Origin of the sequence: Crossiella sp. CA198, from assembly GCF_052078295.1 — a bacterium.
In the GTDB taxonomy this organism is placed as follows: Bacteria; Actinomycetota; Actinomycetes; order Mycobacteriales; family Pseudonocardiaceae; genus Crossiella.
Genome location: NZ_JBQJIM010000006.1, coordinates 57,672 through 112,103, shown reverse-complemented (window position 1 = coordinate 112,103; position 54,432 = coordinate 57,672). Strand labels below are relative to the sequence as shown.

The 54,432-nt window shown below is 70.2% G+C and carries 54 protein-coding genes and 1 tRNA gene (2 of these 55 running past the window's edge); 28 read left to right on the top strand and 27 right to left on the bottom strand.

The window, feature by feature from the left end; all coding sequences use genetic code 11:
* On the bottom strand, positions 1 to 637 hold the 5' portion of the coding sequence (locus tag ACTOWY_RS11695) for a phosphoglycerate mutase family protein (protein WP_441309627.1). Its footprint begins 44 nt before the window's first position; the window shows 637 of its 681 coding nt (coding positions 1–637); the start codon lies at positions 635 to 637; the stop codon falls past the left edge of the window.
* A gap of 175 nt (positions 638 to 812) precedes the next feature.
* On the opposite strand from ACTOWY_RS11695, the gene ACTOWY_RS11690 reads away from it, so the two are divergent.
* The 5 genes from ACTOWY_RS11690 (at position 813) to ACTOWY_RS11670 (ending at position 5,699) form a co-directional block, all read left to right on the top strand.
* Positions 813 to 1,670: a 3-hydroxyacyl-CoA dehydrogenase family protein gene (locus tag ACTOWY_RS11690; protein ID WP_441309626.1), complete on the top strand. Its 858-nt coding sequence runs from the start codon at positions 813 to 815 to the stop codon at positions 1,668 to 1,670.
* 10 nt (positions 1,671 to 1,680) lie between these two features.
* Positions 1,681 to 2,832 (top strand): GNAT family N-acetyltransferase, encoded by a 1,152-nt coding sequence (locus ACTOWY_RS11685; RefSeq protein WP_441309625.1) that lies wholly within the window; start codon positions 1,681 to 1,683, stop codon positions 2,830 to 2,832.
* Positions 2,833 to 2,854: 22 nt separating this feature from the next.
* A complete protein-coding gene (locus tag ACTOWY_RS11680; RefSeq protein WP_441309624.1) occupies positions 2,855 to 3,460 on the top strand; it encodes a trimeric intracellular cation channel family protein in 606 nt (201 codons plus the stop codon).
* A gap of 65 nt (positions 3,461 to 3,525) precedes the next feature.
* Positions 3,526 to 4,227 (top strand): response regulator transcription factor, encoded by a 702-nt coding sequence (locus ACTOWY_RS11675; RefSeq protein WP_441309623.1) that lies wholly within the window; start codon positions 3,526 to 3,528, stop codon positions 4,225 to 4,227.
* 47 nt (positions 4,228 to 4,274) lie between these two features.
* Positions 4,275 to 5,699: an ATP-binding protein gene (locus ACTOWY_RS11670; protein WP_441309856.1), complete on the top strand. Its 1,425-nt coding sequence runs from the start codon at positions 4,275 to 4,277 to the stop codon at positions 5,697 to 5,699.
* A gap of 48 nt (positions 5,700 to 5,747) precedes the next feature.
* Here the strand turns inward: ACTOWY_RS11670 and ACTOWY_RS11665 are convergent, their stop codons facing one another.
* Positions 5,748 to 6,635, bottom strand: coding sequence for a helix-turn-helix domain-containing protein (locus tag ACTOWY_RS11665; RefSeq protein ID WP_441309622.1), 888 nt, complete (start codon positions 6,633 to 6,635; stop codon positions 5,748 to 5,750).
* 333 nt (positions 6,636 to 6,968) lie between these two features.
* Between ACTOWY_RS11665 and ACTOWY_RS11660 the strand changes: the two genes are divergently transcribed.
* On the top strand, positions 6,969 to 7,745 hold the full coding sequence (locus tag ACTOWY_RS11660; RefSeq protein ID WP_441309621.1) for a GntR family transcriptional regulator: 777 nt from the start codon (positions 6,969 to 6,971) through the stop codon (positions 7,743 to 7,745).
* Between the two features lie 56 nt (positions 7,746 to 7,801).
* Here ACTOWY_RS11660 and ACTOWY_RS11655 read toward each other — a convergent pair whose 3' ends face one another.
* Genes ACTOWY_RS11655 through ACTOWY_RS11645 form a run of 3 tightly spaced genes read right to left on the bottom strand, consistent with a single transcriptional unit; the run spans position 7,802 to position 10,934 of the window.
* Positions 7,802 to 8,680 carry a carbohydrate ABC transporter permease gene (locus ACTOWY_RS11655; protein ID WP_441309620.1) on the bottom strand — a complete coding sequence of 293 codons (879 nt, stop codon included), beginning with the start codon at positions 8,678 to 8,680 and terminating at the stop codon, positions 7,802 to 7,804.
* On the bottom strand, positions 8,677 to 9,630 hold the full coding sequence (locus ACTOWY_RS11650; RefSeq protein ID WP_441309619.1) for a carbohydrate ABC transporter permease: 954 nt from the start codon (positions 9,628 to 9,630) through the stop codon (positions 8,677 to 8,679). The genes ACTOWY_RS11655 and ACTOWY_RS11650 overlap by 4 nt, the downstream gene beginning before the upstream one ends.
* Positions 9,631 to 9,635: 5 nt before the next feature.
* Positions 9,636 to 10,934: an ABC transporter substrate-binding protein gene (locus ACTOWY_RS11645; protein WP_441309618.1), complete on the bottom strand. Its 1,299-nt coding sequence runs from the start codon at positions 10,932 to 10,934 to the stop codon at positions 9,636 to 9,638.
* A 240-nt stretch (positions 10,935 to 11,174) separates the two neighbouring features.
* Here ACTOWY_RS11645 and ACTOWY_RS11640 point away from each other — a divergent pair, with 240 nt between their 5' ends.
* From ACTOWY_RS11640 to ACTOWY_RS11615, 6 genes are all read left to right on the top strand, one after another.
* The gene (locus ACTOWY_RS11640; RefSeq protein ID WP_441309617.1) at positions 11,175 to 11,414 is read left to right on the top strand and encodes a hypothetical protein; all 240 of its coding nucleotides are present in this window, start codon (positions 11,175 to 11,177) and stop codon (positions 11,412 to 11,414) included.
* Between the two features lie 2 nt (positions 11,415 to 11,416).
* Positions 11,417 to 12,220: a DeoR/GlpR family DNA-binding transcription regulator gene (locus ACTOWY_RS11635; protein WP_441309616.1), complete on the top strand. Its 804-nt coding sequence runs from the start codon at positions 11,417 to 11,419 to the stop codon at positions 12,218 to 12,220.
* Entirely contained in the window at positions 12,217 to 13,305 is a 1,089-nt protein-coding gene (gene galT / locus ACTOWY_RS11630) for a galactose-1-phosphate uridylyltransferase (RefSeq protein WP_441309615.1), read from the top strand. Before ACTOWY_RS11635 ends, galT begins: the two co-directional genes overlap by 4 nt.
* An 80-nt stretch (positions 13,306 to 13,385) precedes the next feature.
* Positions 13,386 to 15,053 (top strand): trypsin-like peptidase domain-containing protein, encoded by a 1,668-nt coding sequence (locus ACTOWY_RS11625; RefSeq protein WP_441309614.1) that lies wholly within the window; start codon positions 13,386 to 13,388, stop codon positions 15,051 to 15,053.
* A gap of 141 nt (positions 15,054 to 15,194) precedes the next feature.
* Positions 15,195 to 15,695 carry a MogA/MoaB family molybdenum cofactor biosynthesis protein gene (locus ACTOWY_RS11620; protein WP_441309613.1) on the top strand — a complete coding sequence of 167 codons (501 nt, stop codon included), beginning with the start codon at positions 15,195 to 15,197 and terminating at the stop codon, positions 15,693 to 15,695.
* A 38-nt stretch (positions 15,696 to 15,733) separates the two neighbouring features.
* Positions 15,734 to 15,856 carry a hypothetical protein gene (locus ACTOWY_RS11615; RefSeq protein WP_441309612.1) on the top strand — a complete coding sequence of 41 codons (123 nt, stop codon included), beginning with the start codon at positions 15,734 to 15,736 and terminating at the stop codon, positions 15,854 to 15,856.
* 512 nt (positions 15,857 to 16,368) lie between these two features.
* Here the strand turns inward: ACTOWY_RS11615 and mscL are convergent.
* The 4 genes from mscL to ACTOWY_RS11595 all read right to left on the bottom strand — a co-directional run bounded on the left by mscL (position 16,369) and on the right by ACTOWY_RS11595 (position 18,497).
* Positions 16,369 to 16,770 carry a large-conductance mechanosensitive channel protein MscL gene (gene mscL, locus ACTOWY_RS11610; protein WP_441309611.1) on the bottom strand — a complete coding sequence of 134 codons (402 nt, stop codon included), beginning with the start codon at positions 16,768 to 16,770 and terminating at the stop codon, positions 16,369 to 16,371.
* Complete coding sequence (locus tag ACTOWY_RS11605; RefSeq protein WP_441309610.1) at positions 16,770 to 17,402, bottom strand: SAF domain-containing protein; 633 nt, start codon at positions 17,400 to 17,402, stop codon at positions 16,770 to 16,772. The genes mscL and ACTOWY_RS11605 overlap by 1 nt, the downstream gene beginning before the upstream one ends.
* A gap of 87 nt (positions 17,403 to 17,489) precedes the next feature.
* Positions 17,490 to 17,810: an FmdB family zinc ribbon protein gene (locus tag ACTOWY_RS11600; protein ID WP_441309609.1), complete on the bottom strand. Its 321-nt coding sequence runs from the start codon at positions 17,808 to 17,810 to the stop codon at positions 17,490 to 17,492.
* Positions 17,811 to 17,909: 99 nt separating this feature from the next.
* A complete protein-coding gene (locus ACTOWY_RS11595) occupies positions 17,910 to 18,497 on the bottom strand; it encodes a 5-formyltetrahydrofolate cyclo-ligase (RefSeq protein ID WP_441309608.1) in 588 nt (195 codons plus the stop codon).
* A gap of 82 nt (positions 18,498 to 18,579) precedes the next feature.
* Here ACTOWY_RS11595 and ACTOWY_RS11590 point away from each other — a divergent pair, with 82 nt between their 5' ends.
* From ACTOWY_RS11590 to ACTOWY_RS11555, 8 genes are all read left to right on the top strand, one after another.
* Complete coding sequence (locus ACTOWY_RS11590; RefSeq protein ID WP_441309607.1) at positions 18,580 to 19,470, top strand: UTP--glucose-1-phosphate uridylyltransferase; 891 nt, start codon at positions 18,580 to 18,582, stop codon at positions 19,468 to 19,470.
* A gap of 5 nt (positions 19,471 to 19,475) precedes the next feature.
* Positions 19,476 to 20,699: a molybdotransferase-like divisome protein Glp gene (glp, locus tag ACTOWY_RS11585; RefSeq protein ID WP_247762982.1), complete on the top strand. Its 1,224-nt coding sequence runs from the start codon at positions 19,476 to 19,478 to the stop codon at positions 20,697 to 20,699.
* Positions 20,700 to 20,705: 6 nt separating this feature from the next.
* Positions 20,706 to 21,392, top strand: coding sequence for a GNAT family N-acetyltransferase (locus ACTOWY_RS11580; RefSeq protein ID WP_441309606.1), 687 nt, complete (start codon positions 20,706 to 20,708; stop codon positions 21,390 to 21,392).
* Positions 21,393 to 21,520: 128 nt separating this feature from the next.
* Positions 21,521 to 22,279 carry a divisome protein SepX/GlpR gene (gene sepX, locus ACTOWY_RS11575; RefSeq protein WP_441309605.1) on the top strand — a complete coding sequence of 253 codons (759 nt, stop codon included), beginning with the start codon at positions 21,521 to 21,523 and terminating at the stop codon, positions 22,277 to 22,279.
* Between the two features lie 56 nt (positions 22,280 to 22,335).
* Positions 22,336 to 22,408 (top strand) — tRNA-Ala (locus tag ACTOWY_RS11570).
* Between the two features lie 131 nt (positions 22,409 to 22,539).
* The gene (locus ACTOWY_RS11565) at positions 22,540 to 23,574 is read left to right on the top strand and encodes a Bpu10I family restriction endonuclease (RefSeq protein WP_441309604.1); all 1,035 of its coding nucleotides are present in this window, start codon (positions 22,540 to 22,542) and stop codon (positions 23,572 to 23,574) included.
* Entirely contained in the window at positions 23,546 to 24,799 is a 1,254-nt protein-coding gene (locus ACTOWY_RS11560) for a DNA methyltransferase (protein WP_441309603.1), read from the top strand. Before ACTOWY_RS11565 ends, ACTOWY_RS11560 begins: the two co-directional genes overlap by 29 nt.
* A gap of 1,068 nt (positions 24,800 to 25,867) precedes the next feature.
* A complete protein-coding gene (locus tag ACTOWY_RS11555) occupies positions 25,868 to 26,581 on the top strand; it encodes a hypothetical protein (protein ID WP_441309602.1) in 714 nt (237 codons plus the stop codon).
* 204 nt (positions 26,582 to 26,785) lie between these two features.
* Here the strand turns inward: ACTOWY_RS11555 and ACTOWY_RS11550 are convergent, their stop codons facing one another.
* The 6 genes from ACTOWY_RS11550 to ACTOWY_RS11525 form a co-directional block, all read right to left on the bottom strand.
* On the bottom strand, positions 26,786 to 27,499 hold the full coding sequence (locus ACTOWY_RS11550; RefSeq protein WP_441309601.1) for a leucine-rich repeat domain-containing protein: 714 nt from the start codon (positions 27,497 to 27,499) through the stop codon (positions 26,786 to 26,788).
* Between the two features lie 430 nt (positions 27,500 to 27,929).
* Entirely contained in the window at positions 27,930 to 29,411 is a 1,482-nt protein-coding gene (locus ACTOWY_RS11545; RefSeq protein WP_441309600.1) for a PucR family transcriptional regulator, read from the bottom strand.
* Complete coding sequence (locus tag ACTOWY_RS11540; protein WP_441309599.1) at positions 29,408 to 30,499, bottom strand: DUF917 domain-containing protein; 1,092 nt, start codon at positions 30,497 to 30,499, stop codon at positions 29,408 to 29,410. The genes ACTOWY_RS11545 and ACTOWY_RS11540 overlap by 4 nt, the downstream gene beginning before the upstream one ends.
* On the bottom strand, positions 30,496 to 31,827 hold the full coding sequence (locus ACTOWY_RS11535; protein WP_441309598.1) for a hypothetical protein: 1,332 nt from the start codon (positions 31,825 to 31,827) through the stop codon (positions 30,496 to 30,498). The genes ACTOWY_RS11540 and ACTOWY_RS11535 overlap by 4 nt, the downstream gene beginning before the upstream one ends.
* Before the next feature lie 66 nt (positions 31,828 to 31,893).
* The gene (locus ACTOWY_RS11530; protein ID WP_441309597.1) at positions 31,894 to 33,555 is read right to left on the bottom strand and encodes a hydantoinase B/oxoprolinase family protein; all 1,662 of its coding nucleotides are present in this window, start codon (positions 33,553 to 33,555) and stop codon (positions 31,894 to 31,896) included.
* Positions 33,552 to 35,597, bottom strand: a complete 2,046-nt coding sequence (locus ACTOWY_RS11525) for a hydantoinase/oxoprolinase family protein (RefSeq protein ID WP_441309596.1) — start codon at positions 35,595 to 35,597, stop codon at positions 33,552 to 33,554. Before ACTOWY_RS11525 ends, ACTOWY_RS11530 begins: the two co-directional genes overlap by 4 nt.
* A gap of 252 nt (positions 35,598 to 35,849) precedes the next feature.
* Between ACTOWY_RS11525 and ACTOWY_RS11520 the strand changes: the two genes are divergently transcribed.
* Together ACTOWY_RS11520 and ACTOWY_RS11515 are read left to right on the top strand one after the other, a co-directional pair.
* The gene (locus ACTOWY_RS11520; RefSeq protein WP_441309595.1) at positions 35,850 to 36,407 is read left to right on the top strand and encodes a phosphoribosyltransferase; all 558 of its coding nucleotides are present in this window, start codon (positions 35,850 to 35,852) and stop codon (positions 36,405 to 36,407) included.
* A gap of 259 nt (positions 36,408 to 36,666) precedes the next feature.
* Positions 36,667 to 37,449: a Tat pathway signal sequence domain protein gene (locus tag ACTOWY_RS11515; RefSeq protein WP_441309594.1), complete on the top strand. Its 783-nt coding sequence runs from the start codon at positions 36,667 to 36,669 to the stop codon at positions 37,447 to 37,449.
* A gap of 59 nt (positions 37,450 to 37,508) precedes the next feature.
* Here the strand turns inward: ACTOWY_RS11515 and ACTOWY_RS11510 are convergent, their stop codons facing one another.
* Both ACTOWY_RS11510 and ACTOWY_RS11505 read right to left on the bottom strand, forming a co-directional pair.
* Positions 37,509 to 39,209 (bottom strand): fatty acyl-AMP ligase, encoded by a 1,701-nt coding sequence (locus ACTOWY_RS11510; RefSeq protein WP_441309593.1) that lies wholly within the window; start codon positions 39,207 to 39,209, stop codon positions 37,509 to 37,511.
* Between the two features lie 8 nt (positions 39,210 to 39,217).
* On the bottom strand, positions 39,218 to 40,930 hold the full coding sequence (locus ACTOWY_RS11505; protein WP_441309592.1) for a fatty acyl-AMP ligase: 1,713 nt from the start codon (positions 40,928 to 40,930) through the stop codon (positions 39,218 to 39,220).
* Between the two features lie 192 nt (positions 40,931 to 41,122).
* Here ACTOWY_RS11505 and ACTOWY_RS11500 point away from each other — a divergent pair, with 192 nt between their 5' ends.
* A complete protein-coding gene (locus ACTOWY_RS11500) occupies positions 41,123 to 42,409 on the top strand; it encodes a beta-ketoacyl-[acyl-carrier-protein] synthase family protein (RefSeq protein WP_441309591.1) in 1,287 nt (428 codons plus the stop codon).
* Here ACTOWY_RS11500 and ACTOWY_RS11495 read toward each other — a convergent pair.
* Complete coding sequence (locus tag ACTOWY_RS11495; protein WP_441309590.1) at positions 42,393 to 43,010, bottom strand: LuxR C-terminal-related transcriptional regulator; 618 nt, start codon at positions 43,008 to 43,010, stop codon at positions 42,393 to 42,395. The two genes, ACTOWY_RS11500 and ACTOWY_RS11495, sit on opposite strands and share 17 nt — an antisense overlap.
* A 179-nt stretch (positions 43,011 to 43,189) precedes the next feature.
* Between ACTOWY_RS11495 and ACTOWY_RS11490 the strand changes: the two genes are divergently transcribed.
* Entirely contained in the window at positions 43,190 to 44,233 is a 1,044-nt protein-coding gene (locus ACTOWY_RS11490; protein WP_441309589.1) for an AraC family transcriptional regulator, read from the top strand.
* On the opposite strand, the gene ACTOWY_RS11485 is transcribed toward ACTOWY_RS11490, so the two are convergent.
* The gene (locus ACTOWY_RS11485) at positions 44,215 to 45,474 is read right to left on the bottom strand and encodes a TolB family protein (RefSeq protein ID WP_441309588.1); all 1,260 of its coding nucleotides are present in this window, start codon (positions 45,472 to 45,474) and stop codon (positions 44,215 to 44,217) included. The genes ACTOWY_RS11490 and ACTOWY_RS11485 overlap by 19 nt on opposite strands.
* 142 nt (positions 45,475 to 45,616) lie before the next feature.
* On the opposite strand from ACTOWY_RS11485, the gene ACTOWY_RS11480 reads away from it, so the two are divergent.
* A complete protein-coding gene (locus ACTOWY_RS11480) occupies positions 45,617 to 46,093 on the top strand; it encodes a GNAT family N-acetyltransferase (RefSeq protein ID WP_441309587.1) in 477 nt (158 codons plus the stop codon).
* A 4-nt stretch (positions 46,094 to 46,097) separates the two neighbouring features.
* Here ACTOWY_RS11480 and ACTOWY_RS11475 read toward each other — a convergent pair whose 3' ends face one another.
* Positions 46,098 to 46,340, bottom strand: coding sequence for a hypothetical protein (locus tag ACTOWY_RS11475; RefSeq protein ID WP_441309586.1), 243 nt, complete (start codon positions 46,338 to 46,340; stop codon positions 46,098 to 46,100).
* Complete coding sequence (locus ACTOWY_RS11470) at positions 46,337 to 46,669, bottom strand: hypothetical protein (protein WP_441309585.1); 333 nt, start codon at positions 46,667 to 46,669, stop codon at positions 46,337 to 46,339. The genes ACTOWY_RS11475 and ACTOWY_RS11470 overlap by 4 nt, the downstream gene beginning before the upstream one ends.
* Before the next feature lie 69 nt (positions 46,670 to 46,738).
* Here ACTOWY_RS11470 and ACTOWY_RS11465 point away from each other — a divergent pair, with 69 nt between their 5' ends.
* Positions 46,739 to 47,359, top strand: coding sequence for an ABC transporter ATP-binding protein (locus ACTOWY_RS11465; protein ID WP_441309584.1), 621 nt, complete (start codon positions 46,739 to 46,741; stop codon positions 47,357 to 47,359).
* Positions 47,356 to 48,597 (top strand): hypothetical protein, encoded by a 1,242-nt coding sequence (locus ACTOWY_RS11460; protein WP_441309583.1) that lies wholly within the window; start codon positions 47,356 to 47,358, stop codon positions 48,595 to 48,597. Before ACTOWY_RS11465 ends, ACTOWY_RS11460 begins: the two co-directional genes overlap by 4 nt.
* Before the next feature lie 16 nt (positions 48,598 to 48,613).
* On the opposite strand, the gene ACTOWY_RS11455 is transcribed toward ACTOWY_RS11460, so the two are convergent.
* Positions 48,614 to 50,077, bottom strand: coding sequence for a dolichyl-phosphate-mannose--protein mannosyltransferase (locus tag ACTOWY_RS11455; RefSeq protein WP_441309855.1), 1,464 nt, complete (start codon positions 50,075 to 50,077; stop codon positions 48,614 to 48,616).
* Between the two features lie 156 nt (positions 50,078 to 50,233).
* On the opposite strand from ACTOWY_RS11455, the gene rsmI reads away from it, so the two are divergent.
* The gene (rsmI, locus tag ACTOWY_RS11450) at positions 50,234 to 51,088 is read left to right on the top strand and encodes a 16S rRNA (cytidine(1402)-2'-O)-methyltransferase (protein WP_441309582.1); all 855 of its coding nucleotides are present in this window, start codon (positions 50,234 to 50,236) and stop codon (positions 51,086 to 51,088) included.
* On the opposite strand, the gene ACTOWY_RS11445 is transcribed toward rsmI, so the two are convergent.
* The 5 genes in view from ACTOWY_RS11445 to ACTOWY_RS11425 are tightly spaced (at most 57 nt apart) and all read right to left on the bottom strand, a layout consistent with a single transcriptional unit that may run on beyond the window.
* A complete protein-coding gene (locus ACTOWY_RS11445; RefSeq protein WP_441309581.1) occupies positions 51,089 to 51,460 on the bottom strand; it encodes a hypothetical protein in 372 nt (123 codons plus the stop codon).
* A gap of 57 nt (positions 51,461 to 51,517) precedes the next feature.
* Complete coding sequence (locus ACTOWY_RS11440) at positions 51,518 to 52,534, bottom strand: ABC transporter ATP-binding protein (protein ID WP_441309580.1); 1,017 nt, start codon at positions 52,532 to 52,534, stop codon at positions 51,518 to 51,520.
* Positions 52,531 to 53,331: an ABC transporter permease gene (locus tag ACTOWY_RS11435; RefSeq protein WP_441309579.1), complete on the bottom strand. Its 801-nt coding sequence runs from the start codon at positions 53,329 to 53,331 to the stop codon at positions 52,531 to 52,533. Before ACTOWY_RS11435 ends, ACTOWY_RS11440 begins: the two co-directional genes overlap by 4 nt.
* A complete protein-coding gene (locus ACTOWY_RS11430; RefSeq protein WP_441309578.1) occupies positions 53,324 to 54,118 on the bottom strand; it encodes an ABC transporter permease in 795 nt (264 codons plus the stop codon). Before ACTOWY_RS11430 ends, ACTOWY_RS11435 begins: the two co-directional genes overlap by 8 nt.
* A 32-nt stretch (positions 54,119 to 54,150) precedes the next feature.
* Positions 54,151 to 54,432, bottom strand: the end of a protein-coding gene (locus tag ACTOWY_RS11425; RefSeq protein WP_441309577.1) for a zinc-binding dehydrogenase. The gene runs 720 nt beyond the window's last position; only the last 282 of its 1,002 coding nucleotides appear in the window; the start codon falls outside the window, past its right edge; its stop codon occupies positions 54,151 to 54,153.

The following is a 54,432-nucleotide window of genomic DNA, read 5'->3' as shown; positions in this document are numbered from 1 at the left end:
CGCCGTCGGGGGAGTCCCGCCACTGCTCGAACGGGTGGTCCAGGCTCCACCGGCCGTCCGGGCCCTTGTGCAGGATCCGGTGCTCGCAGTGCCGAGGGTTGGACAGCGACTCGAACAACTCGATGCTCCACATGCACAGCCGCCGCACCAGCAGGCGCAGGGTCAGGCCGTGCGAGACGATCAGCACGGTGCGCGGGTGCGAGGGCTCGGTCTCCATCCGGCGTTCCAGGTCCGACATGAACCCGGCCACCCGGTCGTCCACGTCCGCGCCGGACTCGCCGTGGGCCAGCCGGAAGAAGAAGTGCCCGAAGGCGTGCCGCGCCTGCTTCTGCCGCTCCTGCTCGATCGGATCCTGCAGGTTGCCCCAGTCCTGCTCGCGCAGCCGCGGCTCGTGCACCACCCGCTCGAACACCTCGCCCAGGTCCAGCCCGCGCAGGGTTTGCTGGGTGCGCAGGTACGGGCTGACGTACACCGCGACCGGGCCGGGGCCCAGCGCGGCGCGCACCGCGGTCCGCGCGGCCCTGGCCTGCTCCTGGCCGCGCTTGGTCAGCGGGAGGGCATGGTCGGGCACCCGGCAGTACGCCATCTCGTCGACGTTGCCGAGGCTCTCGCCGTGCCGCAACAGAATGATCCGCACAACACCATCGTGCCTGGTTTCCACTACTCCAACCGGTCGAACATCAGGAAACCGGGCCCTGCGAGGTGGTCAAGCACCCGATCGGCCCGCACTCCAACGGATGCCCGCTGTTACAGTCCGAGCGGGATAGTGGACGGGAGTGTCACATGATCGAGTGCATTGCCGGGTTCAGGGCATGACCGCGCCGAAGCGGGCCGTGGTCATCGGCGGCGGCACCATGGGCGCGGGCATCGCGCACGTGCTGCTCGTGGCGGGCGCGCAGGTGACCGTGGTCGAGGCGGACGCCGACCGGTGCGCCACCGCCCGCGAGACCGTGACCGCCTCCCTGCGCAAGGCGCAGGAGCGCGGCAAGCTGCCCGAGGGCGTGACCGCAGAGTTTTGTGCCGGGCTGCTGAGCACCGCTGACGACCTGGCCCGGCTGAGCCCGGACACCGAGCTGATCGTGGAGGCCGTGCCCGAGCGGGTCGACCTCAAGCGGCAGGTGTTCGCCGCCGCCGCGACCGCCTGCCCGAACGCCGTGCTCGCCTCGAACACCTCCTCGCTGTCGATCTCCCAGATCGCCGCCGGACCCGCCGCCGACCGCACCCTGGGCATGCACTTCTTCAACCCGGTGCCAGCGCAGAAACTGGTCGAGCTGGTCACCCACGCCGAGCTGGCCGAGGCCAACCTGACCAGGGCGAAGGACTGGGCCGAGGCGCTGGGCAAGACGGTGATCGTGGTCAACGACTCGCCCGGCTTCGCCACCTCCCGGCTGGGCGTCGCGGTTGGTCTGGAGGCCATCCGGATGGTCGAGGAGGGCGTGGCCAGTGCCGAGGACATCGACACCGGCATGACCCTGGGCTACCGCTGGCCGATGGGCCCGCTCAAGCTCACCGACCTGGTCGGCCTGGACGTCCGATTGGCCATCGCCGAGCACTTGGCCGCCCAACTCGGCCCCCGGTTCGAGCCGCCCAAGTTGCTGCGGGACAAGGTCGCCTGCGGTGAGCTGGGCCGCAAGTCCGGCAAGGGCTTTTTCGATTGGCCCGACGCTTAGGCTCCCTCTTGTGGGAGACGTGACGGTTCGGGACTACCGGTCCAGCGACGCGGACGCGGCCTGGCGGCTGCGCGGGGTGCCCTTCGGCGGCCCCAAGGAGACACCCGAGCTGTGGCGCGGGGAAACCAGCTGGCGCGGGTTCGTCGCCGAGACCGGCGGCGAGCGCACCGGGTTCGCCATGATCCGGCCGTACCGGCAGTTCTTCGGCGGGCGGGCGGTGCCGATGGGCGGCATCGCCAGCGTCGCGGTCGCCCCGCAGGCCCGCGGCAAGGGCGTGGGCAGCGCGCTGCTGGACACCATCCTTGCCACGATGCGCGCCGACGGGCAGCCGATCAGCGCGCTGTACCCGACCGTGCCCGCGCTCTACCGCGGCCGAGGCTGGGAACGCGGCGGCGTGCTGGAGTCCATCGACCTGCCCGTGCACGCCTTCCAGGGCCGCCGCAGCGCGATCGAGCTGCGCGCGGCCACCGAGTCCGACGTCCCGGCCATGCAGGACTGCTACCACCGGATGGCCCAGTCCGTTGACGGCATGCTGGACCGCCGCACCAGGTCCTTCCGGGCCAGCCAGCTGCTCGACGCCGATGCCTCGCTGGTCACCGACGGCGGCTATCTGCTCGCCCAGCCCGATCGCAAGGAGCGGGTGCTGGAGGTCTGGGAGCTGGTCGCGGACACCCCCGAGGTCGCGCTCGGCCTGCTCGACTCGATCGGCTCCTGGACCGGGCTGCTCGACCGGGTGAAGTTGCACATCGCCGACGAGACCCTGCTCGGCGTGCTGGAGTGGTCCGGCCTGGACGGTAAGAAGCGCACCCAGCCCTGGCTGCTGCGGGTGGTCGACCTGCCCGCCGCGGTGGCCGCCCGTGGCTGGCCGACCGCGCCCTACCTGGACGATGCGACCGTGGACCTGGAGATCGAGGACCGGCACGCGCCCTGGCAGGCCGGGCGGCAGCGGCTGATCGTCAAGAACGGCGAGGTCGCGGTGGAACCCGGCGGCGCCGGCGTGGTCCGGATCACCGCCCGCGGCCTCGGCGCCTGGTATTCCGGCTCGGCCAGTACCGCCGGACTCCGCCGGGCGGGCCTGCTGCGGGGCGATCCCGAACACACCGCACTGCTGGACCTGCTGGTAGGCGCACCGGGCACGGCCAGGATGGCCGACTATTTCTGACCTGGCTGCCTAAGATCCGCTGGTGCTGCTGACCGTCCTCGAACTCGTCGGCATCGCGGTCTTCGCCGCCTCCGGGGCACTGGCCGCGGTGCGGGCCCGGCTCGACGTGTTCGGGGTGGTCGTGCTCGCCATGACCACCGCACTCGGCGGCGGGATCATCCGGGATGTGCTGCTCGGCATCCACCCGCCCACCGCCCTGCGCACCTGGCCCTACCTGCTGGTCTCCGCGGCCACCGGCCTGCTGGTGTTCGCCTTCCATCCGCAGGTGGCCAAACTGCGCCGGGCCGTGCTGCTGGCCGACGCGGTCGGCCTCGGCCTGTTCACCACCGGCGGCACCACCACCGCGCTGGCCGCGGGCGTGCCGGTGTACACCGCCTGCCTGATCGGCATGACCACCGGCATCGGCGGCGGCGCCCTGCGCGACCTGCTGCTGCGCGAGATCCCCACCGTGCTGCGCCAGGAGATCTACGCGGTGGCCGCGCTGACCGGCGCGATCGTGGTCGCCATCGGCCACCGGCTGAGCCTGCCCGCCGGCCCGACCGCGGTGGTGGCCGCCGCGCTGATCTGCGGGCTCCGGCTGCTCGCGCTCTGGCGGCGCTGGGACGCGCCCAGGCCGCGCGAACGATAGTTTTTGCTGGTCGCAGTTCAGCGTGCTCTCAGGCGGCTCTTAAGGAAACGGGTCAGACTACCGGTATGCGCATCCTCGTTGTGGACGACGACCGAGCCGTTCGGGAGTCGTTGCGGCGGTCCCTCCAGTTCAACGGCTACCAGGTGGAGCTGGCCAATGACGGTCAGCAGGCCCTGGAGGTGCTGGGGCACAACCGGCCGGACGCGATGGTGCTGGACGTCATGATGCCCAGGGTGGACGGCCTGGAGGTGTGCAGGCGGCTGCGCGGCACCGGCGACGACCTGCCCATCCTGGTGCTCACCGCCAGGGACGCGGTCTCCGACCGGGTCGCCGGCCTGGACGCGGGCGCCGATGACTACCTGCCCAAACCCTTCGCCCTGGAGGAGCTGCTGGCCCGGCTGCGCGCGCTGCTGCGCCGGGTCGGCCCGGAACAGGACAACGCCAACGCCAACGCCCAGCTGGCCACGCTCAAGTTCGCCGACCTGGACCTGGACCCCGGCACCAGGGACGTCAACCGGGCAGGCAGGCCGATCAGCCTGACCCGCACCGAGTTCTCCCTGCTCGAACTCTTCCTGCACCACCCGAGACAGGTCCTGACCAGGGGCCGCATCCTCGAGGAGGTGTGGGGCTACGACTTCCCCACCTCGGGCAACGCCCTTGAGGTCTACGTCGGCTACCTGCGCCGCAAAACCGAGGCCAACGGCGAACCCCGCCTGCTGCACACGGTGCGCGGGGTCGGCTATGTACTGCGGGAGACGCCTCCGTGAGCGAAGTGCCCACCGTGCGCGTCGGCCGTGACGCGCACCAGCCCCGCATGCAGCGGGTCACCCTGCAGAACCGGCTCACCCTCTTCGCCGCGATCGGCGTGGGCACCGCGGTCGCCCTGGTGTCGGTGGCCGCCTACTTCACCGTGTTCCGCAGCCTCTACAGCGAGCTGGACGAGCAGTTGCTCAGCCGGGCCAACGTGATCGCGGACAGCGCGCTCGGCCAGGGCATCGAGCTGGAGCGGCAGTCCGCGGCCATCTTCGACGCGATCGACCTGCGGGTCGGGCTGGCCGAGACGCTGCCGGACGGGCGGGTCAAGGTGACCTCGCCGCTCAACTCACCGCCGGTCCCGGTCGGGCCGGACGAGATCTCGGTGATCAGCGGGCACCAGGACCATTCCATCCGGACCGACGCGCGCAGCGACCAGCGGGTGATCGCGGTGCCGGTGTACCGCAACGCCGCACTTGTGGTGGCCCAGCCGCTCAAGCCGACCAGGGACACCCTGGGCAGGCTGGCCTGGGTGCTGTTCGCGGTCGGCGGCGCGGGCATCGTGCTGGCCGCCGCCGGTGGGCTGGCGGTGGCGCGGACCGCGATCCGGCCGGTGCAGCGGCTCACCAAGGCCGCCGAGCACGTGGCCAGAACCGGTGACCTGCAACCGATCCCGGTCACCAGCGAGGACGACGAGCTGGCCAGGCTGACCAACAGCTTCAACGCCATGCTCGGCGCGCTGGCCGACTCCCAGGAACGCCAGCGCAGACTCGTCGCCGACGCCGGGCACGAGCTGCGCACCCCGCTGACCTCCTTGCGCACCAACCTGGAACTGCTGGTCGCCTCCCAGCAGGCCGACGCGAAGTACCGGCTCTCCGATGAGGACCGGGTCGAGATCTACGCCGATGTACGCGCGCAGATCGAGGAGCTGACCACGCTGATCGGCGACCTGGTCGAACTGGCCCGGGACGACGCGCCGCTGGTGGTGCACGAGTCGGTCGAGCTGGTCGACGTGGTGGAGCGGGCGCTGGACCGGGCCCGCCGCCGCGCACCCGGGGTCAGCCTGGACATCCGGTTGCGGCCGTGGACCCTGGTCGGGGACGCCAACGCGCTGGAGCGGGCGGTGATGAACCTGCTGGACAACGCGGTCAAGTGGAGTCCGCCGGACGGCCGGGTGCGGGTGGAACTGCGCCAGGCCGGGGCCCAGGCGGTGGTGCTGGAGGTGGCCGACAGCGGTCCCGGCATCGCCGAATCCGACCTGCCACACGTCTTCGAGCGCTTCTACCGCTCCACCGAGGCACGCACCCTGCCCGGTTCCGGGCTGGGACTGGCGATCGTGAAGCAGGTGGCGCAACGGCACGGCGGCACGGTCACCGCGGGCCGCTCGCCCGAGGGCGGCGCGCTGATGTCGTTGTGGCTGCCGGGAAATCCGTCCGAGACCTTCCACGCCGAGGGGTTCCCGGAACCGGGGCAGCCGCAGCACTGACCAGCCAGACCGGTCACCGATGGGCTGCGGTGACCGGCGGACCGGCGGTCACCTGGCCGCGTTCAGCCGAGCAAGGTCGTTGCGGCGCAATGTATCCGCTTGGTCAGACACAAGCCGGCCGGTTGCCTCCGCGGGGAGCGCGTGCCACGCCAGCCCGATCCAGTCCCGCCAAGCCCGATCCACGACCGAGCCCGAGTCCTGGAACTTCTGGGTGCCGGATGTCCGCGCCATCGGCGGACCGCCGGTGAACTCCAGCAGCGTCAACGATCCATGCACACCGGGGTGTGCCCCGGCATCGATGGGCACTATCCGAACGGTGACGTTTGGTCGCTCGGCCACCACGGCCAGCGCTCTGAGCTGGCGTGCCAGTACCGCAGTGCCACCAACCGGTCTCAACAGGGCGCTTTCGTCAACCAGGCAATGCAGTTGGGGTGGATTGGGGCGGCTGAGGATGAGCTGGCGGTTCAACTGAGTCGCGACCAAGCGGTTGAGGTCTGGCTCGGCGAGGTCCGTGTTCAGGGGAGTCAGCAGAGCGCGGGCGTAGTCGGGCGTCCGGAGCAGGACGGGCACAACCCCGAGCGCGTAGTCGCGGATGACGGTGGCCTCGTCCTCCAAAGCGATCGTCTGATGCCAGTCCTCGGGTATCCCGGCACCGGGGAGCTGCCACCATCCCCGGGAACTGAGGGCGCCGACCAGGCCAAGCAGACGCTCTCGCTCGGCTGGCGGCACCTGGTAGTAGGTGAGCAGCGCCGAGACGTCATCCACCTTCAGCCCGCGTCGGCCGGTCTCCATCCGCTGCAGCTTGGTCACCGAGCAGCTGAGCGCGCGGGCCACTTGCCATAGCGTCATCCGCCGCGCCTTGCGCAGCGCGCGCAGTTCCGTGCACACCTGGCGCGTGCGGGAGGACCGCCACACTGGACTGGTGATCGGCTTCATCGCACGCCTTCCGTTCGCTTTCCGTTGTGTCACATGGCCGATCGGGTTGCTGTTGTTCGGCGTCGTGCACCGGCGTCTCGGGGACTGGGCTGGGCTCGCCTGATCCCTGGGACGGGCACCACGGGTCCGGGCATGGCCGCCAGTACGGCGGGGTGTTGCAGTTGGCCATGATCAGCCCTTTGTTGTTGCAGGTGAGACAACGGCGTGGATCAGCCATCGGGGCCTCCCACCTTGAGAATCACGATCAATCTAGACTGATCAATCTAGATTGCTTGCGAGCACCGTAGCACCCTGTCCTCAACCTGTCTAGAAGGGTCGGTATAGGCTGGTTGCGTGGCTGAGGAACGCGGAAACCAGGCAGAAGGCAGCGAACAGCCCTACCGGCGGATCGCGGCGGACCTACGAACCGCGATCGAGCAGGGCGAGTACCGCCCTGGCCATCAGCTGCCCAGCGGCTCGGCGTTGATGAAGCGGTACGACGTGGCTCGCCAGACCGTGCAGAACGCCATTGACCTGCTGCGAGTCGAGGGCTGGGTGGTCAGCAGGCCAGGCGCCGGCGTCTTCGTTCGGGACCGTCCGGTTGTCCAACGCTTGAGCCGAAACCGGTTGAGCCGGGAAACCCGTCAGGCAGGGCGGGGAGCATTCCTGGCTGATGCGGAGGCGAGTGGCTTCACACCGGCGGTCGAGGTGGTTGTGCGCTTCGAGCCCGCAGGAGAGCGGATCGCTGATGCGCTCGACATCGAGGCTGGAGACGAGGTGACCGTTCGGCAGCGGATTATGAGTGCGGACGGCCAACCGGTGCAGCTCGCGGTTTCCCGGCTGCCAAGGTCAATCACCGCGGGGACCGCCATCGAGCAGGACAACCCGGGGCCGACCGGCATCTACGGAGTGCTGGACGAGGCCGGACACACCCTGGACCACTTCGTCGAGTCGGTCTCCACCCGCCCTGCGACGCAACAGGAACTGACCGCGTTGCGCTTGGCACCAGGCACACCGGTGCTCGCGGTGACCCGGGTCGCCTACGACAGCACCGGGCGGCCGGTGGAGATCAACGACATGGTGCTGGTCGGCGACAGGTATGAACTCGTGTACGAGTTCGCCGCGACCTGAGACTGGAACCCCGCGTCGCCCCCGGAAGAAGGCGACGCGGGGAGTCCCTTGCCGAGTCAGCCCTTCGTCGACCCGAGGGTGAGCCCGGCGACGAAATGGCGTTGCAGGGTGAAGAAGACGACCAGTGTGGGCACCGCGACCAGCAGTGAGCCTGCCGCGATCAGGTTGTTGTCCTTGAAGAACTGGCCGCCGAGGTTGTTCAGTGCCGAGGTGATCGGCATCTTGTCCCCGGTCTGGATCAGCACCAGCGCCCACAGGAAGTCGTTGTAGATCCAGGTGAACTCCAGCGTGGCCAGTGCGGCCAGCACCGGACGGCACAGCGGCAGGATCACCTGCCAGTACTGCCGGAACACCCCGGCCCCGTCCACCCTGGCCGCCTCGGTCAGCTCCATCGGGATGGTCTTCATGTAGTTGCTGAGCACGAAGACGCAGAACCCGGTCTGGAAGGCGACGTGGATCAGGATCACGCCGAGCTGGGAGTCCAGCAGCGTGCCCGAGTCACTGAGCCACTCCGGCACCTCGATCAGCCGGTACAGCCGGTACAGCGGGGTGACGATCACCTGCTGCGGGAACAGGTTGCCAGCGGTGAACAGCATCAGCAGCGCCAGGTTGAAGCGGAAGCTGAAGCGGGAGACCACAAAGGCGACCATCGAGCTGAAGAACAACGTGATCAGCAGCGCCGGGATGGTGATGATCAGCGTGTTCAGGTAGTAGTGCGGCAGGTCCGCCTGCTCCCAGGCCTTGCCGAAGTTGTCCAGGGTCAGCTCGGTGGGCCAGGAGAAGTAGCCGTTCTTGTTGGTGTCCTCGATGGTGCGCAGCGAGGCGAAGGCCGCCCACAGCACCGGGGCCAGCCACACCAGGCAGGTCGCGCCCAGGAAGGTGTGCAGCGCGATCCGCCCGGCCCGGCCGGTGGCCGTGTTGTTCGTGACGGTCACGGCCGCTCCTCCTTGCGGAAGGTCTGCATCAGGTAGGTGATGATGAAGCCCATCGAGATCAGCAGCAGCACCACGGCCAGCGCCGAGCCCCAGCCGATCCGGCTGGCCTCGCCGATGATGTTGTCGGTGACCAGGATGGACAGCAGCTCCAGCCCCTGCCTGCCCTTGTTGATGATGTAGACGATGTCGAAGGCCCGCAGCGACTCGATCACCGTGATCACCAGCACCACGATGTTCACCGGCTTGAGCGCGGGCAGCGTGACGTGCCAGAAGGTCTGCCAGCCGGTCGCGCCGTCCAGCGCGGCGGCCTCCTTCAGCGAGGGGTCCACCGCCTTGAGCCCGGCCAGGAACAGCAGCATCACGTACCCGGCGTGCCGCCAGCCCGCGGCCACCAGCACCGCGTACAGGTTGATGTCCGGATCACCCAGCCAGTTGGTCGGATGATCGTTGGCGGTGCCCAGCAGGTTGTTCAGCAGTCCCTGGTCCGGCTGGTAGATGAGCTGCCAGATGAACCCGATCAGGGCCAGCGACAGCATCATCGGCAGGTACAGCACGCTCTGGTAGATCCGGCCCATGCGCAGCTTGCGGTCCAGCAGCACCGCCATGAACAACCCGAACAGGGTTGGCAGCACCAGCAGGAACACCAGCCAGGTCAGGTTGTTCCACAGCGCGGGCCAGAAGCGCGGGTAGGTGGTGAGGATGTCGGTGTAGTTCTGCACCCCGACGAAGGCGATGTCCGCCACCCCGCCGATGCCGTCCCATTCGGTGAAGGACAACAGGATCGAGCCCAGCGTGGGAAACCACACCAGGCCAAGGTGCAGCAGCGAGGGGACGCCGAGCATCACCGTGAGCACCAGTTTGTCGGCGGTGGTGAACGCGCTGGCCCGGCGCCGCCTGCGCTTGCGTGGCGGCGCGCTCGTGGCGGCGGGCGCCTGCTCCAGAACAGTCATCAGCCTCAGCCCGTGAAGATGTTCTTGGCCTGGTCGGCCATGCCCTTGAGCACCGAGTTGATGTCGTTCGGGTTGGTCAGGAAGGCGTTGACCCCGTTGATCGCCGCGTCGTTGGCGAAGCGCGGGTCGGTGTCGCGGTCCAGGAACTGGGTGATGTGCTTGGCCTCGGCCACGAACTTCACGCACTTCTTCTGCAGCTCGTTGTAGCCGCCGGTGTCGGCCTTGCCGCTGGCCGCGATGGTCACCGGGTCGGTCTTGAGGTAGGCCAGCTGCGCGGCCGGGCTGGCCAGGTAGGTCAGCAGCTTGCGCGCGCCGTCCTCGTTGCCGGGCTTCTTGGCCAGCATGAAGCCGTCGATCGGGGCTTCCACGGTGTCCGTGCCGTAGGCCGGGTTGATCTCGGGGAAGGCGAAGAAGTCCAGGTCGTTCAGCTCGTTCTTCATCTGCTGACCGATCTGCTGGGACCCGACGATCATCATGCCGCCCTTGCCCTGCTGGATGGTCTGCGCGGCTTCCTGCCACTCCCGGCCCAGCGGGTTCTCCTGGTACAGCGGCAACATCCGCTTCCAGTTGTCGAAGACGTCGCGGACCTTCTTGCCCTGCCAGTCCTCCTTGCCGGCCATCAGGCTGACGTGGAAGTCGTAGCCGTTGGTGCGCAGGTTGAGCTGGTCGAAGGTGCCCAGCTGCGGCCAGCCGTTCTTCTGCCCCACCGCCATCGGCACGATGCCGTCGGACTTCATCCTGGTGCCGAGCGCGATCAGTTCGTCGAAGGTCTTGGGCACCGCGTAGCCGCGCTGCTTCCAGATGCTCGGCCGGTAGAAGACCGCCCACGGGTAGGAGTAGAACGGCACGAAGTACTGCTTGCCGTCGCTGCCGGTGGCCGCTTCCTTCTGGGCCGGGGTGAAGTTGTCCCCGATGGTCTTCCACAGCTCGGTGAGGTCCCCGGCCAGGCCCTTGCTGGCGAAGAAGCGCATCCGGTAGCCGGCGAACCAGGACCAGACGTCGTCCGGCTTGCCCTGCAGGTAGTTGTTGATCTGCTGCTGGTAGGTCTCGTGGTCCTTGGTGTTGATTTTGACCTCAAGCCCGTTCTGCTGCTTGAAGGTCTCCAGCACCGCGGCGATGCCCTCGCGCGGCACCGCGTCGGAGTAGTTGGAGCCGAAGCCCACCGTCTTGCCGTCACCGGCGGATCCGCCGGAACCACAGGCGGCCAGGCCGGGCACGGCGGCCAGCGCGGAGGCGCCGAGCAGGCCCTTGAGCACGGTGCGACGGCCGAGCAGCGGGTTGGGCGGTAACGGTGTGTTGGCCATGGTGACTCCTGTCGCGGCTACCAGGTTGTATCGAACTATTTCCAACAAAGTTGCGCACAATGTGGTAGCCGCCACGGTCCGGTGTCAAGGGCGGGAAAGCTCCGGTCAGGCCAGACAGCGTAAGAAGATGCCGGTTCGTTAGGCGGGTTCAGATAGGTGAACCAGTCAAACACGGACCAACAACCTCCGATGTTCGACTATGTTTGACGTGTGCGGTTGTTGTGAGTCAGGCTTGAGTCCGTGTCGAGCTGGCTGACCGAGGAGGCCGAGCGTCTCCGTCGCGGGCCGCTCGGGTCCACTGTGGACACCGGGTGGGCCGGTGTGGTCCGCGCAAGTCCTGGTGTCGCACCCGTTACCCAGGTCACGAGCGGGGACGCGGTGGTGCGTCGACGCGCCCGGCGGGCCGGTGAACCCGTAACGTGGCTGGTCGCGCTGACGGTGCCGGCCGGCGTGGTCGCCGTGGCGCGGGAAGAGGGGTAGAGGTGCTCGCTCGGCAGCGGCAGGCGGTGATCCTGGAGGAGATCCGGCGCACCGGTGCGGTCCGGGTCTCCGACCTGGTGACCCGGCTCGCGGTCTCGGACATGACAGTGCGCCGAGACCTGGACGTGCTGGCCCGCAGGGGACTGGTGGAAAAGGTTTACGGCGGCGCCACCTCGGTGGCCGGGCGCAGCACCGACGAGCCGGGGTTCGAGGCCAAGTCGGTGCGCCAGCTGCCGGAGAAGGAGTCCATCGCCGCGCTGGCCGCCGGCATGGTGCGACCGGGCACCGCGATCGGCCTGTCCGCCGGGACGACCACCTGGACCATGGCCCGCTACCTCGACGACGTGCCGGACCTGACCGTGGTGACCAACTCGATCCGGGTGGCCGACGTGCTGCAGCAGCGCGGCCGCACCGACCGGACCGTGGTGCTCACCGGCGGGGTGCGCACGCCGTCGGACGCGCTGGTCGGCCCGGTGGCGGTGCAGGCGTTGCGCGCGCTGCACCTGGACGTGGTCTACCTGGGCGTGCACGGGATGGCGCCGCAGGCCGGGTTCACCACGCCGAACCTGAACGAGAGCGAGACCGACCGCGCGCTGGTCGACGCGGCCAGCAGGCTGGTCGTGCTCGCGGACAACACCAAATGGGGCACGGTCGGCATCTCCACGATCGCCGACCTCGATGAGGCGGATGTGCTGATCACTGACGAGGGACTGGGCTCCGAGGCCCGGCAGGTCCTGTCCGAGCAGGTCGGCGAGCTGGTGCTCGCCCCCGTGTCCGCACGGTCCCGTGCCGAGGAGCTGGCGTGAGGCGCACGACGGCCAAGCTCGCCGACGGCCGCGAGATCATCTACTTCGACGACACCGAGGACGCCCCCGCGCGCACCGCGGTGGACACCAGGGACCTGCCCGAGCAGAAGCCCAGCTCGGAGATCCGCCGGGACCCGCTCACCGGCGAGTGGGTGGCGATGGCCTCGCACCGGCAGACCCGCACTTACAAACCACCGGCCGACCTGTGCCCGTTGTGCCCCACCACGCCGGGACGGCCGACGGAGATTCCCGAGTCGAGCTACGACGTGGCGGTGTTCGAGAACCGCTTCCCGTCGCTGTCCCAGCACGTGCCGCCGGTTCCGTCCACTGTGGACGGTCTGCCGATGGCCGAACGCCGTCCGGGTTACGGCCGCTGCGAGGTGGTCTGCTTCACCTCCGACCACAACTCCGCCTTCGCCGCGCTGACCCCTGGCCGGGTGCGCACCGTGGTGGACGCCTGGGCCGACCGCAGTGCCGAACTCGGCGCGCTGCCAGGGGTCGAGCAGGTCTTCTGCTTCGAGAACCGGGGCGAGGAGATCGGCGTCACCCTGCACCACCCGCACGGACAGATCTACGCCTACCCGTTCGTCACCCCGCGCACCGAACGTTTGCTGGCCACCGCCAAGGACTATCGCGCCCAGCACGGCACCCACGTCCTGGGCGATGTGATCGAGGCCGAACTCACCCAGCGCGCCCGCCTGGTCGCCACCAGCGAGCACTGGGTCGCCCTGGTGCCCCCGGCCGCCCGCTGGCCGGTGGAGGTCATCCTGGCCCCGCGCAGCCAGTGCGCCGACATCCCGGAGCTGACCCCGGCCCAGCGCGACGACTTCGCGCTGCTGTACCTGGACGTCCTCGCCCGCCTGGACCGCCTCTACGACCGGCCGCTGCCCTACATCGCGGCCTGGAACCAGGGCCCGGTGCGCGCGCCGAAGGAGCTGTCCTGGCTGCACCTGCAGGTCTTCTCGGTGCTGCGTACCGCGGACAAGCTGAAGTACCTGGCGGGCTCGGAGTCCGGCATGGCGGTCTGGATCAACGACGCCACCCCGGAGCAGATCGCCGAACGCCTGCGCGCCGCCGGAAGCTGAGAGCAACTCACGGCGGAAACACAAGAGAGCCAAAGCTGGGTCTCAGCACGTTCTCAGGTCCGCGCCCCAGAGTGAGTGCCATGACCGAGAACACCCCCGGCGCTCCGGGCCACCAGCCAGAGCGCCCGCAGCAGTCAGCCGAGGGCACCACCCCCGCGGAGCAGCCCCAGGCCTCGCCCTGGGCCGCCGCCCCGCAGCAGCCGCAGCAGTCACCGGCGCAGCCGGGCGGCCTCGCCGATGTCGGTTTCGGCGAGGCTTCCCCGGCCGCAGGCACGCCGGGCGCCCAGCCGACTCCCGGCACCCCGGCCGCCCAGTCGACCCCCGGCACCCAGTCCGGTCTCGGCCACTCCGGCGCCCAGCCAGGAGGCGCGAGCCAGTCCGGCGCCGCCACGCACGCCGGGCAGCCGGGCTCCGGTTACGGCCAGCCGACCGCGGCCAGCCCCAGCGGTTCCGGCACGCCGGGCGCCCACTCCGGCTCTGCCTACGGCACTCCGTCAAGCCACGGCGCCCAGTCCTCCGATGTCTCCGGCGGCGGTCACGGCGGTTACCCGCCCCCCGGCGGCCCCGGCTACGGCGCTCCCCTGACCAACCCGCTCGGCGTGCCGGTGCAGACCGTGCCCCAGCAGCGCAAGGCAGGCGGCCGCGGCAAGCTGGTGGCAGGCGCCCTCGCGCTGGTGCTGCTCGGCGGCGCGATCGGCGGCGGCATCGGCGGCGCGGTCGCCTACAACCTCGCCGGGTCCTCGACCAGCGCCTCCTCGGGCAACGCGCTCAACCAGCCCAAGCCAGCGGCCAAGGACATCAACAGCCCGGCGCCGCAGGGTTCGATCGAGCAGGTGGCGCAGAAGGTGCTGCCGAGCGTGGTGCAGCTCAAGGTCACCGGTCAGGGCGCCCCCGGTTCGGGCTCGGGCATCGTCCTCAGCAGTGACGGCATGATCCTGACCAACAACCACGTGGTCGAGTCCGCGGCAGCTGGCGGCGAGATCCTGGTGCAGTTCAACGACGGCCGGACCGCCAAGGCCAAGATCGTCGGCCGGGACGCCACCTCCGACCTGGCCGTGGTCAAGGTCGACGGCGTCTCCGGACTGACCCCGGCCGAACTCGGCCGCTCCGACGACCTGCGGGTCGGCCAGCAGGTGGTCGCCATCGGCGCCCCGTTCGGCCTGTCCAGCACGGTCACCAGCGGCATCGTCAGCGCGGTGCAGCGCCCGGTGCGCACCGGCGAGAGCCAGGACCAGGCCACCGTGATGGACGCGGTGCAGACCGACGCCTCGATCAACCCCGGCAACTCCGGCGGGCCGCTGGTGGACATGCAGGGCAAGGTCATCGGCATCAACTCGGCCATCCGCACCGCCACCGGCGGTCAGCAGCAGGGCGGTTCGATCGGCCTCGGCTTCGCCATCCCGGTGGACCAGGTCCGCCGGATCGCCGAAGAGCTGATCAAGAACGGCAAGGCCACCCACTCGCTGCTGGGCGTCGGCCTCGGCCAGCCCACCCGCAACCAGCAGACCCAGGGTGCCACCGTCTCCCAGGTCACCCAGGGCGGCGCGGCCGAGCAGGCCGGCATCAAGGTCGGCGACGTCATCACCAAGATCGACAATCGCCGGATCGAGGACGCCGACTCGCTGATCGCCGCGGTCCGCTCCTACGCCCCCGGCAGCAAGGTCAAGCTGACCATCAACACCGCGGGCGGCGACCGCGTGGTCGAGGTGACCCTGGGCAGCCAGAACCTCGACAACGGTCCCCGCTGACCGCACGCCTCCCGGTCACCACCACCCGACCGGGCCGAGAACCGCGGCGTCGAAGCCTCGCGCAGCCCTCGCGCGGAACTTCGGCGCCGCGGACGCGTATCCGCCCACACCCGCCAGGGAGAGCCAGCTAACGTGATCGGCATGGAACGCACCGCGCAGCGCCTGGGACGGGCATTGGTCGTGCTTGTGGACGACCGGGTGGCACAGAAGGAGCACGAGGACACCACCGGTCCGCTGGTGGGCGAACTGCTCGAAGAGGCCGGGTTCATCGTCGACGGCACGGTCGCCGTGGCCGGCGAGGTCACCGACATCCGCAACGCGCTCAACACCGCCGTCATCGGCGGCGTCGACCTGGTGGTCACCGTCGGCGGCACCGGGGTCTCGCCCCGGGACGTCACCCCGGACGCCACCCTCGGCCTGCTGGACCGGCCGATCCCCGGCATCGCCGAGGCCCTCCGCGCCTCCGGCCTGGCCGCGGGCGCCACCGACGCGGGCATCTCCCGCGGCGTGGTCGGCGTCTCCGGCAGCACCCTGGTGGTCAACCTGGCCGGTTCCCGCTCCGCCGTCCGCGACGGCATGGCCACCCTCACCCCCCTGGTGCAGTTCGTCATCGAACAGATCAGCGGCTTGGAGGAGAGCTGACCAGCCCCGACTCCGGGACGGAACGCCCCCGCCCCCGCGTGGAGGAGGTCTTCGGCGACGTCCTGCCGGAGACCACCTCCGATGAACGCGACCCCAGCGCCACCACCCGCCGGGACGACGACTGGTTCCTGGAGAACCGGCCCCCGCACCACGACCGCTGATCCGGTCCCAGGACGGGGCAAGCGGGGCAGGACGGGGTGGCGCGGTGTGGCGATGGCGCGCGTTGGCGGGGTTCCCGCCCGGCTGGTCGCCGCGGGGCTGTGCGCCGCGCACTCACCCGCCTGGCGAACACGCTCACCGCTGGTCACGGGTGCCCGAGGCAGCTGATCATTCGCGCCCGGGGCCGTGGTCGACGGATTGTGGCGTTGGCCGGTGGGTTCCGGCGTTCAGGGGCGGTGGGGTCGAGGGGATGGGGCGTCGTTCCCGGGGACCGGCGGGGGCCGGTGGGCCGCGGTGGACCCGTCAGACCAAGGCGAGCCGCGGTTGGCGTGGGGCAGGGGCCGGGTTGTCGTGGATGTGGGCGGATGGCGGCTCCGGTTGAGGTGGGGTCCGCGACTTGGTTGTGTCGGCCGCGCCCGGTCGTCGGCGTGCTCCGGGGTTGGGGGATGAGCAGCCTGGCCGCCCAGGGGGTTGGTGGGGTTGGGTGGGCGGCCGGGCCGGCGTGGGGACGGGGTCAGGGGGTCTTGTTCTGGTTGCGGAGCAGGTCGCGGATCTCGGCGAGGAGTTCCACGTCGGTGGGCTCGGCGGGGCCGGCTTCCTGGCCGCGCTTGCGGCGTTCCTGGATCTTCTGCATGGGCAGGACCAGCAGGAAGTAGACCACCGCGGCCACGATGATGAAGTTGATGGCCGCGTTGATCACCTCGCCGAGGTTGATGAACGTGGAGTCCTTGCCGGAGACGATGGGGAAGCCCAGACCCTTGGCCGGGTCGGAGCCACCGATGGAGTTCACCAGGGGCTGGATGAGGTTCTTGGTCACCGAGGTGACGATGGCGGTGAACGCGGTGCCGATGACCACGGCGACGGCCAGTTCGACCACGTTGCCGCGCATCAGGAAGTCCTTGAAACCCTTGAGCATCAGCGCAGCGTAATCGTCACCGATCGGGTGAGTGACGAGGTGGCCACCCTTGCGGCGTCCTGCCTGGGTACGGCGATCAGGACCATCCGGTGCGACTCGCCCGCCTCGGCCCTGGGGCCTAACACGGTGAGCACCGTGGCGGCCTCGGCTAACTGCTCGGGCGGGTCGGCGGAGAAGACGTCGACCTGGGCGCCCGGGGTCAGCAGCTCGGCCAGGGCGGGATCGGACAGGCGGACCGGGACGGCGGTGGCGTCCGTGCCCGCGGTCAGCGCGGTCAGCCTCGGGCCGGTGAGGCTCAGGTCGGTCAGGGGTTCGCCGCGGCGGGCCGCGCGGGCCAGCAGGCGGCCAGTGGCGGCCGCCTGATCGGTGAGGGCGCCGTCGGGAACGGTGTCCGCGGGGTGCTGGGACTGGCGCAGGTCGGCCGGGGACAGCTGGGTGCCCGGTGGCAGGTCCTTGGCGGCCAGCAGGACCGGGGCGGTGCGCGGGCCGGGGCTACCCGGGCGCAGCAGCAGGGCCAGGGCGAGCAGCGTGCACAGAGCGGCGGCCAGTCGCCGCAGGGCTGGTGGCCTGGTGCAGGGCAGCCGGGTCAGCAGGGTGCGGAGGCGGTCCCAGGGGGTGGGGTCGAGGGGCATGCCTCGACGTTAGGGCCGCTGGGCGTGCCGCGGGTGTGGCCGCCGGGGAGCCTGTGGATAAGTGGGCGGCTGTGGATAACTCCGGGGTTAGCTCGCGGCGGAGCTTGTGGAGGTGCTGCTGGCCGAGGATGATGCCGGGCTGCTCGACTCGGACTTGGTCGAGGAGCTGCCCGAGTCCGACTTCGGCTCCGACTTGTTCGAACCGGCCGACACCGTGGACGAGCCACCGCTGCCCCGGCTGTCGGTGCGGTAGAAACCGCTGCCCTTGAACACGATGCCGACCGCGCCGAAGAGCTTGCGCAGCTTGCCGGAGCAGTTCGGGCACTCGGTGAGGGTGGCGTCGGTGAAGGCCTGCACCGCCTCGAAACGGTGCTCGCACTCGGTGCATGCGTACTGGTAGGTCGGCACGACAGTCCCTCCGCGAACGGCTCTGACTGGCACTCGTGCTGACAGAGTGCCAACAAATATGATGCGCCAGCCGAGGGGGCGAACGCAAACAGGCGTCGCTCACACCCGTTCGGGGAATTCCACCAGTCCGCCATCCGGCGTCAGCGCGCCGGTCATCCGGATGTCGTGCGGCTCGGCGGGCAGCCGGTCCACCAGCTCCTCGTCCCGCACCACCGCCAGCACCGGCACACCTACTCTGACCAGCGGCAACGACCGATCGTAGTGCCCAGCCCCTCGTCCGAGTCGCACCCCGGACCGGTCCACCGCGAGCGCGGGCACCAGCAAGCCGGCCACTTCGGCCACGGCCGCCGGGCCCAGACGCGGCCCGTTCGGCTCAAGCAGTCCGTAGCGGGCCGGGGTCAGCGACTCCGGCCCGGCGTACTCGGCCCAGTCCAGTGCGGCCGCGCCGACCACGATCGGCAGCAGCACCCGGCGGCCCGCCGCGCGCAGCGCGTCCAGCAGTGCGGGCGAGCCGGGCTCGGCGCCCACCGGCACGTAGGCCGCGACCGGCCCGTGTACCCGCGCCGCCCACTCCGCCGCGGCCGCGGCCAGCGCCGCCGCCTCCGCCGCCCGTACCTCCGCCGACAACGCCCGCCGGGCAGTCGTCAACCGGGTCCGCCACTCGTTCTTCGAGGTCACCGCGCTCACAGCCGCTGACCCTAGCGTCGGATACGCCCGTATCCGAGGCGTCACGAAACGTGATTTACAGCCCCCGTTAGGCTCGCTTCCCATGAGCTCGTCGAGCGCCTTCCGTACCGCCATCGTGCCTGCCGCGGGGCTGGGCACCCGATTCCTGCCGACCACCAAGACGGTTCCCAAGGAACTGTTGCCGGTCGTGGACACCCCTGGCATCGAACTGGTGGCCGCCGAGGCCGCCGATGCAGGCGCCACCCGGCTGGTGATCGTCACCTCGCCCGGCAAGGACGCCGTGGTCAAGCACTTCGAGCCGCAGCCCGAGCTGGAGGCAACCCTGGCGAAGCGGGGCAAGGACGCCCTGCTGGCCAAGGTCCGCCGGGCCAACGAACTGATCAAGGTCGAGACCGCGATCCAGGAGGAGGCCAAGGGCCTCGGGCACGCGGTCGGCTGCGCCGAGGGCAACCTGGACGGCCAGGACGACGCGGTCGCCGTGCTGCTGCCGGACGACCTGGTGCTGCCCACCGGCGTGCTGAAGACCATGGCCGACGTGCGCGCCCGCTTCGGCGGCAGCGTGCTCTGCGCCTTCGACATCCCGCGCGCGGAGATCTCCGCCTACGGCGTCTTCGACGTGGCCGACACCGACGACGCGGACGTCAAGCAGGTCCGCGGCATGGTCGAGAAGCCCAAGGCCGAGGACGCCCCGTCCACCTTCGCCGCGGCCGGTCGCTACCTCCTCGATCGGGCGATCTTCGACGCGCTGAAGCGGATCACTCCGGGCGCGGGCGGCGAGCTGCAGCTCACCGACGCGATCGCGCTGCTCATCGCCGAAGGCCACCCCGTGCACGTCGTGGTGCATCGCGGCAACCGGCACGACCTGGGCAACCCGGGCGGCTACCTGCGTGCCGCGGTCGACTTCGCGCTGGAACACCCTGAGTACGGCCCCGGCCTGTTGCAGTGGCTTCAGGGGCGGGTTGGCGCATCCTGAATGCCATGAGGTCAGTAGACGAGCAGCTAGCCCGCGTCCTCGCCGCCGCGGTGCAACCTTCACCGGTGCGGGTGGCCATCTCCGAGGCGCAGGGTCTGCTGTGCGCCGAGGAGGTCGTCGCCGAGCGGGCGCTGCCCGGCTTTGACCAGGCCGCCGTGGACGGCTACGCGGTACGCAGCGTGGACGTCCAGGGCGCGGCCACCGAACCGGTGGTGCTGCCGGTGGTCGGCGAGATCGCCGCCGGCTCCCGGCAGCCCAGCAGGCTCCAACCGGGTCAGGCGGTGCGGGTGGCCACCGGCGCCCCGCTGCCCACCCTGGCCGACGCGGTGGTGCCGCTGGGCTACACCGACGGCCACCAGGCCAGGGTCTCCGTGCAGCAGCCGGTGCCCTCGGCCGCCTACGTGCGGCGCACCGGCGAGGACGTGCAGACCGGCGATGTCGCGGTCCGGCGCGGCGCGGCCATCGGGGCCGCCCAGGTCGGGCTGCTGGCCGCGGTCGGCAAGGACAAGGTGCTGGTGCACCCCCGGCCGCGGGTCTCCATCGTCTCCATCGGCGACGAGCTGGTGGACGTGGACCGCTCGCCAGGGCCCGGCCAGGTCTACGACGTCAACTCCTACGCGCTGGCCGCGGCGGCCAGGGACGCCGGCGCCGAGGTCAGCCGGGTCGGCATCGTCTCCAGCGACCTGCGCAGGCTGCGCGAGGTGATCGAGGGCAGGCTGCTGCTCTCCGAGATCGTGGTGGTCGCCGGCGCGGTCGGCGGTTCGGCGGGCGCGGAGATCTGCGCGACCCTGGCCGACCTCGGCGACCTGGACACCTCCCGGGTGGCCATGCACCCCGGCTCGGTGCAGGGCTTCGGCAGGCTCGGCCCGGACGCGGTGCCCACCTTCCTGCTGCCCGGCAACCCGATCAGCGCGCTGGTCGTCTTCGAGGTGCTGGTCCGGCCGCTGATCAGGGCCTCCCTCGGCAAGCACAACCCGTACCGGCGCACCGTCACCGCCCGGCTGGTCTCCCCGGTCAGCTCCACCAAGGGCCGCCGCGGTTACCTGCGCGGCACCCTGCTGCGCGACACCGACACCGACGACTACCTGGTGCAGCCGCTGGGCACCGCGGGCGCGCACCTGCTGTCCTCGCTGGCCGAGGCGAACTGCCTGATCGTCATCGACGAGGACACCGCGGACGTGCCGATCGGCGAGCCGGTGCGGGTGAGCTTCCTCGCGCAGCGCGGGTAGCCGGCGATGACCCGGCCCGAGGAGGCCGAGTACGGCAGGCACCCGGGCTGGCCCGCCCGGCTGGGCCCGATCGTGACCCCGGCCGGACACGTCGCGCTGCGCCCGCCGCGGCTGCGCGACGCGGGCGCCTGGAGTTCGATCCGGCTGCGCGACCGGCCGCACCTGGAGGACTGGGAACCCAGCGGTTTCGGCGACTGGTCCGACCGCAACGCCACCTTCGCCTGGCCGGCCCAGTGGTACGCGCTGCGCGCGCTGGGGCGGCGCGGGCAGGCGCTGCCGTTCGTGATCACGGTGAACGACCAGTTCGCCGGGCAGATCACCATCGGCAACGTGGTCCGCGGCGCGCTGCGCTCGGCCTGGCTCGGATACTGGGTGAACAGCGCGCTGACCAGGGGCGGGATCGCCACCGCGGCCGCCGCGTTGGTCGTGGACCACGCCTTCGGCCCGGCCGGGCTGCACCGGGTCGAGGCCACCGTGCGGCCGGAGAACGCGGCCAGCCTGCGGGTGCTGGGCAAACTCGGCTTCCGGCAGGAGGGCGTCTACCGCCGTTACCTGGACGTGGCCGGCTCCTGGCGGGACCACCTCTGCCTGGCCCTGACCACCGAGGACACGCCCGGCGGACTGGTCGGCCAGCTAATCCACGATGGGCTGGCCTGGTACCCCGGAGCACGCCTGTCCGGCGGCGGTCGTTAGCCCCAACGGGGGACAGACACAGCTTGACTACGGCCACTATTGCGGCGTGCCTCCGACACGGATGTGACTGCTGTGACTAGCGTGGCGGGTGGTAATGGCCGCTCGGACCGCGGGGGAGGTGGCGCGGGATGCCAAGTTCACTGATTTTCGCGGCGCTCGCAGCCGCTTGGCTGATCGTCCTCGTGCCCATGGTCGCCCGTCGCAGGGGCCCGGTGGCCCGCACCGCTGACTCGGCGCTCGCCGCCAGGGTCGTGCGCCGCGGCGGTTCGACGGGCACGGTGGAGGAGGTGCTCGCCATGCCAGAACCCGAAGACGGCCACCACGACGATCCAGTCGAGGCAGCGCCGGATGGCCCACGCCGGGCCAAGTTCGCCCCACTCGACGGCGAAGAGGCCGCGCCACGCCGCTACCGCCCAGGTAGAGGCGGTTTCGACCCCGAACAAGCGGCCCTGGTCGCCGAGGCCAAGTACGCCTTCCGCCAGCGCGTCGTGCTCGCCATGCTGCTGCTCGCCCTGGGCACCGGCCTGGCCGCCGGGTTCCTCTGGCCGATGCTGTGGTGGGGTCACGGAGCCGTCGACCTGCTGCTTGTGGGCTATCTCACCTACCTGCGCAGGCAGGTCCGGATCGAGGCCGAGGTGCGCGAACGCCGCCTGGCCCGGCTCGGTGGCAGGCGCGCGGTCGCCGAGGACGCGGACGAGGCCGAGCAGGCCGAGGTCGAGGGCGAGTACGTGGCGCCCAAGCCCACGGCGGGCGTGAAGCCCACGCCGAAGCCCAGCTGCACCTCCCGGCCGGGCACCGTCATGGTCGAGATCGACGACGGCGACCCCGCCTTCGACGAGCTGGACCCGCCCGGCCAGGTGTCCTACCGACGCGCCGCGGGCGAATAGACCCCCGCTGTGCAGGCTCCCGTGGAACGACTGCTATGCTCTGCGAGCACGAACACGGGGCTGTAGCGCAGTTGGTAGCGCGTCTCGTTCGCATCGAGAAGGTCAGGGGTTCGATTCCCCTCAGCTCCACGTATAGTGGCTGGACGCTCATTGAGAGCGTCCAGCCACTTGTCGATGTGACGTGTTCCGACCGGCGCGTAGATGGTCATTTGGTGTGTCCGATGTGAGGTACCCATCGCCTGCGCTCTACTCTTGGCGGTATGGTCGAGCAGAACGCGATCTTTCCACTGGAGTCGATCCCCGGTAGCGGTGGGCATGAGGTCGCTGCGGAAGGGTCCAACGAACTCCTGGCCCCAGCGGGTGCACCCGCAAGTGAACGAGTCCGGCCGACGCCGCACAAGTCGAAGCTTCAGGAACTCCTGGCCAACGATAAGTTGCCACGAGAGGATTCTGCACGAGTAGCTACGGCCGTAGTGCGCTACGACCAATGGATCGCAGACATGGAAGCTCTGGCAACCGTTGGCACTGACAAAGTCCGTGATCTAGTTTCGTTGCTGAACGAGTACAAGCGGGCAATCGAGATTGACCTTGTCTGGGACAGCGATCATGACTTTCTATTCCGACAGCGTGGCCAACTTAAAGTTGACAACTCGGTGCTAGAGGAGTTCTTGCCATGGCTTGTCGATCCAGAAATTATACCAGCGCTCAAAAATATGGATTGCTTTGCAGGGCCGGCTAGTGCATTTGCTGCAGCCTATTTTCAGACGGCAATTACGGCTCCTTTGCATTCTCTGGGCCTTCGGATTCGAACCAAAGACCAAGACTTCACTCTTAGTCGGCGCGCTTTTGTCCGTGCATCTTTTGACAAGAATTTCCCTGCTGATGCAACCGACAACGAAGCCGTTTGGCTTGCCTATCTTGCGGCAGAGTGCAAGACCAATCTCGACAAGACGATGTTTCAATCGGCGATCGCAGATGCTCATGACCTGAAAGTTGCGATGCCCGGATCCAGGTACTACATTATCTGTGAGTATCTTGACATGACCCCAATCAGCACCGCAGGCACGGATGTCGACGAGGTGCTTGTGCTGAGGGGTAAGAGGCTAGCCTCCAATAAGCGTGCGCGCTACTCGACGGCGAATGGCCGACGGGCTCATCGAGATGAGTACCTTGATCTTTTGAATCGATCGCCGGTTCGGTTGAGTGTGGTCGAGCGTTTCGTTGAACACCTTGAAGGTTTGATTAATCACTCTGATCCCGAAGAGGATGACGTTGTCTCGCGAGGTTATTTCTGACATGTATGCAAGTTCTCTCTTGCAGACCGTACGGTTGCGCGAGCTGGATCGTCATTCTATCGACCAGAAAAAACTAGACGTTGTTGCTCGTAATCGAACGAATGCGCTTCCTTGGCGTGGCCAATTCACGCCAGGGCTCCCTGCGGCCATTCTTGACGCCTTTTCTCCCGAAGGCGTAGTTCTTGACCCATTTGTGGGAAGTGGAACAACACTTGCGGAGGTGATGCGCATGGGCCTTCCTGGATGTGGTGCTGAAATTAATCCGGCTGCTATCTCGCTGGCAAGTGTATATGAACTGGCAGCCGAAGATTATGACGGACGAGAGCAAGCTATCAAGCAAGCGGAGCGGGCAATTCACGATGCCGCCATTCAATCTGCTGATGGGCTCTTGTCCCTAGGGGTTGAGCCTCATGAGGCAATCCTGCAAGCCGTGAGTGAGCTCAAGCAAGATGGTCCATCGAAGCTCGTGGTTGCAACGCTAATGCTTGCAATGGGAAATGGGAAGTCGACAACTGCAGACCGCCTGCTTAAAAGTTGGATGCAGGTGCGCGCACTGGTGGAATCATTTCCTACGCAAAGTGTCCCTATAAAGGTAGTCGCCTCAGACGCTAGGATACTTCCAATGGGAGCGGGGTCCGTGGGAATGGTACTGACTTCTCCCCCGTATATCAATGTATTCAATTATCATCAGAACTACCGGCCGATTATGGAGATGCTGGGCTGGGAAGTGCTGCCTGCTGCCCGCTCTGAAATTGGATCCAATCGTAAAAATCGGGGAAACCGCTTCATTACTGTTGTTCAGTATTGTGTTGACATGGCCGAGGTTATCGATGAAATTGCGCGTGTCACTTCCCCTGGGGCGCCAATCGTATTCGTGGTCGGTCGAGAGTCTCGGGTTCGGGGGGTTTCTTTTCCTAACGGGGAACTTCTAGCTGGTTTGGTTGAGGCAAGTCCGGATGTCACTTTTGAGCGATGGCAGGAGCGAAGCTTTACCAGTCGATTTGGGGAGCGGATCTATGAAGAGATTCTGACCTTTCGTCGAAAAGACGTGCAGTACGTGCAGGACGCTATTCCGGTTGATACTGCTCGAGAGTTGGGTGCAACAGTCCTTCGAGAAGCGGCTACACGCGGTGCGAGCGAGGAAATCCAAGGCCAATTGCTGGATGCGATTCAGCTTGCGGATCGCGTGCAGAGGTCTCCGCCGCTTGATCTTCGACGTATATAAGCTGCGAGGCAGACTGGCGAATGGTGTGTAGAAGAGTAGCTTTGGATATCGTTTTTGCCCACTCTTGAGGTTTGAGCATGGGTACGCACACTCTGCGTATTTGATCGGTGGTCGCATTATTGTACATGACTGGCCTACTTGATCTTGACGCGAGTGGCGATTTTTCGTAGGGTGGAACATGACTCAGGAGTATTGTCCTGACTACTTGGTGGCCTTTTGTGTCGACTGTTGAAAGGGATATCGATCTGCTTGAAGAAGATTTTCGAGCACTGGGATCATCGTGATGGTCTACTCAAGAAGCTTCCTTATTTCAAACTTCCCTCAACTTCTTCCTGATCGTGCTCAAGTGCACGTCGTTCGTATCGGCCAAGGTTCTGGCTATCGTGCCCGAACGGTAGGAGTAAATCAGTTCGCAGATTTTACCCTCCGTCGGGACATACGGGATGTAATCAGGAAAGGCTGTTCTGTCCTCAATCGTTGTGACCGTCTCGTATCTGTCCTCGACAGGGCCTTGATTCGCAGCAATACGCTGACCAGTGATGTCGGTAGGTTGAGTCGGTTCGAATAATGGCAGAGAAGCCCCATCTAACAATTGGATCACCCTGTTTAGTGCGGGCACTTTCGCCGTTCGTTGGGTTATTTTTATTCGAAGGTCGAGCCCTTCCGGCCCCCATGTTGCGGTGGGTGGCAAAACTAGTGGTCTGGGTTTGCTGGAAGTTTCCATTGTTGCTGGCTAAGAGGTTCTGTTCTATTTTCGGGGTCGTTCCTTGTCGTTCCTTGTCGTTCCTTGTTGTCTTGAGGTGGGGCGGGTTATTCGGTGGGGAACTGCGCCGGTCAGGTGTTTTTTGTGGGGGTGTTGGGGGTCTTCCGTCACACTGGGGCGCTCGGGGTGTGGGGTGGAGGGGGGCGGTCTTGTTTCCCAGGTTTGTGGACTGGTTGGACGGCTTCCTGGCGGAGGAGGGGGCTCGGGGGATCGTTCGGGCTGCCTTGGGGTTGATGTCGTTCGGGGCTGTGTTGGGGGTGTTGTTCGGGAGCACTGCCGTGCGGGCGGGGGTGATGGTGGGGACGTTGCTGGTGGTGTTGGCGATCATGGTGGCGTTGACGGGGGATCGGCGGCGGTTGTTGGGGGAGTTGGAAGAGCAGAAGCATCTGGTTCGTAGTTATGGGGATGCTTTGTGGGAGCAGCATCCGCGGAATTTTCGGGTGTTGAGCTGGGAGCAGACCGCTTATATCGAGGCTAATGGGGACACTCGAGAGTTCATCGTTATTCATGCGGTGATCGAGGGTCAGGACGCGCCGTTTGTGCGGTTGCGGTTTGGGGCGGGGTGGCCGCAGCCGAAGCGGTATCAGCGGAAGGTGTCGGTCAACGTCCGGAGTGTGGCGGTGGACGGGCGGCCGGGAACGCGGTTCCGGGTGACCAAGGACTGGATGCCGGATGGGCGGATCAGCGTGATGTCGCACTTCACCACGCCGGCGGCGGTGGGTACCGATGTGCGGCTGCGGATGGAGTGGGTCTGGCCAGGCAAGAGCGTGCCGCTGACCTCTCGGCGCAACCCCGATGACTTCACCTTCAAGTTCGGCAACCCGGTCGAGCGGGCGGTGTACCGGGTGATCCTGCCGATCGGGGCGGCGGTGTACTGGGAGCCGATCGGGTTCCGGATCGGGGACGGGGTGGCGACCTTGGCGGTGGATGAGAGCGGGGAGCGCACGCACGTCACCGTGGACGTGCAGCGGATGCCGGTGAGCCGCAAGGTCGGCGTGCGGCTGGAGCTGAAGAAATAGCGAAGACCCGCTCGGGTGGGAGCGGGCCTTCGCTGAAGTCTTGGTGGTGGCGGACTACTCGTCGCCGTTCTCGCCACCGGTGTCCTGAACCACGGTGCTGCCTCCTGGGTGGATACGGGCCAAAGCGGCAGCCTAGCCCCTTGTTGGCCAGAGATTCCGTGCTGTGGCTCGCTTCTGCGGGCAATCGACACCCAATCGTGTGGGTCAGTCGGCGGCGCCGGAGCGGTAGACCAGGCAGCCGCGGGACTCCAGGGTCGCGATCCACGGGGGTTCGGCTTGCAGGGGGTTCCAGCGGAGGTCGAGTTTTTCCAGGGCCGGGGGTGTGCGGAGGTCGTGCGGGAGGGACTTGATGCCGTTGGCGCGCAGGTCCAGGTGGCGGAGGCGGGGGAGGGTCAGCAGGGCGGCAGGGAAGGTGGTCAGGGCGTTGTTGCGCAGGGACAGGGTGTGCAGGGCGGTCAGGCCGGGCAGGGGTGGGAGTTCGGTGAGGGTGTTGTCGTCCAGGTGGAGTTCGCGGAGGGCGTGCAGGTTGGTGAAGGTGGTGGGGAGGGCGCGCGCCGTGTTGTTGTAGAGGCGGAGTTCGACCAGGTTTCGCAGGTTGCCCAGGGTGGGTGGGAACTCGGTGAGCTGCTGGTGCGTCAGGTTCAGGTAGCGGAGGTTGGTGAGGTTGCCCAGGGTGTCGGGGGCCTCGGTCAGGTGGCCGTCGCTGGCGTAGAGGAACTCCAGGTTCGTCAGGTCGCCGAGGGTGGTGGGCAGGCTGCGGAGTTGGTTGTGGCCGAGGTCCAGGATGCGCAGGGCGGACTGGTCGCCGAGGGCGTCGGGGATGGTTTCCAGGGCGTTGTTGTGCAGGTACAGCTCGGTGAGGGCCGGGGGGAGGGTAGGGACCGCGGTGAGGTCGCGGTGGCCCAGGTTGAGGATCATGTGGGGGGTCCGATCGAAAAGTTCGACCCCGTGTCGGGGTGGGTAGTACTGGTTGGTAGGCTTCTTCGCGCGAAGTGGCCGAGGTCACCGGGGAAAACCGCGTAAGCGATGAATACCTGGGGCGTCTCCACCGTTGTACAAGGCAGAACAGCAGCACAACACAGCAAGGCAACCGTCGCCCACCGAAGGGTCTGGGCCGGTCATGGGTGCCGCCTTCATAAGCCGCACAGGGTTCGACTCCCTCGGTTGCCACCCGCTCCTGGGTGACCCGTGTCCGCGGAACGCGCGGACGTGGGTCGCTTAGTCGCCCCGGGGGGCCGAGCCCCCCGGACCCCCACGTCGCGGTGGGTGCTGAACCAGCCTGGCTGGGTTGGGTCGGCTCTTGTTGGTTACTTGGTGCCCCTTGGCCTCCCGCCAGGGGGCACCTTTCTTAGGTCGGGGTGTCGGCGCTGAGCAGGGCGTAGCAGGCCAGGTGCAGGGCCAGGCGCTGGTCTGGGGAGTCCAGGTCGATGCCGCGGGCGCGGATGCGTTCCAGGCGGCCCAGCACCGTGTTGCGGTGCACGCCCAGGCGGGTGGCGGCCTGGCCGGTGGAGCCTGCGCAGTCCAGCAGGGCGGTGAGGGCGGTCAGCAGGACTTCGGCGTCGGGCGCGTTGATCAGGTCGGCCAGGGCGACCCTGGCGGCGGCGGCGATGTCGTCCACCGGGAGGCAGGCCAGGACGGCGCGGGGGCCGAGGTCGCCGAACTGTTCGACCGGGTTGCCGCCGGGGCGGCTGGCCACGGCGGCGGCCAGGATGGCCTCGCTGATCGAGCGGGTCAGGCCGGGGAGGTCCTTGCCGGGCACGCCGATGCCCGCGACCAGGGGGATGGGCAGGGCGGCGGCGGCCAGGTGGTCGTGCACCCGGGTGGCGATCTCGGCCGGGCCGCCGGGGACCGCGGTCCACCAGCTGAGCCAGCCGTCCTCGCGGGGGATCAGCGGCAGGTCGCCGAAGGATTCGCGCCAGGCGACCACAACGCCGGGGGTGGCGACTTCGGCGGGGCCGGGGACGCGTTCGGAGGGCTTGAGGAAGACCGCGATGTGCTCGCCGTCCAGGCGCCAGCCGATGTCGCGAGCCTGGCGTTCGGCGCTGGCCTCGGGAGCGGTGAGCAGGGCGTGCAGCAGGAGTTTTTCTTTGGCTGCTTGGAAAACGGGGGTTAGCCAGGCTCGGCCGACGGTGGCGGCGAGGGGGGCTCTGGCGAGGCGGAGGATGGTGCGGACGGTTTCGACCCAGGAGGGGGACCAGGCGGCCAGCTGGGCGACCAGGGTGGCCCAGGGTCTGCCGTCGGGGCCGGGGACTGCGACCTCGACGCGGTGGCTGCCCTGGGAGCGGTCGGCGGCGGAGCGGCCTGCCAGCACGTGGCCGTCCTCGGTGACCAGGGCGGTGATCACGCCGGGGACCTCGGTGTTGATCACGCCGACGATGTCGCGGGCGGTGGCGCGTTCGCCGAACAGGACCGCGCAGCGGGCGGTCAGCCGGGCACGGGCGGCCTCGGTGTCGGAGATCGCGGCGGCCAGTTCCAGTGCGCTCCTGGCCGGGTCGGCGACCACGAACAGCGGCACCCGCAGGCGTTCGGCGAGCTGGGCGGTCGGGGTGGTCACGGTGATCTCGGCGGGGGCGAGCAGACAGGCCGCGTTGCGTTCCCAGGCCAGTCGCAGCGCGGATTCCAGCGCCCACGCGCCCAGGGCCGCGGCACCGTGCAGGACCACCGCGGAATGCGGTTCGCACTGGTGGATCTGGTCCAGTTCGGCGACCAGCGCGACCGCGGCGACCTGGCGGTCCAGATCGTCCGCGGCGAAGACCTGGGCCTTGGCCAGCGGGCCGAAATGCACCAGCTCGGCCACGCTCAACGGCTCGGGCAGACGGCTGCGGCTCATGCGTCCTCCTCACGCGGGTGCCGGACCGGGAAACCGAAGGCGCGCGGACCGGCCATGGCCAGCCCGGCCGGGGTGTGCCACATCGGGGATACCGGCAGCACCAGCACATCCACGTGGTGGCCGAGGCCGACCGTCTCCATGCCGACCACCTTCAGCTCGTGCCGGTCCAGCAGGCACAGCACATCGGGCACGGCCGCGGCGACCGCGCCGTCGATCACCGCGAGCAGCAGTTCGCTGTGGCCCTCCAGCCGGATCAGCCTGCCCGCGCTGCCGTACTCGCCGACCACGATGCTGGTCGGCACGGACGGGTAGATCCGCGGGCCGACGGTGCGGGTGGCGTGGCCCAGTTCGATCACCCGGCCGCTGCCCAGCACCCGCGAACCCATGATCCGGGTCAGTCCGGTCAGCAGCGCCTCGCGGTCATCGGCGGTGGTGAGCATCCGGCCCACGGTCAGCGCGCGGCTGGTCGCCCCGCGCAGCGCGGCCGGGCGCAGCGCGGCGACGGTGGCCGGGTAGCTGGCGCACAGCAGCCAGCCGCCCGCGGCCTTCATCGCCGCGCGCAGCAACAACTCCGAGCGGTGCTCGCTGCTGTCCAGCACCAGCACGTCCCCGGCCAGCCCGACCCCGGCCAGCGGGCCGATCGGCAGGCCGGCCAGCGCGTAGGTGGTCTGGATCATCAGCGGCAGCACCCGGCCCATGCCGTCGCAGTCGACCAGCGGCAGGCCGAGGGCGGCGGCCGAGGCGACCGGGAAGATCGCGTTGGGGCCGGCGGAGTTGAGCGAGACGATCGCGTCCACCTTGCGGCCCAGGCGTTCCTCCAGCGCGCGGACCGCGAGCACGCCCTCGTCGCCGTTGGGCGGCAGTTCGATCATCGGGGCGAAGCCGCCGAGTGCGCCGATGGACACGCACAGCGCGTCCGGCGGCAGGTCGTCCAATGCCACCAGCGGCACCGGACCGTTGCGGCGCAACACTTCCTCGATCGCGGTGCGGTAGCCGTCCAGTGCGATCGAGCCTGCCGAGGAGCACAGCAACTGGGCCCCGGCCAGCAGCACCGGGATGTCCTCGGCGGTGATCTGGGTGATCGTCATGCCCGCTGCTCCGGCTCCGGGCGGCTGCCCACGTAGACCCAGAGCCGGTAGGCGTCGCGGCCGAGGAAGGCCAGTGAGGTGGCCACCGAGCGGATCACCCGTTCCCGGCCCGGCCGGGCGCCGCTGGCCGCGACCAGGGACAGCGCTTGCCGTTCCAGCATGCTTTGGCGGCGTTGCAGGTCCTCGGCGGTGTCCGCGGTGACCACCAGGTCCAGCCAGGCGCTGGGCTCGCTCACCGCCGCGCCGACCGCGCACAGGTCGGCCGGGGTGCGCACCAGGTCCAGCACCGAACGGGTTTTCCGGTGCAGGCGCTCGGCCAGCTCCTCGCCGCCTTCGTCGAGTACGCCGACCGCGCCCGCGCCTTCCTGCTCACGCAGTTGCGCGGCCACCGCGTCGGCGGTGGCGGCCGGGCGGGTGCTGAGCACCGCCTGCGGGGCGACCAGCCGGACGCCGAGCGCGCCGAGCAGATCGCCCTCGACCCTGGGCAGTCCGGCGCGGACCTCGCCGACGAGCAGTTCCCTGGGGCCGGTCAACACAATCGGGCCGTCGGCGCGGCCGGAGAGCAGGGCCGCGCCGCGCAGGGCGGCCGCGGCGGTGGCGGCCAGGCCGCGGGCAGGCACCGAGCGCATCCGGCGGGCGGAGACCCTGCCGCCGTCGCCGGTGGCGAACCAGCAGCTCGGCGGGCCGTCCAGGGTGGCGGTGATCCGCTCGCAGCGGTCCACCAGGTCCTCGCAGAAGTCCAGCAGGGCCGCGTTGACCACGTTGGTGGCCTCGCGTTCCACCAGCCCGAGACCGCCCACCTCGTGCGAGAGGCAGACCCGCAGGTCCGGGAACTCCTCGGCGACCCGGCCCGCGATGGCCTGCTCGTGCTCGGCGCTGCCGGAGGCCCCGGTGGCGGTGATCGTCAGCGTCCGAATGCCTTGGGCGTAGGCGGTTCCGACCTGCCGCAGCGCGCCGTCCAGGTCCAGCGCGGCCATTTCCGCGCCGAAGATGTCGTGCCCGCCGGTGACCACGGCCTCCCACGCGATCAGCGCGCGGACCAGCTCGAACGGATGGCCGCGGTGCCGGGGCGCGCGCGGCAGCACCCGGATCGCGCCTACCGGCTGCACTCCGCTGGTGCGGCGCAGTGCGCGCTCGAACAACGCGGAGACGTCCCAGGTGACCGAATCGACGATGGACGGCGAGGAGGCGGCGAGTCGTTTCAGCAGTCCGCTGAGCTGGCGCCCGCCGCGGCCCGCCACCACGTCGGCGGCGGTGGCCAGCACCTGACCCTCATGGGCCAGCGCACCGTGCGCACGGTTCACCCCGAGGCGGACTCCGATGCGCATTCCTGATCAGTACACCGGAATGCGGGCGTTGTCGAATGCCGGATCGGCTTGTCTGCCGGAAAGTCCTCAGTGGACGCCGTACACCTCTTGTGCGTGCTCAGCGGTCAGGTGACCGTCCAGCACATCCGCCCGGACCGCTTCCGGCGCGCGTTTGTCCGCCGCGCCGAATCCGCCGCCACCACCGGTGACACAGCGGACAACATCGCCCGCGCGTAAATGCAAACCGTTGCATTTCAGCATTCGCTGTTCATCGGCGCGACCCGGATTGATCGTCACCTCCGGGGGTTCGGCGGGATTACCGCCAAACAATCCCCAGGCCGGAGTCACCGAGCGCTCGAACCAGAGCGAGACCGTGCAGTCGGCGAGCACGATGTACTCGCGCAGCACCCCGTTGCCACCGCGCCAGCGACCCGCGCCGCCGGAGTCCGGCCGGATCTCATACCGGGTGATCCGCAGCGGGAACCGGCTCTCCAGCACCTCGATCGGCATGTCCCGCAGCGAGCCGTTCACGTTGTTGATCAGCGCGCTCTCCCCGTCGCTGCCCTGCCAGCCGCCCCAGCCGCCGACGGTGGCCTCCTGGCTGACGTACTCGCGGCCGGTGCGCGGGTCCACGCCCGCGTACATCACGATCATCGAGTCGCCGTGGCTGGCCGCGGCCACCCGGTCCGGCAGCGCGGGCGCCAGGGCCATCGCGACCAGGTCGATGAGCAGGCCAAGGTGGGAGAAGTACCACTGGCAGGCCGCCGGGGCCTGCGCGCCGAAGACCGATCCTGGCCGCACCTGCACGGTCAGCGGCCGGAACGAGCCGCCGTTGCCGGGCACGTCCGGGCTGACCAGCAGCTTGTAGCCGACCCGGCAGGCGGAGACGGTCTGCGCCGCGCCACAGTTGATCGGGCCCACGGTCTGGTCGGCGGAATCGCGCACGTCGAAGTCGAGGGACTCGCCGGCGACGGTGACGGTGAGCCGGACCGGGATCGGGGTGGCCAGATCGATGCCGTCGTTGTCCAGGAAGCCTTCCGCGCGGTAGACGCCGTCCGGGATGGCCCTGATGACCTCGCGTTCCAGGCGTTCGGTCTGCGCGAAGATCTCGTCCCTGGCCGCGCGCACGGTGGCCAGGCCGAAGCGGGCCACGATCTCGGCCAGCCTGCGCTGACCCATCTCGATGGTCGCGGTCATCGCGCGCAGATCGCCCGCGGTGGGGTAGGGGAAGCGCACGTTGGTGGTGATGGTGTCGATGACGTTGTGCACCGGGACGCCGCCGTCGAGCAGTTTCTGCGGGCCCAGCCGCAGGCCCTCCTGGAAGATGGTCACCGAGTCCATCGAGCCGCCGGGGTCCTTGGAGCCGACGTCGATCCAGTGCGCGCGGGTGGCGGTGAACCCGGCCAGCTCCGCGCCGACGAACACCGGGCCGAACAGGGTGACGTCGTTGAGGTGGGTGCCCGCCAGGTAGGAGTCGTTGAGGATCCAGACGTCGCCGGGTTTCCAGGCGTCCCGGCCGAAGCGCTCCTCGGTGGCCCTGGTGCAGATCTCCAGGTTGCCCAGGAAGATCGGTAACCCGGCGGACTGGCCGAGCACCTGGTGCTCGTCGTCGAGCAGGGCGACCACGCAGTCCCCGCACTCGTAGATCACCGGGGTGTAGGCGGAGCGGATCAGGGTGGCGTTCATGTCCTCCGCGGCCGCCGCCAGGGCGTTGCGGATGATCTCCACGGTGACCGGGTCGACGGTCATGGCTGGTCCTCCCTGCGCACCACGAGCGAGCCGAGCGAGTCCACGGACAGGGTGAATCCCGGTGGCACCACAGTGGTCGCGGTGTCCTCCAGCACGATCGCCGGACCGGTCAGCGCGTGCCCGGCGGCCAGCGCGGCGCGCTGCAGGATCGGGGTGTCCCGCCAGGCGCCGTCGAAGAAGACCGGGCGTTGTCGTTGCGGCCCAAGGGGTTCGGTCGCCGGGTCGAGTTGTTCGGGGGCGGCCCGGCCGAGGTCGCCTTGCACGGTGGTGCGCAGCGCGACGAACTCGATCGGCGCGCCGGGGTTGGCGTGGCCGTAGCGGGCCTGGTGCACCTGGGCGAACCGCTGGGCGACGGCGGCGAGGAAGTCCGGCTCGGTGGGTTCGGTCGCGCTGAGCAGGGGCACGGTGAGGGTGTATTCCTGTGCGGCGTAACGGATGTCGGCCGAGTGCGTGCTGCGCCGGGCCGCCTCCGGGACCTGTTCCTGCGCCAGCCAGGCCAGCCCGGTGCCTGCCATCGCGGACAGGCGGGCGGACATGGCCGCGCCGTCCAGGTCGGCGTCCAGCCGGAAATGCGGTTCGACCAGATCGCGGCGGATCTCGGTCTGCAGCATGCCCCAGGCGGAGAAGGCGCCGGGGAAGCGCGGCACCACGACCTCGCCGATGCCCAGCTCGCGGGCCAGGAACACCGCGTGCATCGGGCCCGCGCCACCGAAGGCGACCAGGGTGAACTCGCGCGGTTCGATGCCGCGGGAGACGGTGATGGTGCGGATCGCGCCCGCCATGGTCGCGTTCGCCACCGCGCACACGCCCTCGGCCATCTCCGGCGTGCCCAGGTCGAATTCCGCGCCCAGCTTGGTGATCGCGGCCTCGGCCAGTTCCGGGCGCAGGGTCAACTCGCCGCAGGCGAAGGAGCCGGGTTCGATCCGGCCGAGTACCAGGTTGGCGTCGGTGACGGTGGGCTCGCTGCCGCCGTTGCCGTAACAGGCCGGTCCGGGCGCGGCTCCGGCCGAGCGCGGGCCGACCCGAAGGCCACCTGCCTCGGTCCAGGCCACCGAGCCGCCACCGGCGCCGACGGTGTGGATGTCCACCGCGCTGAGCAGCATCGGCAGGCCATCCAGCCGGATCTCCGGGGTGATATCAGGCCGGCCGTTGATGACCAGGGAGACGTCGAAGGAGGTGCCGCCCATGTCCACGTAGATCAGGTTGTCCCGGCCCAGCGCCGCGGCCAGCGCGACCCCGCCCATGGTGCCGCCGACCGGGCCGGAGAGCAGGGTCTGCAACGGGCGTTCGCGGGCGGAGTGCGCGGAGATGATGCCGCCGGAGGACTGCATGACGTGCAGCGGCGCGGCCACCTCCTGTGCGGCCAGGTCGCGGGTGAGGCCGCCGAGGTAGTCCCGCACCACCGGGCCGATGTAGGCCTCCACCACCGCGGAGGAGGTGCGCTCGTACTCCCGCCACTCGTTCGCGCTCTGGTGGGAGAGCGAGATGGCGAAGTCCACGCCCAGCTCCTCGCGCAGGATCTCACCGGCGCGCAGCTCGTGCGCCGGGTTGGCGTAGCCGAACAGGAAGGACACCGCGACCGCGCCGAAGCCCTCCGCGCGCACCCTGGCCGCCGCGGTCCGCACCACCTGTTCGTCCAATGGGGTGAGTTCTGCGCCTTCCTGGTCGATCCGGCCGGGCACCGGCACGATGTCCCGGCGGGGCACCAGCGGCTCGGGTTTGCGGTACTGCAGGTCGTACATCCGGGACCGGGGACCGCGCGCGATGTGGTAGACGTCGGCCGCGCCTGCCGAGGCCAGCAACAGCACCCGGACGCCGCGCCGCTGCAGCAGCGCGTTGAGCCCCTGGGTGGTGCCGTGCACCAGGAAGCCGACCCCGGACAACGGATCGACCACCGTGTTCAGCGCGTCCAGCACCCCGGTGGCCAGCTCACCAGGGGTGGTCGGGCGCTTGCCGACCCGGTACCCGCCGGTCTGCTCGTCGTAGGCGACCACGTCGGTGAACGTGCCGCCGATGTCCATGGAGACCCGGAGACGACCCATGGCGGTGAACCTTAGTGAGAGCGCGTTCTTCCAGGCTGTGCAATCGGACCAGCTGTGGGCCGACGGGCAGGGCAGCCTGCATATGCGGGAATAGGAGACCCTGATCACGCCCAGACATCCCATGACTAGCCCGGCGCACAGTCGGCCTGGTCCCAGGTGTGCTCGCTGCCCAATCCGGCTCTCGCGCCCTGTCCCTACAGTTCGACCGGTGAGCAGGCGCCTCGGTGCGAGGCAGGAGGAGGTCGGACCGCCATGACGACCCTGGAGGAGGTTCCCGCCCCGGGCGTGGACTTCCAGGCGTGCCAGATCTTGTGCCTCGACCTTCCCTCCGACGTGCCACCGGCCAGGGTGGTGCACGAGCTGGACGGGGTGGCCCATCCGGTGGAGCCGTCCCGGCTGCTGGCCGTGGGCCACGCGCTGTGGCAGAGCTGGCTGGGCGATCCGCACCACGACCGGCCGGACGTGCTGCTGGGCTTCGACACCAGCGGGATCGTGCCCACCCTCGCGGTGGCCATGGCCTCCGGTCTGCCGTACCACCTGGCCTGGAAGCTGGACACCGAACGGCACGGCGTGCCGCGGCGGCGCAGTGCGGAGATCTTCACCTACGGCAGGCTGCAGGGCCGCCGGGTGCTGATCGTCGATTCCGCGCTGACCCACTGCCACGCGATCGGCAGCCTCATCTCGGTGCTGCGGGACGAGGCCGCGGATGTGGTCGGGGTGGCCGCGCTGACCGAGGACGCCGACGGCAGCAGCCGGATGCACATCGAGTCCACCGGCGTTCCCCTGGTCTCGCTCACCAGGATGCGCTGAACCGACCGCGGTCTGCCCCGACGGGGAATGGGGTCAGGCCGCACCCGGTGTCTGGGGACCCCCAGCTCCTGGCACCGGCGTCACACCGTCCGTGGGTCCCGCGCTCACGCGCGCTGACCTCCCCACAAGCGGGGTGCGGGTCCACGGGCGGTGCGTTCAGAACCGTGAATCGTTGACAGTCTTTTCCTTGTGCCGTCAGCATGTAAGCGCTTACTCAGGGTCCGCCGCCATCCCTGACGACGGAACTGAGGAGAAGACCGTGAGCAACGCACGCGAAGTCAGCCGCCGCACCGCGCTGTCCCTGTTCGGCGGCGCCGCCGCGCTCTCCCTGGCCGGTCCCAGCGCGCTGGCCGCGCCACTGGCCTGGCAGCAGCGCTGGGCGCCGGTGCCCAGCCGGGACGGGCTGGGCGCGTTCGAGGGGGTGGAGGACGACCGGGCGAACTCGCACCCCGGCGTCAAGCACATCTACGCCTCGGGCGATACCTACCGCTTCGACATGCACAAGCGGGACCGGGACACCTCCACCGACCGGCAGCGCAACGAGGTCCGCGGCATGCGCAGCGGTGGGGCGAACGTCGACCTGTTCAACGGCCAGACCTGGCGGTTCACCTACTCGATGTTCATCCCCAGCTCGCTGAAGGCCACCACCAGCTTCACCCACATCATGCAGACCAAGATGCCCGGCCTGGGCTCCGCGCCGGTCACGGTGATGTCGTTGCGGCGCAAGGGCACTCGCTCGACCATCGAGTTCAAGGTGTGGGAGGGCGACGTGACGGTCGGGGACACCGACCTGGCGCCGTTGCAGAACAGGTGGATCGACACCGAGGTGGAGATCAAGGTGGGCGACGGCAACGGCTCGGTGCGCTGGGTGCTGCGCAACGGCGGCGCCACCGTGCTGGACGTGCGCAAGTCCAATGTGGACACTTGGCTGGGTGACCGGCTGCGGCCCAAGTGGGGCATCTACCGCTCGCTCAGCGACGCGGCCAACATCAACGACACCCACCTGCTGCTGCGTAATCTCAAGGCGTACCAGCAGGTCTGAGCGGACGGGACGCGCCGGTTGCCCAGGCCGGCGCGTCCCTTGCCCGCCCACCGGGCGTTCTAGAGGGCACCCGCCAGGAAGCGGGTGCGGCATTCGGCGCGCTGGATCTTCGCGCTGGCGGTGAACGGGAGCGTGCCGGGGGCGAGCAGCCGCACGGTGCCGGTGCGCAGGCCGTGCTCGCCGTGCACCGCGGCCCGGATGGCCAGGTCGATCTCGGCGGGTGGCACCGGTCCGTCTGGCGCGATCTCGGCCAGCACCACCAGGTTCTCCCGGCTGCCGTCGTCCACCGAGAACGCGCAGCAGCCGAACTCGCGCACGGCAGGGTGGCTGGCCGCCACGGTGGCCTCGATGTCCTGCGGATAGTGGTTGGCCCCGGCGATGATGATCACCTCCTTGGCCCGGCCGGTGACGAAGAGCTGGCCGTTGTGCCGGAAACCGAGATCGCCGGTGCGCAGGAACAGCTGCCCTGGCCGGGCGGGCACGGTGGCGGCGAAGGCGTCGGACTCGCCGGAGTTGTGGTACCCGGCGGCCACGCCCGGTCCGCGCACCAGGATCTCGCCGACCCGGTCCGGACCGAGTTCCGCGCCGCTGTCCCGGTCCACCACGCACACCGTGCTGTCCGGGTGCACCTGCCCGCAGGCGGTGAGCACCCGGCCGCCGCGCACGACTGGCCGGATCAGGCCCTCGGTCAGCGCGAGCGTGTCCACCCGCAGCCGCACCGGTCCACGTCCGGCCGGGCCGCCGGTGACCATCACGGTGGACTCGGCCAGGCCGTAGCCCGGCAACAGCGCCTCGCGGCGGAAACCGCAGTCGGCGAAGGCCTCGGCGAAGTCGTCCAGGGTCTCGGTGCGCACCGCCTCGCCGCCGACCAGGGCCACCTCCCAGCCGCTGAGGTCGAGTTGGGCCCGCTGGTCCGCGGTGATCCGCCGGGTGCACAGCTCGAAGGCGAAGTTCGGCGCCGGACTGTCCGCCCGGTCCAGGCCGGAGATGGTGCGCAGCCAGGTGCTCGGGCGCTGCACGAAGGTCAGCGGCGGCAACAGGATCGCGTCGTGCCGGGCGTAGAGCGGCAGCAGGACGCTGCCGACCAGGCCCATGTTGTGGTGCAGCGGCAGCCAGGAGACCACCGGCGGCCGGGGCGCGCCGAAGTCCTCGCTGGGCCTGCGGGTGTTGTCGCACAACAGTTTCAGGTTGGCCAGCACGGTGCGGTGGCGGATCACCACGCCCTTGGGATCGCCGGTGGAGCCGGAGGAGTACTGCAGGTAGGCCACCGAGTCGGCGGTGATCGGCGGCGGGGTCCACTGCCCGGCCAGGTCGAGGTCGATGCCGTCCACCGCGAGCGCGGTCAGCCCGGCCAGCGCACCCCGGCGCAGCAACCCGTTCAGCGCGGCCAGTCTGTCCATTGTGGACATCAGGATGGCCGGGGCGGCGTTCCAGGTGATGGACTCGACCTTGGACAGTTTGAGCGCGTGCCGCTCCGGCAGCAGTTCCGGCGCGGGCACCGCGATCATCCCGCCGTAGAGGCAGCCGAAGAAGGCCAGATGGAACGCAAGCCCCGGCGGGAAGCTCAGCAGCACCCGGGAGCCGGGCGGGGCCAGCTGGGTCAGCCGCCTGCCGACCGCCCGCGCGGCCACGTCGAGCTGGGCGAAGGACACGCTGTCGGTCTCCACCTCGCCGTCGGCGCGGAACCGGAACCGGTGGTTGCCCGCGCGCTCCGCCCGGTCCCGGCCCAGTTCGACCAGGGTGCTGAACTCGGTGTGCATCACGGCCCTCACTTCGGTCCGGGGGTGACTACGGGCAGCACGCCGCGCAGGTAGCGGGCCCGGCATTCGGCCCGGCGCAGCTTCGCGCTGGTGGTGTACGGCAACGCACCGAGCGGTGCGGGCACCACCGCGGCCAGGTCCAGGCCGTGCCCGATCCGGATCGCGATCCGCACCGCCTCGGCCACCGCGGCCGGGACCACGCCCGCGGACCGGCCGAGTTCGGCCACCAGCACCACGCCCTCGGGGGTGGCGAAGGCGCAGCACCGGTTGCCGCGGATGGCCGGATGAGCCAGGCCGGCGGTGCTCTCCAGGTCGTACGGGTAGTGCTGGCGGCCGTCGGCGATGATCAGGTCGCCGACCCGGCAGGTGGCGAAGAGCTGGCCCTCCCACAGGAAACCGAGGCTGCCAGTGCGCAGGAACGTGCCGCCGTTGCGGCCGGGCACGCTGACGCCGAACGGGGTGGCCGCCGCGCGCCGGGTGTCCCAGTAGCCCTGGCCGATGCTGGGCCCGGAGATCAGGATCTCGCCGAGGACGTCCGGCGGGCAGGGCGCGCGGGTGGCCGGGTCGACCACGGCCACCTCCAGCCCGGCGCGCACCTGGCCGAGCCCGACCAGCCGCCGGGCCAGCCTGCCCCGTCCGGCCACCCTGACCTGGCCCTTGGCCAGCGCGGCCGCGTCGAAACCGCGGATCATCGGCGGTGGCTCGACCGGTCCGCCACTGACCATCACGGTGGACTCGGCCATGCCGTAGCTGGGAAAGAAGGCCGAGCGTCGGAACCCGGCGGGCGCGAACCGGCGGCTGAACTCCTCGATCGTGCTGGCCCGCACCGGTTCGTCGCCGATCACCGCCAGCCGCCAGGAGCTGAGGTCCAGGCCCTCGGCCGCGCCGGCCGGCACCCGGCGCAGGCATTCCTCGTAGCCGAAACCCGGCGCCACGCTGATCGCCGCCCGGTGCTCGGAGATGGCCCGCAGCCAGCGGACCGGCGCGGCCACGAAGGACTGGGAGGACATCAGCACCGAGCCGAAGCCGAGGTAGACCGGTTGCAGCACCCCGGAAACCAGGCCCATGTCGTGGAAGACCGGCAGCCAGGACACCACCGGCGGCAGCGCGTCCAGGTCCTCCTCGGGGCGGGAGCCGTTCGCGGTGATCAGGGACAGGTTGTGCAGCACGTTGCGCTGGGTCAGCACCACTCCGCGCGGGCGGCCGGTGGTGCCGGAGGTGTACTGGAGGTAGGCGATGCTGTCGCCGGTGATCTCCGGCGGCTGCCAGCCGGTGGCCGCGCTGTCCGGGATCTCGTTGGTGGCCAGGGGTTTCGGCCGGTGCTCGGGTGCGGTGTCGGCGAGCAGCGTGTCGGCTCGTGGTAGAGCGTCCACTGTGGACAGTAATAGATCGGGGGCACAGTCCGCGAAGATGGCCCGCAGCCGCAGGTGGCGGGCATCGCCGCGGGTGCGCACCGGTGCGGGCGCGGGCACCGGGACCAGTCCGGCGTAGAGGCAGCCGAAGAACGCGGTGACGAAGTCCAGGCCCGGCGGGTAGCCCAGCACCGCGCGGCTGCCCGGCGCCGCCCGCCCGGCCAGCACCGCGCCGATCGCCCTGGCCCGCAGGTCCAGTTGGGCGCAGGTCAGGGTCTGGGCGGGTGATCCGGTGTCGTCGAGGAAGGTGAACTGCCGTTGTTCGCCTCGCCGGGCCGCCTGGGCCCGGCACAGTTCGACCAGCGTCATGGACAACTCCAGTTCTGTTCGTGGCTGCCTCGACGGTATTTCCCGGCGGAATCGCGCGGAATCGGTCGCCGGGCTGGCTGGGAATAGGCGTACTGGCCGATCCAGGTCAATCCGATGGCCACTGCCGGGGTCACGCTGGAATTCACTAGCTTCGGGGCCACTCGCCATTCGTTTTCCTCGAAGGAGCACCCGATGTCGCACGGCGGTTCCGTCTCCGAGTTCATCGAGTTCTCCCTCGGCCACCGGCTGCTGCCGGAACTGGCCGCGGGCCCCGAGGTGCTGGTCACCGGGCTGGGCATGACCACCCCGCTGGGCGGCGACGTGGCCGAGACCTGGCAGGGCCTGCTCGACGGCGGCTCGCCGGTGACCGCGCTGGCCGAGGACTGGGCCAGTGACCTCCCGGTGCGGCTGGGCGCGCGGCTGCGCCGGGAACCCGACGCCGAGCTGGGCCGGATCGAGCTGCGCAGGCTGGACCGCTGCCAGCAGCTCGCCCTGGTCGCGGCCAGGCAGGCATGGGCGGACGCGGGCCGGCCCGAGGTCGATCCGGAGCGGTTCGCGGTGGTGCTGGGCACCGGCCTCGGCGGCGGCCGGACCCTGCTGGACCAGCACGAGGTGGTGGCGGCCAGGGGCCCGGACCGGATCTCGCCGTTCGCGGTGACCATGTTGATGCCCAACGGTTCCGCCGCCGCGGTCAGCCTCGCGCTGGGCGCCCGCGGTGGCGCGCACGCCCCGACCAGCGCCTGCGCCTCCGGGGCCGAGGCGGTCGCGCTGGGCCTGGCGATGATCAGGGCCGGGCGGGCGGACGTGGTGCTGGCCGGCGGCACCGAGGCGTGCGTTGGCCGGTTGTCCATCGCGGCCTTCGCCCGGATGGGCGCGCTGTCCCGGCGCAACCACGATCCGGCGGGCGCGTCCCGGCCGTTCGACCTGGGCCGGGACGGGTTCGTCATGGGTGAGGGCGCGGGTGCGCTGGTGCTGGAACGCGCCGAGTTCGCCCGCGCCAGGGGCCACCGCGGGCACGCCAAGCTGGCCGGGGCCGGGATGAGCGCGGACGCGCACGACATGACCGCCCCGGCCCCGGACGGGCAGATCAGGGCGATCCAGGAGGCCCTGCACAGCAGCGGGCTGAGCAGGCAGGAGGTGACGCACGTGAACGCGCACGCGCCCGGCACCCAGGTCGGCGACCGGATCGAGGCCGCCGCGGTGCGCTCCGCCGTGGGGACCCATCCGCTGGTCACCGCGCCGAAGTCGATCACCGGCCACCTGATCGGCGGGGCCGGTGCGGTGGAGGCGATCTGCACCGTGCTCAGCGTGCGCGAGGACCTGGTGCCGCCCACCCGCAACCTGGACAACCCCGATCCCGAGGTGGGTCTGGAGATCGTCACCGGCGCGCCCAGGCACACCCCGGTGCCCGCCGCGCTGTCCAACTCCTTCGGCTTCGGCGGCCACAACGTGGTGCTGGCCTTCACCAAGGCGGCCTGACCAGGCCGAGCCGGTGCGCCAGCAGCGCGGCCTGCATCCGGTTGGCCAGGCCGAGTTTGCCCAGGATGCGGGAGACGTGCGTTTTCACCGTGGCCGCGGCCAGGTACAGCTCCGCGCCGATCTCCCGGTTGGACCGGCCGTCGGCCAGCGCCCGCAGCACCTCGGTCTCCCGCGGGCTGAGCGTGCTCAGCGCCAGGTAGTCCTGGCTGTGCGCCGGGAGATCGAGGTGGTCCAGCACCAGCTGGGTCACCGAGGGGGAGACGAAGCTCTGGCCGTCCCCGACCGCGCGCACCGCGTAGACCAGCTCGGCCAGCCCGACGCTCTTGCGCAGGAAACCCCTGGCCCCGGCGGCGAACAGGCGGAACAGGTGTTCCTCGGAGCGGCCCAGCGCGATGATCCCGGCACCGCCAGCGGCCTCGGTCACCGCGTGCAGGAACTCCGGTTCGGCGTCCACCAGCACCACCTCCGGCCGGCAACGGCCGAGCAGGCGCAACGCGGCGGTGTCGGCCCGGCATTCGGCCACCACGGCCAGGTCCGCGGTCGCGCCCAGCACGTGCCCGAACCCGCGGCGCACCACGTCCTCGTCGTCGACGAGCACCACTCGCCGGATGTTTCCGGAAATCGCCGGTAATGAAGTCTGTGTTTCCATGCGCTTTTCTCCCGTCAGTATTCGAGCCGCGCGCAAACGTCACTGCTCCATTCGGCGGCGACTCCCTGGCGGCCGAATTCCGGATACACTTCGCCGGGTCGGCTGCCCTTTCGACGTTAGGGAGATCGGCCGTGTCGGCCAGTGGCCTTGCCGGACAGGATGCGGACTTTTTCGGCCAGCCCCCGGCCGCGCGGCGCGGGCTGGCGGGCGTGCGGGCGTTGCTGGAGGTGGGCGCCGAGCACGGCGTGCCGCCCGCGGACTGCCTGCGGGAGAGCGGGGTCGCCGAGTCCGCCCTCGGTGACGGCGCGGCCCGGATCCCGGCAGGAGCCGAGCTGCTGGTGGCGCGGAACCTGGTGCGCGCCACCGGGAATCCGCCCGGACTCGGCCTCGCCGTTGGCGGCAGGTTACGGCTGCCCAGCTACGGCGTGTGGGGCTTCGCCATGCTGGCCAGCGCCACCCTGCGGGAGGCGGCGGTGCTGGGCGTGCGGCACCTCGGACTGACCTACGCGCTGGCCGGGATCGGCGTCCGCGAGGTGGCCGACGAGGTGCTGATGACCGTGGCCGATCAGGCGTTGCCGCCGCCGCTGCGCCGGTTCGTGGTCGAACGGGAACTGACCGCGGCCCGCGCCATCCTCGGCGCGGTGCTGGGTGAACCCCTTGTGCCGCAACGGGTCGAGCTGCGCTTCAGGCCAGCCGAGGCCCCGTATGCCAGGACGCTGGGCGCGCCGGTGGTCTTTGGTGCGCGGCACAACGCGCTGATCGCGCAGCGCGGGCTGCTCGACCGCAGGCTGCCGCAGGCCGACGGCCGCACCCGGCGGGTGTGCGAGCGGGAGTGCGCCGCGCTGCTGGCCAGTCTGGGTGGCGGGGCCACCGCGGACCGGGTGCGGGCCCGGCTGCGCGCGCACGCCGAGGGCGTGCCGGAGATGCCGGTGGTCGCGGCCGGACTACACGTCTCCACCCGGACCCTGCACCGGCGGCTGCTCGCGGAGGGCGTGTCCTACCGGCGGCTGGCCGAGGAGATCCGCCGGGTGCGTGCGCTGGAACTGCTGGAGCGCACCGAGCTGGCCGTGACGCAGGTGGCGGCCCGGCTGGGTTACGCGGACGCGGCCGTGTTCACCAGGGCCTTCCGCCGCTGGACCGGGACCACGCCGGGGGCCTACCGGCGCACCAGGTAGACGTCCGGGTGCCTGCCCTCGCCGAGGCCGAGCCGGGCGTGCGAGGCGAAGGCGATGCTGCGCCCGTCCGCGCTCAGCGCAGGCGTGACGGAGAAGCCGTCGGCCTGCTTTCCGTTGGCGCGCAGGCTGATCCGGGTCAGCACGCCGGTGCGCAGGTCCTTGAGGAAGACGTCGTCGACGTTGTTGGTGTCCCCTGGCACCAGGTTCGCCGCGATCGAGGAGAAGCTCAGGTAGCGGCCGTCCGCGCTGATCGTGGGCTGGTAGGGCTGGGCGTCCGCGGCCCGCCCGTCGCTGGCGGTGTTGACCCGGCGGATCTCCCCGGTGCGCAGGGTTTTCCCGAACACGTCCGGGGTGTCCTCGGTGTCGCCGGGCACCAGGTTGTCGCCCCAGGCCACGAAGAACACCTGCCCGCCGTCGGCGGTGATCGCGGGCATCAGCGTGTAGGAGCTGCTCTGCTCGCCGGTGGCGGTGGTGTTCGCCCTGGTCACCACGCCGGTGGCGCGGTCCTTGACGAACATGTCCACGCTGCCGTTGGTGTCTCCGGGCACCAGGTTGGTCGCGGCCGAGGGGAAGACGACGTGCCGTCCGTCCGCGCTGACCGCGGTGCCGTGGTGGGCCAGTTTGTCGCCCTGGGTCCCGTCCGCGGCCACGCTGACCCGTTCGATCCCGCCGGTGCGCAGATCCCGCACGAAGACGTCCGCGACCCCGTTGGTGTCGCCCGGCACCAGGTTGGCCGCGGCGGAGCGGAACACCACGAACCGCCCGTCCGCGCTGATCGAGGGCGCGCCGAAGGTCTCCCCGTCCCCGCCGGTGCTCACCCCGGTGGTGCGGCCGGTGCGCCGGTCGGTGACCACCACGTCCGGCAGGCCGTTGGCATCGCCGGGCACCAGGTCGGCAGCGTCGGTGAGGTAGGCGATGAGGCGGCCGTCCGCGCTGATCGCCGGGGCGTCGTATGCCGGGCCGTTACCCCCGCTGACCTGCGAGGTCAGTCCGGTCCAGGTGTCTCGGACGAAGATGTCCGAGTGCCCGTTCCGGTCGTGCGGGACCAGGTTCGCCGCGGTCGAGGCGAAGGCCACGAAGCGGCCGTCCGCACTCACCGCGGGCGTGCCGGAGCCGCCGTCGGCCCCGCCGCCGAACCAGGCGCGACTGACCACCGAGGCCGGGAGCGCGGCCGAGGCCGTACTGGGGAGCAGGGCGGCCGCGGCGGCGACGGCGAGCACAACTGCGGTACGTGCGGTCACCCGCACATGCGACCATTTCCGCCGGTCGTCGCGACAGGTCCGGTCGGCCGAATTGGAAAGCGTTTACATTCACTGGAGAGGCTGGCGTGTCCCGGTCGGGGCTGGTCATACTCACCCATCCCGAGAGGCTGGGGAGGCCTCGATGGCAATGATGCGTCTGACGGCGTACGAGCGAGCCGATCGCGACGACTGCCTGCGGCTGTTCGACAGCAACGTGCCGCTCTTCTTCGCCGCGAGCGAGCGCGCGGAGTTCACCCAGTTCCTGGACAAGCTGCCAGGGGTGTACCTGGTCGGCCGGATCAACGGCGGACTGGTGGCCGCGGGCGGGCACGCGCCCAACGGCGCCCAGCCGGGCGTGTGGACGCTGTGCTGGGGGATGGTGGAACGACGCAGGCACCGCCAGGGCCTGGGCCGGGCACTGCTGGAGGCCAGGCTGCGGCTGATCGCGGCCGATCCGGATGCGGTCGCGGTCACCCTGAGCACCAGCCAGCACAGCACCGGGTTTTTCGAGCACCTGGGTTTCCGGGTGGAGAAGATCGTGCCGCAGGGGTTCGCCGCGGACATCGACCAGTACGACTTGCGGTTGGACCGGGCGGAGCTGATCGCCCGATTCGGTTAGGCGGTCAGGCCAGCGCGAGCAGGGTCACCGTGATCACGGCCCGGCTCGTGTGCCGGACCCGGACCCGCGCGCTGAAGACCGGCGGCTCGTCGATCCGGTGGCTGGAGTAGTCGTCGCAGTCGAGCAGCTCCGCGCTCCTGGCCCAGCTCTCGATCCGCCCGGTGATGCGCGCGCGGGTGGCCGCGGGCAGCCCGTCCAGGGTCTTGCGCGGTTGGTCCTCGTAGACCACCAGGTAGCCGCCAGTCACAGTTCCCCCCGCTCCAGCTGGAGCCTGCGTACCGACTCCAGCTCCCCGTCCCGCCCCTCCGCGATCAGCCGGGCCGCCCGCTGGTAGTCCTCGTCGTGCAGGTGCACCGCGTGCGCGCCCCAGTCCTGTACCACCGCCACCAGCTCATCAAGCCTGGCCCCGGCCAGCTGCCGCTCGAACTCCGCCAGCGCCTTGGCGGGCAGCAGCCGCCGGATCTCGGTGATGGTGGGGAAGCGACCCACCTCCAGGTTCGCCGGGGTCGGTGGCAGCGGGCCTTCGTAGGGCGGGATGCGTGGTGCGTCCCAGCCGTAGCGGAACTCGTCGGTCATGGCGGCCAGTGTTGCCTTTGCCCCGTTGGCAAGCCATCACTCGATGGCGGATCCCGGTAGCGTGCGGACATGGCGGAGATCGTCGCGGCGGGCCTGGGGGTCCGGGTCGCGCAGCGGTGGCTGTTCCGGGAGCTGGACCTGACCGTGGACCCTGGCGAGTGCGTGGTGCTGACGGGGGCCAACGGCATCGGCAAGTCGACCCTGCTGCGCTGTGTGTACGGCACCCAGCCGGTCAGCGAGGGCCAGGTGCTGGTGGCCGGGGCGCCGCCGGATGAGACCTCGGTGGAGTTCCGGCGTTCGGTGTCGGTGAAGCTGGACGACTCCGAGTTGTTCGCCGAACTCAGCCCGCGCCAGCACATCGACCTGCTGCTCGGCTCCTTCGGCCGTCCGGCCAGTGCCGAGGATGTGCTGGAACTCCTGGAGTACGCCGGACTCGGGGTGTGCGCGGACGTGGCCGCGGCGGCGCTGAGCGCGGGGCAGCGGCAGCGGTTGCTGCTGCTCGGCGCGATCGCCCGGCCGCACGATGTGCTGCTGCTGGACGAACCCGAGCGGGCCCTGGACGTCAACGCGCGGGGCTGGGTGGCCGAGCTGGTGCGGCAGTGCACTGCCGAGGGGGTCGCGGTGGTGGTGGCCACGCACGATCCGAACCTGCGCGCGGCCATCGCGGATCGCACCGTGGAGCTGACGTGACCCGGCTGCTCACCCGCCTGCTGCCGGACGACCGCGCCCTGGGCTGGTTGTTCCTGGCCGCGCTGCTGGTCTACCCGTTCTTCGACCTGGCCGACGTCCGCGTCACCCTGGGCGTGACCACCGGCGCGGCCGCCGAGCCCGCGGTGCTGGCCCTGCTCTGCCTGGCCGCCGCGCTGGCCTGGCGATCACTGAGCCAGCGCGGTTTCCAGTGGGCCAGTCCGGCCCAGCTCACCTGGTCCGACTTCGGGCCCGGGGGCCGGGTGCGCACCCTGGGCCGCCGGATGTGGGCGGCCTGGGCGGCCAGGCTGGGCGGACTCGGTTACCTGTGGGGCCTGGTCGCGCTGGTCGGCGGGCTGTCCGTGCCTGCCACCCTCGCGGGCACCGCGCTCCTGCTCAGCAGCGCCGCACTGGCCGCGGTCCTGGTGTGGCGGCTGCCGACGGAGTTGACCAGCGCGGTCGAACTCGCGCTGCCCGCCGTGCTCGCCGCACTGGCTGTCCTAGCGCTCTGCGGCCTGCTCACCCCGATCCTGCTCGCCGCCGTCGCGGGCGCCTTCCTGACCTTGACCGGCGCTGCCCTGATCGGCGCCAGACGGGCGGCCGATCGCCTGGGCCGGGCCCAGCTGGTCAGCCGCTGGGCCAACCGGGTCATCCGCGGCGTCGCCACCCGCTTCCTGGACGTCCTGCTGCTGCTCCCGGTCGGCGAACCCGTCTCCGCACGCCTCACCCTGCGCCGCCCGGTGCTGCTGCGCCTGGAGCTGGTCCGGCTGCTCGCCCGCCGCCGCTTCGTGCTGCCCTCGCTGCTGCTGGCCGGCCTGGTCGCGGCGGGCGTCGCCTGGGGGCTGTCCCCGGTCTGGCTGTTCGGGCTCGGCGGCTACTTCGCCGTGCTGCCCTTCACCGGCGGCCTCGGCGAGCTGTACCGCAGCGCCGGGCTGCGCCGCTGGCTCGGCTTCGACCGCCGGGTGATCTGGCAGACCTGGGCCGGTCTGCTCACCGCCCTGGTCACGCTGTGGACCGCGGCCGCGCTGCTGCTCGTCCCCGCCGCCCTGACCCCGGCGCTGGCCCTGGTCATCCCGCTGGTCGCGGTGTCGGTGCTGCGCACGGTCGCCCGCGACGCCGCCAGCTACGACACCAGCACCGCCACCATCGAACTCGGCGCCGGGCCGATCCCGGTCGCCTACCTGGCCAACACCTTCCGCGGCCTGGTGCTGCTGCTCTTCGGCCTGCTGCTGCTCGGCTGACTCACTGGGCGGCGGGCTAGTTCCAGGACGGCAGCCAGACCTCGGCCTGCCAGCGCCACGGGGTCACCGAATCGCCGTTGAGGATCGGCCACAGCCAGACGAAGTTGGCGATCACCAGGCCCACGTACAGCGCGACCACCAGCAGCCCGGTCTTGCGCCGTTCCACGCCGTCGCTGGCCTTGCCCAGGATCTCGCCCAGGATCAGCACCAGGCCGAGCACCATGAACGGGGCCATCGGGGTGGCGTAGAAGTAGTACATCTGGCGGTCCAGGTTGGTGAACCAGGGCAGCCAGCCCGCGCAGTAGCCGACCAGCACGGCGGCGTAGCGCCAGTCCAGCTTGCCGAAGGCGCGCCAGATCGCCCAGCCCAGCATCGGGAAGGCCAGCCACCACATGGCCGGGGTGCCGATCAGCTTCACGCCTGCCATGCAGTCGGTGCGGCCGCAGCCGGGCACCACGCCGTTGGACTCCAAGTAGTAGAGCATCGGCTTGAGGCCCATCGGCCAGGCCCACGGCTTGGACTCGTACGGGTGTTTCTCGGTCGGGCTGAGGTTGTTGTGGAAGTTGAGCACCTCGCCGTTGTTGTACAGCAGCGCGCGCAGCGCGTCCGGGATGAAACCCCAGGTCCCGCCCTCGGGCAGGGTGCCGCCGACCAGGTGCCGGTCCACCCCGGTCTCACTGGCGTACCAGGCCCACCAGGTGCCGAAGTAGACCAGCACCGGCACCACCGCGAAGGCGGCGAAGGCCGGGAACAGGTCCCTGGCGATGGTGCCGCGCCAGGGGCGGCGCACCCCGGCCGCGCGGCGGGCGGTGACGTCCCAGAACACGCTCAGCGCGGCGAAGGCCAGCACGAAGAAGGCCGCCGACCACTTCACGCCCAGCCCCAGGCCGAGCAGCAGCACACCGGCGAAGCGCCACCAGCGGAAGCCGAGCCGCGGCCCGTACTCGCTGGCGTTGATCCAGCCCTCGCGCACCGCCACGGCCAGCCGGTCGCGCACGATGTCCCGGTCCACCAGCAGCGCGCCGAAACCGGCCACGATGAACACGGTCAGGAAGATGTCCAGCATGCCGACCCTGGACTGCACGTGGCTGACCCCGTCGGCCACCAGCAGCACCCCGGCCAGCGCGCCCAGCAGCGTGGAGCGGGTCAGCCGCCGCGCGATCCGGACGATCAGGATGATGCACACCACGCCCGCGATGGCCGCGGTGAACCGCCAGCCGAGGCCGTTGTAGCCGAAGAGCCACTCGCCGAAGCCGATCAGCTGTTTGCCCAGCGGCGGGTGCACGATCAGCCGGAAGCCGGGGTTGTCCTCGTAGCCGCCGTTGCGCAGCACCTGCCAGGCCTGCGGCACGTAGTGCTTCTCGTCGAAGACCGGCGTGCCCTTGTCGGTGGGGTGGGCGAGGTTCCAGAACCGCACCAGCCCGCCCAGCAGCGCCAGGGACAGGGTCACCAGCCAGCCGCGCAGGCGGTCGGTCGGCATGGGCGGGCCGAGGCGCTCGGCCGGGTCGTGCACCACGGCGCCACCTGGCGGTTCGGGCGGCGGCGCCTTCTCGGCTGCCAGCCAGCCCTCGTCGGTCGTACGGCCGGCGGCGGGCGGCACCAGAACACTCACGGCGTCGATCGTAGGGTGAGGAGCATGGACGCCCCACCCGGATCGGGTCGATTGGTGCTCGCCGCCACCCCGCTTGGCGAGATCGGCGACGCCTCACCGCGCCTGTCCGAGGCCCTGCGCAGCGCCGATGTCATCGCCGCCGAGGACACCCGACGCCTGCGCAACCTGTGTTCCGCGCTCAAGGTCGAGCCACTCGGCCGGATCGTCAGCTTCTACGAGCAGAACGAGGTGGGCAGGCTGCCCGGCCTGGTCGAGGCCATCCGCGGCGGTGGGACGGTCGTGCTGGTCACCGACGCGGGCATGCCCAGCGTGTCCGACCCCGGCTACCGGCTGGTCGCGGCCTGCGTGACCGAGGACCTGCATGTCACCTGCCTGCCAGGACCCTCCGCGGTGACCACCGCGCTGGCCGTGTCCGGACTGCCCTGCGAGCGGTTCTGTTTCGAGGGCTTCCCGCCGCGCAAGGCCGGTGAGCGGCGGCGCTGGTTCACCCAGCTGGCCAGCGAGCAGCGCACCTCGGTCTTCTTCGAGGCCCCGCACCGGCTGGCGGACAGCCTGGCCGACGCGGCCGAGGTGCTCGGCGGCGACCGGCTGGCCGCGGTCTGCCGGGAACTGACCAAGACCTACGAGGAGATCCGCCGCGGCACCCTCGCCGAGCTGGCCGAATGGGCCGCCGAGGGGGTGCGCGGGGAGATCACCGTGGTGCTCGCCGGGGTGCCGCCGGAGCAGAACGAGGTCGAGGTGACCGCGCTGGTGGAGGTGGTGGAGGAGCGGGTGCGCGGTGGCGCCCGGCTCAAGGACGCCACCGCCGCGGTCGCGGCCAGCACCGGGGTCAGCCGCAAGGCCCTCTACGACGCGGTGCTGCTGGCCCGCAAGAGCTGATCAGCCCAGGCAGACCTTGCGCACGGTGTTCAGGTTCTGCACCGTCTGCTTGGCCCAGTTGCCCAGGTTGACCACACCGTCGACCTTCTCCTTGGCCAGCGAGGTGTAGTGGTCGGCCACCGTGGTCAGCGCGCCCTTGAGGTCGGCCTCGGCCACGTTCTTGGTCAGGTCGATCAGCCGGTCGGCCTTCTCCTTGGCCTCGTTCCTGGTCTGCTGCGGGTCGTCCGGGTTGGGCTGCAGGGTGGCCAGGTTGATCGCCTCGGTGCACACCTTGGCCTTGTCCGCGAACGCGCTCGCCTGCTGGCAGGCGCCGAGCACGGCGATCGCCGGCACCGTGGCGAGAGCGAGTAAGACCAGCCGTGACCTGCGCATCGGAACCCCTCCAGTGGTGGACGTCTTCGGTGGCGCCCAGGCTAGGGAGAGCGGAAGTCAGCCCGCGTCGGTCCCCGGGCTGACCCCGATCTCCTCCGCTGGGTGGACAACCCCGCCCGCGTAGAGCCGCCGGATCACGTCGTCGATGCTGGGCTCCACCACCGAGATGTCGTGCACCGCGGCCCGTTCGGCCACCGCCGCGATCAGCGCGGCCGCGGTGATCCGGTCCCGCCGGAAGACCAGGTGGTGCCGCCTGCCCTCGTTCTCCACCCGGCACCCGGTCACCCCAGGCAGCCCGGTCAGCGGCTCGGCAGGCGCCTCCAGGTCGACCACCAGGGTGCGCTCGCCGACCGCCTCGGTGCGCAGCCGGGACAGCGGTCCGTCGGCCAGCACCCGGCCGTGGTCGATGACCAGCAACCGGCGGCACAGCCGTTCGATGTCGTCCAGGTCGTGCGTGGTCAGCAGCAGGGTGACGCCGCGGGTGGCGTTCAGCTCGGCCAGGAACTCGCGCAGCCGCTCCTTGGACTCCAGGTCAAGGCCGATGGTCGGTTCGTCCAGCACCAGCAGTTCCGGGGCGTGCAGCAGTGCCGCGGTGACCTCCCCGCGCATCCGCTGGCCGAGCGAGAGCTGCCGCACCGGCGTGCCCAGGAAATCGCCCAGCCCCAGCAGTTCCACGCATTCGGCGAGCCGGGTGGCGTGCTCGGCGGCGGGCACCCGGTAGATATCGCGCAGCAGCGCGAAGCTGTCCGAGAGCGGCAGGTCCCACCAGAGCTGGCTGCGCTGGCCGAAGACCACGCCGATCCGCGCGGCCAGCTCCACCCGCCGCCGGGACGGGTCCAGGCCGCAGGTGCGCACCCGGCCGCCGGTGGGAGTGAGGATGCCGGTGAGCATCTTGATCGTGGTCGACTTGCCGGCGCCGTTGGGCCCGACGTAGCCGACCGCCTCGCCGCGCTGCACCGCGAAGGACACCGAGTCCACCGCGGTCACCTCGTGCCGTTCGCTGCGGAACCGGCTGAGCTTGCGGCGCACGGTGAAGGTGCGGGTCAGGTCCTCGGCTTCGAGGTGCGGGGTCATGATCCAGTCCCTCGGTAGTGTCTGACCGCGGCCCGCCACACCAGCGCGGCCAGTCCCAGCGCGAGCACCGCCACCACCGGGCTGATCCAGCCCAGGAAGGCAGGCGTGCCAAGGGGATCGGGCTTGCCGAGCAGGGCGAGCGCGGGGAAGTAGGCGATGAAGGCGGCCGGGATGACGAAGGCCAGCGCGGTGCGCAGCCAGGCCGGGTAGACGGTGATCGGGTACGAGGCGAGGAAGTGCCCGCCGTAGGTGAGGCTGTTGGCCAGGTCCGAGCCCTCGATCAGCCAGAAGCACACCGAGGCCGCCATGATCCACACCGCGCTCATCAGCACCGCGCCCGCGATCGGGGTGATCACCAGCAGCAGTGCGGTGTGCCAGCCCCATTCGATGTCCACTGTGGACACCACATAGGTCAGCACGCCGATGCCCAGGCAGATCCGGCCCAGCCGCCGGAGCTGGAAGTCCGAGACCATGATCTGGCCGAGGCTGCTCAGCGGCCGGGTCAGCACCGAGTCGAACTTGCCGGTGCGCAGGTACTGCGGCAGCCGGTCGAGCTGGCCGACCGCCAGATCGGCCAGGCCGAAGGAGGTGCTGGCCAGCGCGTACATCAGCAGCACCTCGGCGCGGCTGAACCCGCCGAGGTCGGTGATCCGGGAGAAGATCACCAGGATCGCCACCAGCTCGGTGGCCTGCGCGATCGCGTCGCCGAGGCAGGCCATCGCGAAGGAGGCCCGGTAACTCAGCTGCGAGCGGATCTGGGCGCCGATCAGCCTGCGGTACACCGCGAGGCTAGCCACCCTGCACCACCACCTTGCGCACCGCGCCGCGCATGGCCAGCCGCCCGCCGAGGTAGAGGATGCCGAACCAGGCTGCCTGGTAGGCCAACGGGATCAGCGGTGCACCGGCCTCGGTGAACACGTCGATCGGGGCCTGCACCAGGCAGGGGAACGGGGTCAGCCAGAGCACGGTCTGCACCCAGTCCGGGAAGAAGGCCAGCGGCACGATCAGCCCGCCCAGGATCCCGGCGGACATGCCGTAGAGCGACACCGGCCCGCGGTTGTCCAGCAGCCAGAACGCGCTCAGCGCCAACAGGAACCGGGCGCAGAAGCTCACGCCCACCGCCAGCGCCAGGCTCAGCGGGAACAGCAGCCAGGTCAGGCCCTGTCCCGGCCACAGGAACGGGAAGAACAGCGCGCCGAAGATCACCGGCGGCAGGAACCGGGTGAGCACGGCATAACCGGCCCGGCCGAGGTCCTCGGCGAGCAGGGCCAGTTGCAGGTTCCACGGCCGGGACAGGTCCACCACGACGTCCCCGGTGCGCACCCGCTCGCCGATCTCGTGCTGGCCCCACAGCACGACGGTGGCGAGCATGCCCTGCCCGAGCCAGACGTAGGTGGCCGAGCGGGCCGGGTCGTAGCCGGCGATCTCGCGCCGCCCGTCGAGCATGGCGAAGAGCACCGAGACCCGGAGCAGCCCGAAGACGACGTTGGTGAACAGGCCCGCGACGGTGGCCTGACGATAGGAGGAGTAACGACGGAAACCCGCGCCGATCATGCGCGCATAGGGAGCTGCCGAAGAGCGCACGTCCAGCAACGCTACGGCGCGGGGCAAGTCAATTAGGGGATGAGCACGATCTTCCCGACCCCGCGGGAGCCGGTCATCTTCGTCAGTGCGGCGGCCGCCTCCACCAGTGGCATCCGCTCGGCGATCGGCACCTCCAACTGTCCACTCCGGACCAGCTCGAACACCTCGGCCAGCGCCGCGTTCGCGCCGGCGCCCGGCCGGATGCCGTAGAAATCGGCCCGCCGCCCGTTGCTCGCGCCGAGCAGTCCGCGCACCTTGTAGCCGAGAATCCGGCCGACCAGCGGCAGGTACGGCAGGAACCGGTTGCCTGGCTT

What these genes read in the sequence shown, in the direction of transcription:
- ACTOWY_RS11455 (WP_441309855.1), bottom strand. Translation starts at nt 50,077, where the DNA reads ATGCCGACCGACCGCCTGCGCGGCTGGCTGGTGACCCTGTCCCTGGCG.
- ACTOWY_RS11580 (WP_441309606.1), top strand. Translation starts at nt 20,706, where the DNA reads ATGACCCGGCCCGAGGAGGCCGAGTACGGCAGGCACCCGGGCTGGCCC.
- ACTOWY_RS11620 (WP_441309613.1), top strand. Translation starts at nt 15,195, where the DNA reads ATGGAACGCACCGCGCAGCGCCTGGGACGGGCATTGGTCGTGCTTGTG.
- ACTOWY_RS11645 (WP_441309618.1), bottom strand. Translation starts at nt 10,934, where the DNA reads ATGGCCAACACACCGTTACCGCCCAACCCGCTGCTCGGCCGTCGCACC.
- ACTOWY_RS11505 (WP_441309592.1), bottom strand. Translation starts at nt 40,930, where the DNA reads ATGACGCTGGTCGAACTGTGCCGGGCCCAGGCGGCCCGGCGAGGCGAA.
- ACTOWY_RS11675 (WP_441309623.1), top strand. Translation starts at nt 3,526, where the DNA reads ATGCGCATCCTCGTTGTGGACGACGACCGAGCCGTTCGGGAGTCGTTG.
- glp (WP_247762982.1), top strand. Translation starts at nt 19,476, where the DNA reads ATGAGGTCAGTAGACGAGCAGCTAGCCCGCGTCCTCGCCGCCGCGGTG.
- ACTOWY_RS11465 (WP_441309584.1), top strand. Translation starts at nt 46,739, where the DNA reads ATGGCGGAGATCGTCGCGGCGGGCCTGGGGGTCCGGGTCGCGCAGCGG.
- ACTOWY_RS11525 (WP_441309596.1), bottom strand. Translation starts at nt 35,597, where the DNA reads ATGGGTCGTCTCCGGGTCTCCATGGACATCGGCGGCACGTTCACCGAC.
- ACTOWY_RS11590 (WP_441309607.1), top strand. Translation starts at nt 18,580, where the DNA reads ATGAGCTCGTCGAGCGCCTTCCGTACCGCCATCGTGCCTGCCGCGGGG.
- ACTOWY_RS11440 (WP_441309580.1), bottom strand. Translation starts at nt 52,534, where the DNA reads ATGACCCCGCACCTCGAAGCCGAGGACCTGACCCGCACCTTCACCGTG.
- ACTOWY_RS11560 (WP_441309603.1), top strand. Translation starts at nt 23,546, where the DNA reads ATGACGTTGTCTCGCGAGGTTATTTCTGACATGTATGCAAGTTCTCTC.
- ACTOWY_RS11535 (WP_441309598.1), bottom strand. Translation starts at nt 31,827, where the DNA reads ATGCGCATCGGAGTCCGCCTCGGGGTGAACCGTGCGCACGGTGCGCTG.
- ACTOWY_RS11625 (WP_441309614.1), top strand. Translation starts at nt 13,386, where the DNA reads ATGACCGAGAACACCCCCGGCGCTCCGGGCCACCAGCCAGAGCGCCCG.
- ACTOWY_RS11545 (WP_441309600.1), bottom strand. Translation starts at nt 29,411, where the DNA reads ATGAGCCGCAGCCGTCTGCCCGAGCCGTTGAGCGTGGCCGAGCTGGTG.
- ACTOWY_RS11565 (WP_441309604.1), top strand. Translation starts at nt 22,540, where the DNA reads ATGGTCGAGCAGAACGCGATCTTTCCACTGGAGTCGATCCCCGGTAGC.
- sepX (WP_441309605.1), top strand. Translation starts at nt 21,521, where the DNA reads ATGCCAAGTTCACTGATTTTCGCGGCGCTCGCAGCCGCTTGGCTGATC.
- ACTOWY_RS11520 (WP_441309595.1), top strand. Translation starts at nt 35,850, where the DNA reads ATGACGACCCTGGAGGAGGTTCCCGCCCCGGGCGTGGACTTCCAGGCG.
- ACTOWY_RS11690 (WP_441309626.1), top strand. Translation starts at nt 813, where the DNA reads ATGACCGCGCCGAAGCGGGCCGTGGTCATCGGCGGCGGCACCATGGGC.
- ACTOWY_RS11665 (WP_441309622.1), bottom strand. Translation starts at nt 6,635, where the DNA reads ATGAAGCCGATCACCAGTCCAGTGTGGCGGTCCTCCCGCACGCGCCAG.
- ACTOWY_RS11480 (WP_441309587.1), top strand. Translation starts at nt 45,617, where the DNA reads ATGGCAATGATGCGTCTGACGGCGTACGAGCGAGCCGATCGCGACGAC.
- ACTOWY_RS11605 (WP_441309610.1), bottom strand. Translation starts at nt 17,402, where the DNA reads ATGCCCCTCGACCCCACCCCCTGGGACCGCCTCCGCACCCTGCTGACC.
- ACTOWY_RS11445 (WP_441309581.1), bottom strand. Translation starts at nt 51,460, where the DNA reads ATGCGCAGGTCACGGCTGGTCTTACTCGCTCTCGCCACGGTGCCGGCG.
- ACTOWY_RS11650 (WP_441309619.1), bottom strand. Translation starts at nt 9,630, where the DNA reads ATGACTGTTCTGGAGCAGGCGCCCGCCGCCACGAGCGCGCCGCCACGC.
- ACTOWY_RS11550 (WP_441309601.1), bottom strand. Translation starts at nt 27,499, where the DNA reads ATGATCCTCAACCTGGGCCACCGCGACCTCACCGCGGTCCCTACCCTC.
- ACTOWY_RS11470 (WP_441309585.1), bottom strand. Translation starts at nt 46,669, where the DNA reads ATGACCGACGAGTTCCGCTACGGCTGGGACGCACCACGCATCCCGCCC.
- ACTOWY_RS11510 (WP_441309593.1), bottom strand. Translation starts at nt 39,209, where the DNA reads ATGCACACCGAGTTCAGCACCCTGGTCGAACTGGGCCGGGACCGGGCG.
- ACTOWY_RS11670 (WP_441309856.1), top strand. Translation starts at nt 4,275, where the DNA reads ATGCAGCGGGTCACCCTGCAGAACCGGCTCACCCTCTTCGCCGCGATC.
- ACTOWY_RS11540 (WP_441309599.1), bottom strand. Translation starts at nt 30,499, where the DNA reads ATGACGATCACCCAGATCACCGCCGAGGACATCCCGGTGCTGCTGGCC.
- ACTOWY_RS11530 (WP_441309597.1), bottom strand. Translation starts at nt 33,555, where the DNA reads ATGACCGTCGACCCGGTCACCGTGGAGATCATCCGCAACGCCCTGGCG.
- ACTOWY_RS11500 (WP_441309591.1), top strand. Translation starts at nt 41,123, where the DNA reads ATGTCGCACGGCGGTTCCGTCTCCGAGTTCATCGAGTTCTCCCTCGGC.
- rsmI (WP_441309582.1), top strand. Translation starts at nt 50,234, where the DNA reads ATGGACGCCCCACCCGGATCGGGTCGATTGGTGCTCGCCGCCACCCCG.
- mscL (WP_441309611.1), bottom strand. Translation starts at nt 16,770, where the DNA reads ATGCTCAAGGGTTTCAAGGACTTCCTGATGCGCGGCAACGTGGTCGAA.